This window comes from Saccharothrix sp. NRRL B-16314 (genome assembly GCF_000716595.1).
Taxonomy (GTDB): domain Bacteria; phylum Actinomycetota; class Actinomycetes; order Mycobacteriales; family Pseudonocardiaceae; genus Actinosynnema.
Window position 1 is genome coordinate 1 of record NZ_JNXC01000041.1, and the last position, 53,857, is coordinate 53,857.

A 53,857-nucleotide genomic window follows, 5' to 3' on the forward strand; every position below is an offset into this window, starting at 1 on the left:
GCGCCCTGGACTTCGACCGCCTTGTTGCTGTTGCGGTTGATCAGGCGGACGTGGCCGTTGTCGGAGTCGGCCAACCGGAACTGCTGGTTGGTGCCGTTGCCGTCGGCCCACTGCACGATGTTGGCGCCGTCGGAGGTGGAGAAGTTGTAGACGTCGAGCACCTTGCCCGACAGCCGGGACTTCACGCGGTAGTAGCCGCCGCCGGAGTCGACGAACTGCCACTGCTGCTGGTTGCCGTCGTTGCGGGTCCACTGGGTGATCCGCGCGCCGTCGTTCATGGCGAGGTTGTAGACGTCCAACGCCTTGCCGCTGTTGCGGTTCACCAGCACGTACCACGCGTTGGTGTCGACACGGGCAACGCTCGAACGACCGCTTGCGCCGAGTGGTCCATCGCGCGCCCTCTGAACGAACAATGCTTACCTCAGCGAGGGCATTCCGAGGAGGGCGCACCAACTGGGGCGCCACTGCTGCGGGATGCCGGTCGCTTCCACCCAAACTGTGGAGGATGATCTCCGTGCGGTCAAGATGCAACGAAAAAGTTTCGCACGGGTATTCGGGTGGACCGCCGAGGCATTGTGGACTGCTAAAACTGACGCGAATTCTTTTAGCTCTTCCGGCCGTCGGGCGAGGCGTGGCCGACCGTCCACCCAGCAGGTCCGGTCGGCGTGGTCCGGTGGGCGTGGTCAGCACCGGCCGCCGAACTTCCCGGTCTTGAAGAAATCGCCGACCCAGGGCCGGGCGCATTCATTGATGTTCACCAGTGTGAATCGGTCGGCACCCCGGTTTGGTCGTCCGCCTGGATGTCCGGTCGAATCTCCGGTGTGGGTGCGCCTTTCTTGTTGTACCAGATGTGCGTCGCGCTGTCGGCGCAGTACGTGCCGAGGTGGCCGTTCGGAAGTTCTCCGTCACCGGCCCGGTCGTCGCCGATGGGACCGGTCCCCGGAGGCGTTGGCACACTGTCGGCGGACCCAGGGAGGCCGATGAACCGCGAAAGCCTGGCCCGTGGCGTGCCGCAGGCCGCCCCGGGCGCGATCGTCGCCCGTGCGCTGGCCGGGCGTCTCCACGTCGACCCGGTGGAAGGGCGCACCGTCCGGTTCGGGCGCAACCGCCCGAACGTCGACCTGTGCGTCGGCGAGACCGACCTGCGGGTCAGCCGCCGGCACGGCCTGCTCACCCGCCGCGACGGCCACTGGTGGGTCACCAACACCGGGCAGTTGCCGATCCGGATGCCCGGCACCCGGTGGTTGTTCCGCGACGAGGAATCGGTGCCGCTGCCCGACGGCTACACGCCGCTGTTCGTCCGCGGCTCCCGCGACCGCGAGCACCTGCTGGAGCTGTACGTCGCCGACGGCACGGCGCGGCAGTTGGTCCCCCAGCACGACTCGGTGACCCAGCCGCCGACGCGGTGGCGGTTCACGCCCGACGAGCACCTGCTGCTCGTCGTGCTGGGCCAGCGCTACCTGCTGCACGAGGCCAATCCCCAGCCCGTGTCGCGCCAGCACGCCGCGCAGGTCCTGGCGGAGCTGCAACCGGATGCCAACTGGAGCGCCAAGCGGGTCGAGCACATGGTCGCCGACGTCCGTGCCCGGTTGTCCGCCGCCGGCGTGCACGGCCTGCTCCGCGAGGAGGTCGGCGAACCGGTCGGCAACACGCTCAACGACAACCTGCTGCGCGAGCTGGTGCTGTCCACCAGCCTCGTGCCACCGGACCTGGCCCTGCTGGACGACAGGCACGTTTGACCTGCTCGGGGGTAATCCCGTTGAAGGCGGTGACCACACCTGGCGCGGTCCCTACACTGCTCCGCGTGCGCACGGGGGATGTGATCGACGGGCGGTACGAACTGGAGGACGCGCGAGGCTCCGGGTCCGGCGGCGTCGTGTGGACCGCGTTCGACCGGAAGCTCAAGCGGCGGGTGGCGCTCAAGCGCCCGCACGCGGCGGCGGACGACGCCGTCCTGACCCGGTTCCGCCGCGAAGCCGAGACCGCCGCGCAGGTGCACCACCCCAACGCGATCTCCGTCTTCGACACCGTCGACACCGACGGCTGCTGGCTCGTGATGGAGTACCTGCCGGCGGAAAGCCTGGACAAGACGCTCGCGGAGAAGGGGGCGCTGCCACCGGAGCGGGTGGCCAGGATCGGTGTGCAGATCGCGGGCGCGCTGGCCGCCGTGCACGCCCGGAACATCGTGCACCGCGACGTGAAACCGGGCAACATCCTCGTCACCGACGACGACCTGGCCAAGCTGACCGACTTCGGCATCTCCCTCTGGCGCGAGGTGACCCTGACCGACGACGGCAGGATCAGCGGCACGCCCGCGTACACCTCGCCCGAGGTGGCCCGGGGCTATCCGGCGAGCCAGGCCTCGGACGTCTTCTCCCTCGGCGCGACGCTGTTCGCCGCCGTGGAGGGCACGCCGCCGTTCGGCACCGGCGAGCCGTACGAGGTGCTGGAACGCGTTCGGCGCGGCGAGATCCTGCCGATCCGCCAAGCGGGTCCGCTCGCGCCGCTGCTGGCGGAGATGCTGCGGTCGCACCCCGCCCGGAGGCCGACCGCCGACGAGGTCCGGGCACGTCTCAAGGACGTCGTCGCGGACTGGGAGCCGCCACCGCCACCGGTCGAGCACGTCGCCCGCCGTCCGTTCCGGCGCCGTCCTCCGCTCAAGGCCGCCGCGGTGGTCCTGGTCGTCGTGGCCGTCGGCACGACCGTGTTCGCCAGGCAGCACGCGGCTCCCGCGGCGCAGCACGGCCTCGTCGGCGACGAGCGCACCGCCGACCCCTGCGCGTTGATCGACAAGGCCGGGTTGCGCCGGTTCGGCCCGACCCGGGTGCTCACCACCTACGGCAACTTCAACCGGTGCGACGCCCTGATCGACGTCCGGGCCCAGGAGCCGGTCGACGTGGAGGTCCAGCTGATCACCCGGGTGTCGCGCGCCGTGCAGGGACGACCGCTGGAGGTCGTCGAGGAGGCCCGGTACAGCGGTGAGTGCGACCGCACCGTGGTGGTGGACGACAGGCACGCGGTGCGGGTGACGGCGAAGCTGCCGAACCCGCCGCTGGACCTCTGCGCGGTGGCCGACGTCGCGACGGGCGCCGTGCTGGAAGTGCTTCGCAGCGGCCCGATCCCGCGGCGCGCCATCCCGTTCCCCGAGGGCTCGCTCGCCCACGTCGACGCCTGCGCCCTGCTGGACGACAAGTCGCTCGCCACGCTGGCCGGGGTCGACGGCGACTCGGCCGTGAACGTGTTCGGGAACTGGGCGTGCAAGTGGTTCAGCACGGTCGGCGGGCGCGGCATCAACCTGCGCTACGACCAGCACCCGGCGCACGAGGTGCTCGACGGCGAGCTGGTGGAGCTGGGCGGTCACGCCGGGTACCTCCAGCTGGAACCGGGGTCGAGCACGAGCTGCACCGTCAGCGTTCCGCACCTGTCGCAGCACCTGGCGCAGCGGAGCTACCTCGACGTGATGATGCTGACGGTGACGGGCGATCGGCCGGGCACCGAGTACTGCCCCGAGGCCAAGAGCCTCGCGGCCGTGGCCGCCGGGAAGCTGCCTTCCTGACCCGGGCGGCCGTCGACCGGACAAGCGATCACGTTCGGTCCCAGCAGGTCTTGGTGCGCGCCCGTTCGGGGAGGGGTCCCGGTCGGCTACCGGTTCACTGGTCCCGTGGTGCCCGATGTCGCCTACCCCGAGCCGGATTCGCCGACCCGCGCCGCGACCACGTGGAGTTCTCCACCCGACCGGGGAGTTCACGCACTCCCGTTGAGGACGACAGTGACCGGGGATCGGCTGGAGTTCGGGGTTCTGGGGCCGGTGGTGGTGCGGCACGGGCACGGGGAGACCCGGATCGCGAAGGCCCAGCAGCGCTGCGTGCTGGCGATGCTGCTGCTGGACGTCGGCCGGGTGGTGCCGCTCGACCGGATCACCGGTGCGCTGTGGGAGGGCGACGGTGCACCCAGGACCGCGCGCAACGGGGTGCAGCGGGCCGTGTCGGACCTGCGGCGGGTGCTGGCGGTCGACCCGGACGTCCGCCTCCGCTACCAGACCCTGGGCTACCTCCTGGAGGTGGACCCGGCGCGGATCGACCTCCACCGGTTCCGCGCGCTGGTCGTGCGGGCGCGCGAGGCGGTCGACGGCGAGGGGCGGGCGGCGGCGTTGCGGCAGGCGTTGGGCCTGTGGCGGGGTGAGCCGCTGGCCGACGTAACCGCGCCGGAGCTGGCCGTGGTCAAGCAGGCGTTGGTCGACGAGCACCTGTCCGTGCTGGAGGAGTGCCTGGACTGGGAGGTGCGGACCGGGAGGCACGCGGCGGTGGTCCCGGAGTTGCGCCTGCTGGTCGCGGCGCACCCCTGGCGGGAGCGGTTGCACGGCCTGCTGATGCTGGCGCTGTACCGGGAGGGACGCCCGGCGGAGGCGTTGCAGGCCTTCCACGACGTCCGGCAGGCGTTCAGCGCCGAAACGGGCACCGACCCGGGGCCCGAGCTGCGGCGGCTGTTCCACCTGGTGCTGCGCAACGACCCGGAGCTGGACGCACCCGTCGTGACGGCGCCGATCGTGGTGGCTCCCGGTGCGGGCCCCGCGGTGGTGCCGAGGCAGCTCCCCGCGCCCCCGAAGGGGTTCACCGGCCGCGATCGCGAACTGGCCGCGCTGGACCGCGACACCGGTCCGGACGGGACGCTGGTGCTCTCGGCCATCGGCGGACCGGGCGGCATCGGCAAGACCTGGCTGGCGTTGCAGTGGGCGCACCGGCACGCGGACCGGTTCCCCGACGGGCAGCTGTTCGTGGACCTGCGCGGGTTCAGCCGCGGCGGCCCCCCGATGACGCCCGCCGCGGCGGTGCGCGGCTTCCTCGAAGCCCTGGGCGTCGCACCCCGGTCGGTCCCGGCCGACCTGGACGCGCGGGTGCGGTTGTTCCGCAGCCTGGTGGCGGACCGCCGGCTGCTCGTCGTCGCCGACAACGCCCGCAGCGCGGACCAGGTGGTGCCGCTGTTGCCGGGCAGCCCCCGGTGCGCGGTGGTGGTGACCAGCCGCAACCGCCTCGCCGACCTGGTCACCCGGCACGGCGCCCAGCCGGTGCGGCTCGACGCGGTGACCGAGCAGGAGTCGCGGCAGGTGCTGGTCGGCCGGTTGGGGGAGGACCGGGTGGCGGCCGAGCCGGCGGCGGTGCGGGAGTTGCTGGCGTGCTGCGGCGGATTCCCGTTGGCGCTGGCCATCGTGGCCGGCCGGGCGGCGGCACACCCCGACTTCCCCCTGTCGGCGCCGGCGGCCGAGCTGCGCGACGCCGCCACCCGCCTGTCGGTGCTCGACGACGACGACCCGTCGAGCAGCCTGCCGGCGGTGCTGTCCTGGTCGCACGCCGCCCTGACCGACGAACAGGCACGGGCCTACGCGCTGCTCGGCGTGGCCGCCGGGGCCGACCTCGACCTGCCCGCCGCCGCGTCCCTCGTCGGCCGCACCACGTCGGCGACCCGGTCGGTGCTGCACGCCTTGGAGGACAACCACCTGGTGCGGCAGCAAGCGCCGGGCCGGTGGCGCATGCACCCCCTGATCAAGCTGCACGCCGCCGAACTCGCCCACCGGGACCTCACCGAGGCGGACCGCGACGCGGCGCACGGGCGACTGGTCGACTTCCACCTGAACACCGCCCACGCCTCCGGGATGCTCCCCGGTCCGCGCACCCCGCGGCCGACGTTCAGCCTCCCGCCCTCCGCCGCCGCCCACGACCGTTGAGCGGCCGGACCGCTCGCCTGGCGGACGTCACCTGCCGCCCACCAGGCGAGCGCCCGGTCACGCGCTGTTCGGGCCGACGTCGGCCGAGCCGAGCGGGCGGCGGGTGACCGCCGCCGCCGAATGCTCGTCCGCGCCGACGTCCACGGCGCCCGCGCGGGCCTGACCGTCCATGTCGTCGGTCACGAAGGCGTAGCCGGTGGTCGCGGTGTCGATCGCCGGGCCGGCCACGCCGAGCCGGTGCACCGCCCCGTCGGAGGTGAGCAGCGGGTCGACCACCCGGATGGAGCCGGAGGGCTTGGCGACGCCGGTGGTCGCCGTACCGGTCGGCAGCCGATGTTCCCGGCGTAGGTCGCGTTCACCGGCGTCTTGACCTCGTTGAAGAGCTTGCCCCGGCTGCCGACGACCACGTTGTTCGCGATGACGGAGTCGACCGGCGGGAGGGTGTAGTTGGCGCCGATCTCGATGTTCGACGCGTTGCCGACGAACGTGTTGTTCACGGCCGTCGCCCGGTAGACGCGCCAGTGCGCGTTCAACGCGCCCGAGGTGTCCACGTCGCCGCCGTCGATCTGGAGAGCGGCGTCGTAGCCGGTGCCGGTCAGGCCCTCGATGTGGTTGTTGTAGACCTTGTGGTCCTGGCCGTAGATCCGGATGCCCCCGGTGCCCGCCTTGCCCTCACCGAGGAAGAAGTTGCCGTAGAACGCGCCGCGGTTGCCGTGGCGGTGCGACAACGTGCCCTGTGACGTGCGGAAGGTGTTGTAGCGCACGGTGTTGTCGTTGCTCTTGACGGAGATGATCTCGGGGTCGCCGTCGCAGTTCTCGAACAGGTTGGACTCGACGGTGGTGAACCCGCTCGACTGCGAGATCCCGCTCCAGCCGACCCGGACGGCCTCCATCTCGTTCTGCGCGCGGGGCCCGATGGTGCGGAAGTGGTTGTGGTCGATCAGGTCGTGCTGTGACTGCCGGGTCGCCGAGCCGTCGATCGTGATGAAGTTGCCGAGCTGGTGCTTCTCCTCGAACAGGTTGTGGTCGACGCGGTTGTGGTGGCTGTTCGCGCCCTGGACGAGCACCCACTTCAACGACGACTCCTCGGTCAGCCGGAAGTGGTTGCGGGTCAGCCGCACGTTGTTCGAACTCGTGACCTTCAGCGTGTCCCTGGTGGTCCACTTCAGGCCGTCGACCGTGACGTGCGAGGAGTTCGCCACTTCGAGCTGCCCGCCGGTGATCACCGCTTGGCCGCGGTTCGCCGCGACGACGGTGATCGGCTTCGCCGCGGTCCCGTTCTTCCCGCTGATCTTGCCGATCGTGTAGTCGCCGTTCGCGAGCACGATGCGGTCACCGGCCTGGGCGTTGGCGAACGCGCTCTGGAGCTGGGCCGAGGTCGCCACGTCGACGGTGCGGTCGGCACCGGGGTCGCCGGTGCTGCCGTGGGTCACGGTGAGGCCGTAGATCTCCACCTGGCCGTAGTTGTCGGCGCCGCACGGTGACGAGTTGCCGCAGTTGGCCTGGGTGTACGCACCGGCCTTGAAGTAGCCGCCGGAGAAGCTCTTCGAGATCGTCGTCTGCAGCACGCCGTTGTAGTACGCCTTGATCTGGCCGCCGCCGACCACGAACTTCGCCTGGAACCTGGTGCCCAGGACGTAGTTGCCGGTCACGAGCTTGTGGTGGGACGTGTCGCCGTTGGTGACGTAGAGGTCGTCGCCTTCGAGCCGGAAGACCGAGACGTCGTCGCTGCCGTCGTGGATCTGCCCGGCGACGACGTGCGGCTTGTCCTCGGGCAGCGCGGTGATGGCCTGCTCGACCACCATCGTGTGCGTGCCGGACGTGGACGACCAACTCGCCTTGGTGGACCCCGAGTTCGTCATCTCGCGCAGCTCGGAGCGGGGGTAGCTGGACCCGCTGGTGGTGACCCCGTCGACGGCGGCCCGGAACTGGACCGCGTCGCACCCGGGGGTCGGGGTGAACCACGGGTCGATCGCGTAGGTGTCGAGTTCCGGCTGCTCGACGTTGGTCGGGCTCTCCTCCTCGCCGATCGGCAGCCCGATGTACCAGTTCGTCAGGTCCAGCACGTCGGCCGGGTACCGGCAGGTGCCGCCGCCACCGCCGTCGGCGCCGTTGACCGCCGTTTCGGTGATGCTGGTCCAGTCGTTGTACGTGTTGCCGTAACCGACGACGCGCAGGTACCGCGCGGCGCTGTCGGTGAAGTCGTGGACCTCGGGTTGGGTCGTGGTGCCGCTGCTGACCTGGCGGGCCACGACGGTCCGCCAGGACGACCCGTCGTCGGACAGCTGGACGTCGAAGGTCTGCTTCCTGGTGTCGCCCTGGTGCCAGGCCAGGGACACCGAGCCGACGGTCTTGGACGAGCCGAGGTCGTACCTGATCCACACACCGTCGCCCTCGGCCGACCAGCGGGTGCCCAGGTCGCCGTCGAGGGTGTTGGCCGGGACGTTGCCGTCGTCGGCGCTCGCCACCACACCGGTCACCGGCAGCGGCGGACCGGCTGCCGCCAGCGCCTCGGGCGCGCTCATCGCGCCGAGCGCGAGAGTGCTGACCAGTAACGCACGACAAGTTCGTTTCATCGAACCTCATCTCGGTCTGACGGTGCTCGGTCCCGGATCCCGGGACGCGCCGATTCTCGGCACCACCGCTGACCACGCGTTGAGCGTGCGCTGATTCGCCTGGTCCGGCGCGGCCGTCGACGACCGCGCGGAGCGCCGCGGTGCGGTCCGGGGTGGCGGTTCCACCGCCCCGGACCGCGTCCGCTCGGCCGGTTCCCCGCTAGGAGGACACGTCCTCGCTCCGCTGCGCGGCGGGCACGGCGGTCTCGCCGCCCGCACGTGCCAGGGCGGCCTTCTCCTCCGGGGTGAACGGCGGTTCGGTCAGGGCGGGGGCGGGCTTGGCACGCCGTGCGTCCAGGAGGATTCCCGGCTTCACCAGCTCCGTCGCCGGCGCCGACAGGGTGATCACCGCCATCTGCGCGTCCGCGACCTTGCGGCGGGTCGCCCCGGCGCGGCCCAGCCAGTCCTGGAGGCGGTAGGTGAGCTTCGCCGCGGCGCCGCCCCGCTTGCCGGTGGTCTGCGGGTAGCGCAGGTCCTCGCCGGTGGCGATCATCCAGGCGTCCTCGGCGGTCTTGCCGATGGCGCGCTGGATGGCGCGGGTTCCCGCGGTGCCGGACTCGATCAGGCCGTCGCGCAGGACGACCGCGGACTTGGCCGCGACCGCCATGCCGTGCCCGAAGATCGGGTTCAGCGTGGTCTGGGCGTCGCCCAGCACGACGAGCCCCCGGGGCCACGACGGCAGCCGCTCGAAGTGGCGCCTGCGGTTGGCGTGCGCGGCGAAGCCCAGGACCGGGCCGACGGGCTCGGCGTGCGCGATGGCCTCGGCGATCACCGGGTGCGGCAGGCCGGCGGCGAACTCGCGGAAGCCCTCGTCGTCCACCGGGGGGTGCCCGCCGGGCGCACCGGACAGGGTGACGCTCCAGAGGCCGTCCTCGATCGGGAGGAGCATGCCGGTGGCGCGCACCCGCTGCGCCGACGGGTTGCCCTGGATGTTGACGGCGGGGAAGTCCTTCCCGACGCCCTCCACGGCGCGGAACACGCGGGTCGCGTAGAAGATCCCCGGGTCCACCGTGACCTCGGGCGTCTCCGGCAGGCCGAACGCCGTGAGCCAGTCGGTGATCGAGGAGCCCCGGCCGGTGGCGTCCACCACGAGATCGGCCTCGACCGTCGAGACCTCCTTGGTGGCCCGGTCGCGCAGCTTCGCCCCGGTGACCCGCTCCGCGTCGCCGGTGAGGCCGAGGACGTCGGTGCCCTCCAGGTACGTCACGTTCGTCGCGGCGGCGAGCCGCGCGCGCAGCGTCCAGTCGAGCAGGGCGCGGCTGCACCCGACGACGTAGTGCCCGCTGTCGTAACGCGGGAACCAGCCGTTCGGGCCGAGCGCCAGGTAGCGGCCGGGGATGTCCAGGTGCTGGGCGCCCGCCTCGTGCAGCTCGGCGGCGACGCCCGGCATCAGCTCCTCCAGGGCGAGGATGCCGCCGGACACCATGGCGTGGGTGTGACGGGCCTGCGGCACGCCCTTGCGGACGCCCGGCTCGTCCGGGAAGTGGTCGCGGTCGACGACGGTGACGGTGTCGGCGAGCCTGCTCGCGACCGAGGCGGCCAGCGTGCCGGCCAGTCCGCCGCCGAGGATCAGCGCGTGCCGCACCGGTCCGGAGTTGGTCATGGTCGAGGTGTCCTTTTCGGAGGTCAGGGGTGGTCGTCCGGTGCGGTTCACGAGATCCCGTACCGCTTGTCGAGCAGGTCGAACATCTCCTCGTCGGAGACGCCCGTGAGGTCGGAGGAACCGTGGGCGCTGCCGGAGCCGGTGGTCGCGCCCGGCGTCTGCTGCCAGGTGGCGAGCAGCGCCTGGAGCCGTGCGGTGATCTCGTCGCCGCCGGTCCCGTCCAGCTGCGCCCGGTGCAGGCCCGCCTCCAGCCGGTCGATCTCGGCGAGCAGCGGCGAGACCGGCGGTGCGGCCGGCTCGCTCAGCCCGTCGTGCAGGAACCGGGCCATCGCCGCCGGGGTGGGGTAGTCGAACAGCAGGGTGACGGGCAGCCGGGCGCCGGTCAGCGCGCTCAGCCGGTTGCGGAGCTCGACCGCGGTCAGCGAGTCGAACCCGACTTCGAGGAACCCGCGGTCGGTGCTGACCGCCTGCGTCTCCCGGTGGCCGAGCACGGTGGCCGCCTCCGACAGGACGAGGTCGAGCAGCACCCGGTACCGGTCGGCCGCGCCGAGCGCCGCCAACCGGTTCCGCAGCGCCGCGGCGGCGTCCTGCTCGCCGCCGTCGGCCGCCGCGGCCCGCCGGTTCTGGCCCTGCACCAGGTCGCGGAACAGCGCCCGCACCCCGGTCGGCTGCGACCGCAGCGCCGCGAAGTCCAGCCGGGTCGGCAGGACGACGGCCTCGCCGAGCGCGCACCCGACGTCGAACAGCTCCAGCGCTTCCGGCGTGGACAGCGGCACGACGCCCTCGCGGGCCATCCGCCGCAGCAGCGCGCCGTCGAGCTTGCCGGTCATGCCGCTGGGGTCGGACCACAGGCCCCACGCCAGCGACACCACCGGCAGGCCGAGCGACCGCCGGTGCTGGGCCAGCGCGTCGAGCGCCGCGTTGGCCGCCGCGTAGTTGGCCTGCCCCGCGCTGCCGAACGTCCCGGAGAACGAGGAGAACAGCACGAACGCCGACAGGTCCAGCCCGCGGGTCAGCTCGTCCAGGTGCACCGCCGAGTCCACTTTGGACCGCAGCACGCGGTCGAGCCGTTCCGGGGTCATCTCGGCCAGCATCCCGTCGTCCAGCAGCCCGGTGGCGTGCACGACGGCGGTCAGCGGGTGCCCGGCGGGCACGCGTCCCAGCAGGCCCGCCACCGCGTCCCGGTCCGCGACGTCGCAGGACTCGACCACGACGTCCGCACCGCCCGCGACCAGTTCGGCGCGCAGCTCGTCGGCGCCCTCGGCGTCGAGTCCGCTGCGACTGGCCAGCACCAGGTGCCGCACACCGCGCTCGGCGACCAGGTGCCGGGCGAGCGAGGCGCCCAGCCTGCCGGTGCCGCCGGTGATCAGCACGGTGCCCTCGGGGTCCCACACCGGCCCGCTGTCGGCGGCCTGCGCGGACGCCACCCTGGCCAGCCGGGCCTGGAACGCGCCACCGGCCCGGAAGGCCAGTTGCGGTTCACCGGTGGCCAGCGCTCCCGGCAGGTGGCGGAAGAACCGGGCCTCGTCGTCCAGGTCGAGCAGCGCGAACCGCTCGGGGTGCTCGGCCTGCGCGGACCGCACCAGACCCCACACGGACGCCAGGGCGGCGTCCGGTGCGCGGTCCCCGTCCCGCACCGACACGGCGCCCCTGGTCGTGAACACCAGCAGCGACCCGGCGAACCGGTCGTCGGCCAGCCACTCCCGCACCAGCGCCAGCGCCCGCCGGGAAGCCGACCGGACCCGGCCGGGCAGGTCGCCCGTCCCGGCGTCGACCAGCGCCAGCACCACGTCCGGCACGTCCGCGCCGTCGTCCACGGCCTCGACCAGCGACCGCAGGTCGAGGAATTCGGCGGGCTTGATGCCCGCGGCGCCCACCCCGGCGCCGAGGTCGCCGGTGTCGGTGCCGAGCACCGCCCACGAACCGGACCCGGCGCCGACGGCGTCGACCGGCTGCCACCGGACCTGGAACAGCGAATCGCGCTGCCCGACGCGGGCCCGGCCGAGCGCGTCCGCCGAGAGCGGGCGCAGGAACAGCGAGTCCACCGTGGCCACCGGTTGCCCGTGCCCGTCGGCGACGGCCAGCTCGATGCTGTCCGGCCCGGTGGGTCGGACCCGGACCCGCAGCCGGGTCGCGCCCGTGCGGTGCAGCCGCGCCCCGGTCCAGGAGAACGGCAGCAGGCCCTTGTCCACGTCGCGCAGCCCGGTGAACGGGAACGCGTGCAGCGCGGCGTCCATCAGCGCCGGGTGCACCCCGAACAGGCCCGCGTCGGACTGGAAGTCCGCGGGCAGCACCACCTCGGCGAAGGTCTCCTCACCGCGCCGCCACAGCGACCGCAGGCCCTGGAACGCCGGCCCGTAGGCGAACCCGTTGCGTGCGAACAACTCGTAGACGTCGCCGACTTCCACCTGCGCCGCGTTCGCGGGCGGCCACACGCCGAGGTCCGGCGAGGGTCCGGTGGCCACAGTCGACAGCAGGCCGTCGGCGTGCCTGGTCCACTCCCGGTCGGCCGGTCCGCCGTCGAGCCGGGAGTTGACCGTGACCCGCCGCCGGTCGGACGCGTCGGGCGCGCCGACCCACACCTGGACGGACACCGATCCCTTCGCCGGCAGCAGGAGCGGCGCCTCGATGGTCAGCTCCTCCACCACCTGGTGGTCGGTGTGACCGCCGGCGTGCAGCGCCAGTTCCAGGTGGGCGGTGCCCGGCAGGATGACCGTGCCGTTCACGGCGTGGTCGGCCAGCCACGGGTGGGTGGCCAGGGACAGCCTGCCGGTGAGCAGCAGACCGTCGGCGTCGACCAGGTCGACCACCGCGCCGAGCAACGGGTGCTCGGCCGTGCGCAGACCCGCCGAGGCCACGTCCGCGCCCTCGGTCCGGTTCTCCAGCCAGTACCGCTCCCGCTGGAAGGCGTACGTCGGCAGGTCGACCGGCCGGGTGGAGTGGGCGAACATCCCCGCCCAGTCGACCTCGACGCCGGCGGCGAACAGCTCGCCCGCCGACGTGAGCAGCCGGGTGAGACCGCCCTCGTCGCGGCGCAGGCTCCCCACCACGGTCAGGTCGGCGTCCTCACCGGTCTGCTCGACGCCCATGGTCAGCACCGGGTGCGGGCTGATCTCGACGAAGGCGGTGTGGCCCTGCTCGACCAGCGCCGAGGTGGCCTCCGCGAACCGCACGGTCTGCCGCAGGTTCCGGTACCAGTAGTCGGCGTCCATGCCGGTGGTGTCCAGCCAGGACGCGGTGACCGTGGAGAAGAACGGCACCCGCGCCGCGACCGGCGAGATGCCCTCGGCCGCGGCGAGCACGTGCTCGCGGATACCCTCGACGGCGGGGGAGTGCGACGCGTAGTCGACCGCGATCCGCTGCACGCGGACCCCGTCCCCGGAGAGCCGCTGCGCCCACGCGTCCAGGACGGCGCCGTCGCCCGCGACGACCACCGAGCCCGAGCTGTTCAGGGCGGCCACGGACAGGTCGACGCCGTCGCGGCGCATCCACTCCGCGACCTGGTCGGCGGACGCGACGACGGACATCATCCCGCCGGGCCCGGCCAGGTGCTCCGCGATGGCCTGCGACCGGCGGGCCACGACCTGGGCACCATCGGCCAGCGACAGCGCACCGGCCACGACGGCGGCGGCGATCTCACCCTGAGAGTGGCCCACCACGGCGTCGGGCTCGACACCCCAGGAACGCCACACGGCGGCCAGCGACACCATCACCGCGAACAGCGCGGGCTGCACCACGTCCACCCGGCTCAGCGCCTCCGGGTCGGACGACGTCACGACGTCGCGCAGCGACCAGGGCACCCACCGCCCCAACGCCTGCTCGCACTCGGCGAACCGCGCGGCGAAGGCGGGTGAGGTCTCCAGCAGCTCGCGGGCCATGCCGGTCCACTGCGAGCCCTGGCCGGGGAACACCCACACCACCCGCGGCTGCCCGGCGCTGCCGGTGACCGAGGCGGTGGTGAGCGCGTCGAGCCCGTCCAGCAGCCCTTCGCGGGTGCTGCCGACGACCACGGCGCGGTGGTCGTGCACCGCGCGGGTCGCGACCAGCGCCGCGCCCACGTCCGCGGGTCCGGCCTCGGGCCTGCGCCCCAGGAAGTCCCGCAGCCGCGACGCCTGCTCGCGCAACGCGGACTCGCTGCGCGCCGAGAGCACCCACGGCACCACCGGCGACGCGCTCGACGCGGGCGGTGCGGCCGGCTCGTCCGGCGCCTGCTCCAGGATCACGTGGGCGTTGGTGCCGCTCACGCCGAACGACGACACACCGGCACGCCGCGGCCGTCCGGTCTCCGGCCACGTCACCGCGTCCGTCAGCAGCGACACCGCGCCCGCGTCCCAGTCGATGTGCGAGCTGGGCGCGTCCACGTGCAGCGTCGCGGGCAGCACACCGTGCCGCATCGCCATCACCATCTTGATCAGGCCCGCCACGCCGGACGCGCCCTGGGCGTGCCCGATGTTCGACTTCACCGACCCCAGCCACAGCGGGTCGCCGCCGTCGCCGCGGTCCTGGCCGTAGGTGGCCAGCAGCGCACCCGCCTCGATCGGGTCGCCCAGCTTGGTGCCGGTGCCGTGCGCCTCGACCGCGTCCACCTCGCTCGGCGCGAGCCGGGCGTTGGCCAGCGCGGCCCGGATGACCCGTTGCTGCGACGGCCCGTTCGGCGCGGAGATGCCGTTGGACGCGCCGTCCTGGTTGATCGCCGAGCCGCGGACCACGCCGAGCACCTGGTGCCCGTTGCGCTTCGCGTCCGACAGCCGCTCCAGCAGCAGCACGCCGACGCCCTCGGACCAGCCGGTGCCGTCCGCGCCCTCGGCGAACGGCTTGCACCGCGCGTCGGGCGCCAGCACGCCCTGGCGGCTGAACTGGCTGAACGCGTTCATGGTCGACATCACGACCACACCGCCGGTCACCGCGAGGGAGCACTCCCCGCTGCGCAGCGACTGCACCGCGAGGTGCGTGGCCACCAGTGACGACGAGCACGCCGTGTCCACCGTGACCGCGGGGCCTTCCAGGCCGAAGACGTAGGACACCCGGCCGGAGACGACGCTCGCCGCGCGGCTGGTCAGCAGGTAGATCTCCAGGTCCTCGGGCACCGGGTAGGCCGAGTAGTCCTGCCCGTTCGAGCCGATGAACACGCCGGTCTTGCTGCCGTGCAGGGTGGCCGGGTCGATGCCCGCCCGTTCGAACACCTCCCACGAGGTCTCCAGCAGCACCCGCTGCTGCGGGTCCATCGCCAGCGCCTCGCGCGGTGAGATCCCGAAGAACGCGGCGTCGAACTCGTCGGAGTCGTGCACGAACCCGCCCTCGCGGACGTAGGTCCGGCCGGAGGCGCCCGTGTCGGCGGCGAACAGGCTGTCGGGGTCCCAGCCGCGGTTGGTCGGGAACGGCGACATCGCGTCGCCCCCGTTCGACACCAGTTCCCAGAAGTCCTCCGGCGACCGGATGCCGCCGGCGAAGCGGCACGCCATCGCCACGATCGCGATGGGCTCGTCGTCGGTGACGGACGCGACCGCCGCGTCGGGCTGAGCGGTGTCGGCCTTGCCGAGCAGCTCCTCGCGGAGGAACCCGGCCAGGACGGTCGGCGTCGGGTAGTCGAAGACCGCGGTGGTGGCGAGCTTGAGCCCGGTGGCGCGGTTGAGCCGGTTGCGCAGCTCCACGGCGGTCAGCGAGTCGAACCCGACGTCGCGGAACGCGCGGGTGGGGGCGATCCCGCCCGCCGAGTCGTGCCCGAGCACGGCGGCGGCCTCGGTGCGGACCACGTCGACGAGGGCGCGCAGCTGCTCGCCCTCGGTCATCCCCAGAAGCCGCGCGACCAGGGCCGCGTCACCGCTCCGGGCGTCCGACGCCGCGGCCCGCCGGGTGGGCACCCGGACGAGGCCGTGCAGCATCGGCGGGACGAGCCCGGCTTGGGCCTGTGCCCGCAGGCCGGGCAGGTCCAGCCGGACCGCCGCGACCACGGCGGGCTCGTCGCGCACCGCCGCGTCGAACAGCGCGAGGCCGTCCTCCGAGGTGAGCGCGCCGACACCGGCGCGGGAGATGCGCTGGATGTCGACCGCGTCGAGGGCGCCGGTCATGCCGCTGCGCTCGGCCCACAGGCCCCACGCCAGGGAGTGCCCGGGACGGCCTTCGGCGCGCCGGTACTCGGTGAGCGCGTTGAGGAACGTGTTCGCCGCCGCGTAGCTGCCCTGGCCGGGGTTGCCCAGGGTGCCGGAGTAGGACGAGAACACGACGAACGCGGTCAGGTCCGCGTCGGCGGTGAGCCGGTGCAGGTTCCAGGCCGCGTCGACCTTCGGGTGAAGCACCGGGTCGACCCGCTCCGGGGTCAGCGACTCGATCACGCCGTCGTCCACCACGCCCGCCGTGTGCACGACCGCCGTGAGCGGGTGCTCGGCCGGGATCGCCGCCAGCAGCGCGGCCAGGGAGTCCCGGTCGGCCGCGTCGCAGGCCACGACGGACACGTCGGCGCCAAGGGCGGTGAGCTCGGCCTTGAGCTCGGCCGCGCCGGGGGCCGCGGGGCCGCTGCGGCTGGTGAGCAGCAGGTGCCGGACGCCGTGCCCGGTGACGAGGTGCCGGGCGAGCAGCGAGCCGAGGCCGCCGGTCGCGCCGGTGACCAGGACGGTGCCGCCCGGGGTGAAGACCGGCCCGTCGGTGATTTGCGGGTCGCGGCGCACCAGGCGCGGCACGCGGAGCCCGCCGTCGCGGACGGCGACCTGGGGCTCACCGCAGGCGGCGGCGTCGGCCACCGCGGCGCCGGACTCGCGGTCCAGCGCGGCACCCGATTCGCCGTCCACGTCGACCAGCACGAACCGGCCGGGGTTCTCCGACTGCGCGGACCGCAGCAGACCCCACACCGGCGCAGCGGCCAGGCCGACGGTGTCGGTCGGGTCGACCGCGCCGCGGGTGACCACGACCAGTCGCGAGTCGGCGAACCGCTCGTCGCCAAGCCACCGCTGGACCAGGTCCAACGCCTCGTGCACGACGGTGTGCGCGGCACCCGGGACCTCGTCCGGGAAGTCCACGCGCGGTAGGAAGGCCGCCACGACCACGTCGGGCACGTGCTGAGCGTCGGCGAGATCGGTCCACGTCTCGACCTCACCACCGGCCGCGCGGATCGAGGACGTCACGTCGAGGTCGTCGGCGCCCAGCACCGCCCACGTCGCCGGCAGCGTGGTGACGGTCTTGGGCAGGGCGGGCCAGTTCAGCGTGAACAGCGAACCCTGTGTGCCGGTGGCCGCGGTGTCGCCCGCCTCGGTCGCCCGCAGGTGGACGCCGTCGATCGAGACGACCGGCTGACCGGTGCCGTCGGCGGCGGCCACCGCCACCTCGGACCCGGTCACCACCAAGCGCACGCGCAGCTCCGTGCTCGCGGTCGCGTGGAGCGCGAGGCCCTTCCACACCGAGGGGACCACCCGGTCGCCGGTGTCGAGGACGGCAGCGTGCAGCGCGGCGTCGAGCAGGGCCGGGTGCAGGCCGTAGGCCTCGGCGTCGCCGCGCAAGTCCTCCGGCAGCGCCACTTCGGCGAAGATCTCGCCGTCGCGCCGCCAGACGGCGGTCAGGCCCAGGAACGCGGGCCCGTGCTGCACGTCGTGGTCGGCGTACCGGCGGTGGACGTCCTCGACGTCAACGGCCCGCGCGCCCGGCGGCGGCCACTCGGCGAAGTCGAACGACGGCGGTGGCAGCACTGCGGTCACCACGCCGGTCGCGTGCCGGGTCCACGGTTGTTCGGACTCGGCGTCCCTGGCGTAGACGTGCACCTGGCGACGTCCGGACCCGTCGGTCGACTCGGCCACCACCTGCACCTGCACGGCGCCGTGCTCCGGCAGCACCAGCGGAGCCTCGACGGTCAGCTGCTCGACGTACTGGTGGTCGGTCCGCGACGCGAGCTCGACGAAGGCGCTGCCGGGCACGACGACGGCGCCCGCCACGGCGTTGTCCGCCAGCCACGGGTGGGTGGCCAGGGACAGCCTGCCGGTGAACAGCACACCATCGCCGTCCGCGAGCCCGACGGTCGCGCCGAGCAGCGGGTGGTCGATCGACCCCATGCCCGCCGACGTGACGTCGGCGACCGCTGCCCCCGGCTCCAACCAGTAGCGCTGCCGCTGGAACGGGTACGTCGGCAGGTCCAGCGCCCTGGCGGTCCCGATGAACAGGCTCGCCCAGTCGACGGGCACGCCCGCGGTGAAGAGCTCCCCGGCTGAGGTGAGCAGTCTGTGGAGGCCGCCCTCGTCGCGCCGGAGGGTGCCGACGACGGTGAGGTCGGTGTCCCCGGTTTCGCCGGTCTGCTCGATGCTCATGGTGAGCACCGGGTGCGGGCTGATCTCGACGAACGTGGTGTGGCCTTGTTCGATCAGTGCTTCGGTGGCTTCGGCGAAGCGGACGGTTTCGCGGAGGTTCTGGTACCAGTAGTCGGCGTCCAGGCCGGTGGTGTCGGCCCAGGAATTGGTCACGGTGGAGTAGAACGCGATCGTCGCCAGCTGTGGGGTGATGCCTTCGGCGGCGGCGAGGACGTGCTGGCGGATGCCTTCGACGGCGGGGGAGTGCGAGGCGTAGTCGACGGCGACGCGTCGGACTCTGATGTCCTGTGTGGACAGGTATGCGCCCCAGGAGTCGAGCACGGCGCCGTCGCCGGAGACGACGACGGTGGCAGGTCCGTTGACGGCGGCGAGGGAGACTTCGACCCCGTCCCGCGTGATCCACTGCGTGACCTGCTCGGGAGAGGCGGCGACGGACATCATGCCGCCGGGTCCGGCCAGGTGCTCCGCGATGGCCTGCGACCGCCGGGCGACGACCTGCGCACCGTCGGCCAGGGACAGCGCTCCGGCGACGACGGCGGCGGCGATCTCGCCCTGGGAGTGGCCCACGACGGCGGCGGGTTCCACACCGAGGGAACGCCAGGCGGCGGCCAGTGACACCATGACCGAGAACAGCACCGGCTGGATGACGTCGACCTTGTCCCAGACCGCAGGATCGCCTGTGGTGACCACCTCGTGCAGCGACCACGACACCCACGGCTCCAAGGCCAGCTCGCACTCGGTGAACCGCTCGGCGAACGCGGGTGAGGTCGCCAGCAGCTCACGGGCCATCCCGATCCACTGCGAACCCTGACCCGGGAACACCCACACCACCCGCGGCACGCCGCCCGCGACACCGCCGGTCACCTCGGACAGCCCGGCCAGCAACTCGTCCCGGCTACCGCCGACGACAACGGCCCGGTGGTCGAGCACGGCCCGGCGCGTCACCAGGGCAGCACCGACATCGGCCACCCCGACCTCGGGCGACTGCTCCACGAACGCCCGCAGCCGGGCCGCCTGCTCCGCCAACGCGGCCTCGCTGCGTGCGGACAGCACCCACGGCACCACGCCACCGGTGTCCTCCGACACCACCGTGTCCACTTCGGACGGTGCCTGCTCCACGATGACGTGCGCGTTGGTGCCGCTGACGCCGAAGGACGACACCGCTGCCCGGCGCGGTCGCCCGGTTTCGGGCCAGTCCCGGTTGTCGGTCAGCAGTTCGACCGCGCCCTCGGTCCAGTCGACGTGTGGTGTGGGCTGGTCGACGTGCAGCGTGCGGGGCAGTACGCCGTGGCGCATGGCCATGACCATCTTGATGACACCGGCGACGCCCGCGGCGGCTTGGGTGTGCCCGATGTTGGACTTGACCGAGCCCAGCCACAGGGGTTCGTCGCGGTCTTGGCCGTAGGTGGCCAGCAGGGCCTGCGCCTCGATGGGGTCGCCGAGCCTGGTGCCCGTCCCGTGCGCCTCGACGGCGTCCACGTCCTGCGCCCGCAACCGCGCGTTGGCCAGGGCCGACCGGATCACCCGCTGCTGCGACGGCCCGTTCGGGGCCGAGAGGCCGTTGGACGCACCGTCCTGGTTCACCGCCGAACCGCGGATCACGCCGAGCACCCGGTGCCCGTTGCGCCGCGCGTCCGACAGCTTCTCCAGCAGCACAACGCCGACGCCCTCGCTGAACCCGGCGCCGTCGGCGGCACCCGCGAACGACTTGCACCGGCCGTCCGGGGACAGCCCGCGCTGCCGCGAGAAGTCCACGAACAGGCCCGGCGTCGCCATCACGGTCACGCCACCGGCCAGCGCCAGCGAGCACTCGCCCGAGCGCAGCGCCTGCGCCGCCAGGTGCATCCCGACCAGCGACGACGAGCACGCCGTGTCGACGGTGACCGCGGGGCCTTCCAGCCCGAACACGTAGGACACCCGGCCGGACAGGACGCTGGCCGAGTTCCCCATCCCGACGAAGCTCTCGACCTCCTCCGACACCGAACCCGGCTGGGCGGCGTAGTCGCGGTACATCACCCCCGCGAACACGCCGGTCTGGCTGCCGCGCAGCGAGGTCGGGTCGATGCCGGCCCGCTCGAACGCCTCCCAGGAGACTTCCAGCATCAGCCGCTGCTGCGGGTCCATCGCCAGCGCCTCGCGCGGCGAGATGCCGAAGAACGCCGGGTCGAAGTCGGCGGCGTCGTGCAGGAAGCCGCCGTGCCGGGTGTAGGAGGTGCCGCGGCCGGTCATCTCGGGGTCGTAGAGGGCGTCGGTGTCCCAGCCGCGGTCGGCGGGGAAGTCCGAGATCGCGTCGCCGCCTTCCGTGACGATCCGCCACAGGTCCTCGGGGGTGCGCACACCGCCCGGGTAGCGGCAGCTCATGGCGACGATCGCGATGGGCTCGTCCGCCGCGGCCTTGGCCACCGGGGTCCGGGCGAGCGGGTCCTGGACCACGGCCCGCGCCGAGTCCAGCAGCTCTTCCCGCAGCAGCCTGGCCAGTGCCAGGGTGTCCGGGTAGTCGAAGACCAGGGTCGGGGGCAGCCGCAGCCCGGTCGCGGCGTTGAGCCGGTTGCGCAGCTCGACGGCGGTGAGCGAGTCGAAACCGAGGTCCTTGAACGAACGCCGCTCCTGCACCGCCTCGGTCGAACCGTGCCCGAGGACGGTGGCGACCTGGGCGCGGATCAGCCCCAGCAGCGCGCGGTCCTGTTCGTCCGACGACAGCCCGGCCAGCCGGGAGACCAGCGCCGAGACCTCCTGCCCGCGTGCCGCGGACCGGGCCGTCGGGCGCACCAACGCGCGGAACAGCGACGGCACCGTTGCCTGGCCGAGGGTGGCGCGCAGGGCGGCGAGGTCCAGCCCGATGGGCAGGACGACCGCACCCGCGGTCGCGGCGGCGTCGAACAGGGCCAAGGCATCCGCCGACGCCAGCGGGGTGATGCCGCTGCGCGCCATGCGCCGCAGGTCGGCTTCGTCCAGGTGGCCGGTCATGCCGCTGCGCTCGGCCCAGAAGCCCCAGGCCATCGACACGGCGGGCAGGCCCTCACCGCGCCGACGCTGGGCGAGGGCGTCCAGGAACGCGTTGGCGGCGGCGTAGTTGCCCTGGCCCGATCCGCCCAGCGTGGCGGAGGCGGAGGAGAACAGGACGAACGCCGAGAGCCCAAGGTCGCGGGTGAGCTCGTGCAGGGCGAGCGCGGCGGCGGCCTTGGGCCGGAACACCCGCTCCACCTGCTCCGGCGTCAGCGACTCGACCACACCGTCGTCCAGCACGCCCGCCGAGTGCACGACGGCGGTCAGCGGGTGCTCGGCCGGGACGGTCGCGAGCACGGCGGCCAGGGCGTCGCGGTCGGCGGCGTCACAGGCCACCGCGGTCGCCGTTGCGCCGAGGCCTGCCAGCTCGTCCACGAATTCCGCCGTGCCGGGCGCGTCCGGGCCGCTGCGGCTGACCAGCAGCAGGTGCCGGACACCGTGCCCGGTGACCAGGTGCCGGGCGATGGCCCGGCCGACCGTGCCGGTGCCACCGGTGACGAGGACCGTGCCCCCGGGGTCGACGGTGAAGTCCGGTCCCGCCGGGGCGGTGGTCCTGACCAGCCGGGGCGCGAGGACCGTGCCGTCGCGCACCGCCAGCTGGTCCTCGGTGGAGAGGGTGGCGACGTCGGTGAGGTCGCCCCGGCCGTCCCAGTCGAGCAGGGTGAACCGGCCGGGGTGCTCCGACTGCGCGGACCGGAGCAGGCCCCACAGTGATGCCTGCACGAGGTCGACCCGGTCCTCGGGCGCGGCCACGACGGCGTCCCGCGTCACGAGGACCAGCCGGGAGTCGGCGAACCGCTCGTCGGCCAGCCACTCCTGGAGCAGGCCGAGCACCCGCGTCACGGCGGCGGTCGCGTCGTCCCCGGAGGGAGCGGCGACCAGGACCACGGGCGGCACGGTGTCGAGCGACGCGAGGTCGGGGTGGTGAATCGCGCCGAGGGCGGTCCCACCGACGGACGCCCAGTCCGAGGTCGGGGCGGTGGCCTCCGCGCCGGTGATCTCCGGGCAGGGGACCCACTCCACGGCGAACAGCCCGCCCCGGGTCGGCGCCGCGGTGCGGATCTCCTTGTCGTCCACCGGTCGGACCGCGAGCGCACCGACCGAGACCACCGGCTGCCCGGACCCGTCGGCCGCGCTGATCTCGACGGACTCGCCGAGCACGAGCCGCACCCGCAGGTCGGTCGCGCCGGCGGCGTGCAGGCTGACCCGGCCCCACGAGAACGGCAGGCTCCTCGGCGCGTCCGCGTCGAGCATGCCGAGCGCGGCGGCGTGCAGGGCGGCGTCGAACAGCGCCGGGTGCAGCCCGTAGGACCCGGCGTCGGCGCGCTGGTCCTCGGGCAGCCGGACGTCGGCGAACACCTCGTCGCCGCGCCGCCACACCGCGCGCACGCCCTGGAACGCCGGGCCGTAGGCGAAACCGATCTCCGCGAACCGCTCGTACAGCCGGTCGGTGTCGACCGGGTCGGCGTCGGCGGGCGGCCACCGGGTGAGGTCGAACGGCGCCACCGGCGTCTCGGGGGCGAGCGACCCGGTGGCGTGCCGCGTCCACGGCGCGTCGAGCGCGGTGTCCTCGGGCTGCGAGAAGATCCCGACCGTGCGGCGTCCGCCGTGGTCGGCCGCGCCGACGGCGAGCTGCACCACGACCGCGCCCCGCTCGGGCAGGACCAGCGGTGCTTCCAGGGTCAGGTCTTCGACCTGGTGGAAGCCGATGTGGTGGTTGGTCTGCAGGGCGAGTTCGAGGAAGGCGGTGCCCGGCAGGATGACGGTGCCGTTCACGGCGTGGTCGGCCAGCCACGGGTGCGTGCTCAGCGAGAGCCTGCCGGTGAAGAGGACGCCGTCGCCGTCGGCCAGGCCGACCGTGGCGCCGAGCAGGGGGTGGTTCGCGGTGACCAGGCCCGCGGACGACACGTCGCCGGTCTCGGCGGGCAGGTCCAGCCAGTAGTGCTGCCGCTGGAACGGGTAGGTCGGGAGGTCGAGCGGGCGCGTCGGCGCGGTGAACACGGTCGCCCAGTCGACGCGCACACCGGAGGCGAACAGCTCGGCGGCGGACGTGAGCAGCCTGGGTAAGCCGCCCTCGTCGCGGCGGAGGCTGCCGACGACGGTCAGCTCCGCACCGGTCGTGCCACCGGTCTCCTCGACGCCCATGGTGAGCACGGGGTGCGGGCTGATCTCGACGAACGTGGTGTGGCCCTGGGAGATCAGCGCTTCGGTGGCTTCGGCGAAGCGGACGGTCTCGCGCAGGTTGCGGTACCAGTACTCGGCGTCCAGGCCGGTGGTGTCGGCCCAGGAGTTGGTCACGGTGGAGTAGAACGCGATCGCCGAAGGGCGTGGCGTGATGCCTTCGGCGGCGGCGAGGACGTGCTCGCGGATGCCTTCGACGGCGGGGGAGTGCGAGGCGTAGTCCACCGCGATCCGGCGCACGCGGACGTCGTCGGCGGTCAGCCGCTCCGCCCAGGCGTCCAGCACGGCGCCGTCCCCGGCGACCGCCACGCTGCCCGGACCGTTGACCGCGGCGATGGACACCGCGACCCCGTCGCGCGTGATCCACTCGCGGACGGTGTCGACCGGCGCGGCGACGGACATCATGCCGCCGGGCCCGGCTAAGTGCTCCGCGATGGCCTGCGACCGTCGGGCGACGACCTGCGCGCCGTCGGCCAGGGACAGCGCACCGGCGACGACGGCGGCGGCGATCTCGCCCTGCGAGTGGCCCACGACGGCGGCGGGTTCCACACCGAGGGAACGCCAGGCGGCGGCCAGTGACACCATGACCGAGAACAACACGGGCTGGATGACGTCGACCTTGTCCCAGACCTCGGGGTCGCCGGTGGTGACCACCTCGCGCAGCGACCACGACACCCACGGCCGCAACGCCTGCTCGCACTCGGCGAAGCGCTCGGCGAAGACCGGGGAAGTCTCCAGCAGCTCCCGCGCCATGCCCGCCCACTGCGAACCCTGACCGGGGAACACCCACACCACCCGCGACGGTGAGGCGACGCCCGTGACCGCCACCGTGCCCTCGGTGACCGCGCCTCCGGCTACCGTGCCGTCGACGACCGCGCCGAGCCCTTCGAGCAGTGCCTCCCGGTTGCCGCCGAGCACCACGGCCCGGTGGTCGAGCACGGCGCGGGACCGCACCAGCGAGGCGCCCACCTCCGCCGCCGACACCTCGGGTCGGGCCCGGAGGAAGTCCCGCAGCCGGTCGGCCTGTTCTGCCAACGCGGCCTCGCTGCGCGCGGACAGCACCCACGGCACCACGCCACCGGTGTCCTCCGACACCGGACTGTCCTCTTCGGACGGTGCCTGCTCCACGATCACGTGCGCGTTGGTCCCGCTGACGCCGAACGACGACACCGCCGCCCGACGCGGACGCCCGGTCTCGGGCCAGTCCCGCCTGTCGGTCAGCAGCTCGACCGCGCCCTCGGTCCAGTCCACGTGCGGGGTGGGCTGGTCGACGTGCAAGGTCTTGGGCAGCACGCCGTGGCGCATCGCCATGACCATCTTGATCACGCCCGCCACACCCGCGGCGGCCTGGGTGTGCCCGATGTTGGACTTGATCGACCCGAGCCACAGCGGAGCGCTCTCGGGCCGGTCCTGCCCGTAGGTGGCCAGGAGCGCCTGCGCCTCGATGGGGTCGCCCAGCTTGGTGCCGGTGCCGTGCGCCTCGACGGCGTCCACGTCCTGGCTCTTGAGGCGCGCGTTGGCCAGGGCGGCGCGGATGACCCGCTGCTGCGACGGCCCGTTCGGCGCGGTCAGCCCGCTGCTCGCACCGTCCTGGTTCACCGCGGAACCGCGCACCAGGCCCAGCACCCGGTGCCCGTTGCGGCGCGCGTCGGACAGCTTCTCCAGCAGCAGCACACCGACGCCCTCGGACCAGCCGGTGCCGTCGGCCGCACCGGCGAACGACTTGCAGCGCCCGTCCGCCGCCAAGCCGCGCTGGCGGGAGAACTCGACGAACAGGCCCGGTGTCGCCATCACGGTCACGCCACCGGCCAGCGCCAGCGAGCACTCGCCCGCGCGCAGCGCCTGCGCGGCCAGGTGCAGCCCCACCAGGGAGGACGAGCAGGCGGTATCGACGGTGACCGCGGGTCCTTCCAGCCCGAACACGTAGGACACCCGGCCCGAGGCGATGCTCGCGGCCGACCCGTTGACGATGCTGCCCTCGAACGTCTCCGGCACCTTGTGGAACCGCGAGCCGTAGTCGTTGTACATCACGCCGATGAACACGCCGGTCTTGCTGCCCCGCAACGACGACGGGTCGACCCCGGCCCGTTCGAACACCTCCCAGGAGACTTCCAGCAGGAGCCGTTGCTGCGGGTCCATGGCCAGCGCCTCGCGCGGGGAGATCCCGAAGAACGCCGGGTCGAACTCCGCGGCCTGGTGCAGGAACCCGCCCTCACGGGTGTAGGACGTGCCGTACCGCTCCGGGTCCGGGTCGTAGAGCCCGTCGAGGTCCCAGCCGCGGTTCACCGGGAAGCCGGTGACCTCGTCCCGCTCGTCCGCCACGACGTCCCACAGGTCCTCGGGGCTGCGCACGCCACCCGGGTAGCGGCAGCCCATCGCGACGATCGCGATCGGCTCCTGCTCGGCCTCCTCGATCCTGCGGATCTTGTCGTGGGCCGCGTCCAGGTCGGCGGTCACGCGCTTGAGGAAATACCGAAGCTTCTCTTCGTTTGACATCCGAAGCTCTCCAGACCGGAAGGGAAGGTGGGGACGATGGCGTGTTAGGAGATGCCGAACCGCTTGCCGAGGAGGTCGAACATCTCTTCGTCGCTCGCTGAATCGAGGTCACCGGCCGCGACCGCTCCGTCGCCCGCCGCGTCCCTCCACCCGCGAAGCAGTTCTTCCAGGCGCTCGGTCACCTCGGCGCCGACGGGGCTCGACGGGCTCAGCGCCGCGAGGCTCGACCGCAGGCCGGCGATCCCGGACAGCACCGCGCCCGCCGCCGCGCCGTCGGCGTCTTGAACCAGGCCGGTGCGCAGGTGGCCCGCGATGGCGGCAGGGGTCGGGTAGTCGAACAGCAGCGTGGCGGGCAACCGCAGGCCGGTGCCGGAGCCCAGCCGGTTGCGCAGCTCGACCGCGGTGAGCGAGTCGAAGCCCGAGTCGAGCAGGCCCCGGTCGGGCGCGACGGCCCGCGCGTCGGTGTGGCCGAGCACGGCCGCGGCCTCGGCGCTGACGTACTCGAGCAGGATCTTGTGCTGCTCGGTGTCCGACCTGCCCGCCAGTCGCCGCGCCCAGCCCTCGTCCTCGACGCGGGCCGCGGCGCGCGGGGTGCCCGCCACCGAGCGCAGCAGCGGCGACTGCCCGCCCGCGGCGTCGAGCTTCACCGGGACCAGCAGGGGCTCGTCACCGGCCGTCGCGGCGTCGAACAGCGCCAGGTTGTCCTCTGTGGACAGTGGGACGACACCACTGCGGGCGATCCGCCGCAGGTCGGCGGCGTCCAGCTTCGAGGTCATGCCGCTGTCCTCGGCCCACAGGCCCCACGCGAGCGAGACGGCGGGCAGGCCCAGCAGCCGCCGTTGCGCGGCCAGGGCGTCCAGGAACGTGTTGGCCGCCGCGTAGTTGCCCTGCCCGGCGGAGCCGATCACCCCGGCGACCGAGGAGAACAGCACGAACGCGGAGAGGTCCGCGTCCCTGGTCAGCTCGTGCAGGTTGAGCGCGCCGTCGACCTTCGGGCGGAACACGCGCTCGACCCGTTCCGCGTCGAGGGACGCCACGACACCGTCGTCGATCACCCCGGCGGTGTGCACCACCGCCGCCAGCGGGTGGTCCCCGGACACCCCGGACAGCACGGCCGCCAGCGCGGCGCGGTCGGCGACGTCGCAGGACTCCGCCCGCACCTCGGCGCCCAGCGCGGTCAGGCCGTCCACGAGGTCGGTGTCCGCTCCGCGCCTGCTCACCAGCAGCAGCCGTCGCACGCCGTGCGCGGTCACCAGGTGCCGGGCGACCGCCCGGCCCAGGGTGCCGGTCGCGCCGGTGACCAGGACCGTCCCGTCCGGCCCGAACACCGGCCGCGCCTGCTCCGCGACCCGCCGGCGGACGAGGCGCGGCACCAGCACCTCGCCGTCGCGCACCGCCGCCTGCGGCTCGTCGGCGGCGATCGCGTGGTCGCCGTGCTCGTCCAGGTCCACCAGGGCGAACCGGTCCGGGTGCTCCGACTGCGCCGAGCGCAGCAGGCCCCACACCGGCGCGTGCGCCAGGTCCACACCGTGCTCGCGCCCGGTGGCGACCGCGTTCCTGGTCACCACGACCAGCCGGGACGCGGCGAAGCGCTCGTCGGCCAGCCACTCCCGCACGGTGGTGAGCACCTGCCCGGTCACCTCGGCGGGGCCGCCGTCCCCGGAAGGGCACTCGAAGACCACCGACGCCGGGACGGGTGCCCCCGCCTCGACGGCCTCGTCCAGTGCCGCCAGGTCGACGTAGTCCGCTCGGGCGCCCCCGATGGTGACCTGGTCCGCGCCCGTGGTCGCGCGCGGCGCGGGCACCCAGTCCACCCCGTACACCGAGCCCTGCCCCGCACCGCCCGCGAGGCGCGCGGGCACCGGCCGCATCACCAACGACGACACGGACAGGACCGGCCGGCCCAGCTCGTCGGACGCGGTCAGCGCGACGGTGTCGGCCGCCGTGCGCACCAACCGCACCCGCAGCCGTTGCGCCCCGGTGCGGTGCAGCGACACCCCGGCCCAGGTGAAGGGCATGATCCCGCTGTCGACGCCGTCCAAGCCCGCGTAGACCATCGTGTGCAGCGCCGCGTCGAGCAGGGCCGGGTGCACGCCGAAGCGGTCGGCCTCCTGCCCGGCGGGCAGCGTCACCTCGCCGAAGACTTCGCCGTCGCGCCGCCACGCCGCCCGCAGCCCCTGGAACACCGGCCCGTACTCGAACCCGCTCTCGGTGAACCGCTCGTACAGCCCGTCCACGTCGATCGCCTCGCCCGGGGGCGGCCACTCGCCGAGGTCGTCCTCGGCGGCCGGACCGGTGGGGGCGAGGGCGCCGCTCGCGTGCCGGGTCCACGTGTCGGACCCCGACTCCCGCGAGTACACCTCGAACGTCCGCCGGCCGTCGGGCTCCGCGTCCGCCACCGCGACCTGGAGCACGACGTCGCCGTCCTCGGCCACGATCAGCGGCGCCTCCACGACCAGCTCCTCGACCTGACCGCACCCGAGGCTCCCGCCGACGTGCGTGGCCAGCTCCAGGAACGCGGTCGCCGGGAACAGCGCCCGGTCGCGCACCACGTGGTCGGCGAGCCAGGGGTGGCTCCGCCGCGACAGCCGCCCGGTGAACACCCGCCCGTCGCCCGAGGCCAACCCGAGCGCCGCACCGAGCAGCGGGTGGTCTGCCGTGCTCAGCCCGGCCGCGGTGACGTCGCCGGGTCCTTCGGACCGCGTCAGCCAGTACCGCTCCCGCTGGAACGGGTACGTCGGCAGCTCGACCGGCCGCGTCGTCCGCCCACCCTGGACGGCGGCCCAGTCGACCCGTGCGCCGCGCACGAACGCCGTCGCCAGTGCGGTGGACAGCGTCTCCACCTCGGGGTGCTCCCGGCGCGTGACGGGAACGGCCGTCGCACCGTCCAGGCCGTTGCGCACGGCGGCGGTCAACGCGCCACCGGGTCCGACCTCGATGAAAGTGGTCACCCCGCGTCCGGCCAGGTCCGCGAGGCCGTCGAAGAACCGGACCCGCGCCCGGACGTGCTCGACCCAGTACCCCGGGTCGCACAGCCGCTCCGGCTCGACGACCGCGCCGCTGACGTTCGACACGACCGGTATCCGGGGCGGCTGGTAGGAGATCCCGGCGGCGACCCGGTGCAACTCGTCCAGCACGCCGTCCATGTGCGCGGAGTGGAAGGCGTGGCTCACCCTCAGCCCGCTGGTCTTGCGACCCCGCTGCGCCCAGTGCGCGGCGACCTCCGCGACGGCGTCGGCGTCACCGGACACCACCACCGACGTCGGCCCGTTGACCGCGGCGATCTCCACACCGTCCACAAGGGACTCTGCGACCTCGTCGGCGGTGGCGGTGACCGACACCATCGCGCCGCCGGCCGGCGCGGCCTGCATCAACCGGCCCCGCGCCGCCACGAGGACGCAGGCGTCACGCAGGGAGAACACCCCGGCGACGTGCGCGGCGGCGATCTCTCCGACCGAGTGCCCGATGAGGAAGTCCGGCCGCACGCCCCACTCCCGCAGCACCCGGGACGCCGCCACCTCGAAGGCGAACAGCGCGGGCTGGGTGAACTCCGTGCGCTCCAGGACTTCGGCGTCGGACCCGAACACCACGTCGCGCAGCGGCCGGTCCAGCAGCCCGTCGAACGCCTCGACAACCTCGTCCAGCGCCCGCGCGAACGCGGGCACGCCTTCGTGCAGCCCGGCGCCCATGCCGGGGTACTGGCTGCCCTGCCCGCTGAACAGCAGCGCGACCTTGGGCCGTGCCGACGCCTCGCCGACCACCACCCCGGGCAGCGCCCGGCCCGCGGCCAGCGCGTCCAGCCCGGCCACCAGGTCCGCACCCGTGCCGCCGTGCACCACCGCCCGGTGGTCGTGCACCGCGCGGGTCGTCACCAGGGACGACCCGATGTCGGACCACGAGACGTCGGGGGACTCGCGGACCAGGGCCAGCAGCCTGCTCGCCTGCTCCCGCAGCGCGGACCCGCTGCGCGCCGAGAGCACCAGCGGCACCACACCCGCGTCCGGTTCACCGTGCTGTCGGGGTTCACCGTCTTCCGGCAGCTCCAGGACGACGTGCGCGTTCGTCCCGCTGATCCCGAACGACGACACCCCGGCCCGGCGCGGTCGACCGGTGCGCGGCCAGTCCACTGCCGCCGTCGCCAGCGACACCGCGCCCGCGTCCCAGTCGACGTGCGGGGTGGGTTCGTCCACGTGCAGCGTCGCGGGCACGACCCCGTGCCGCATCGCCAGGACCACCTTGATCACGCCCGCCACGCCGGCGGCGGCCTGGGTGTGGCCGATGTTCGACTTGACCGAGCCCAGCCACAGGGGCTCGTCGCGGTCCTGGCCGTAGGTCGCCAGCAGCGCCTGCGCCTCGATCGGGTCGCCCAGCCTGGTGCCGGTGCCGTGCGCCTCCACCACGTCGACTTCCTGCGGCGTCAACCGGGCGTTGGCGAGTGCAGCCCGGATGACCCGTTGCTGCGACGGCCCGTTCGGGGCCGAGAGGCCGTTGGACGCGCCGTCCTGGTTGACCGCCGAGCCGCGGATCACGCCGAGCACCCGGTGCCCGTTGCGGCGCGCGTCGGAGAGCTTCTCCAGCAGCAGCAGGCCGACGCCCTCGGACCAGCCGGTCCCGTCGGCGGCACCGGCGAAGGACTTGCACCGGGCGTCCGGCGCCAGGCCGCGCTGCCGCGAGAACTCCACGAACGTGCTCGGCGTGGCCATCACGGTCACACCGCCCGCCAGCGCCAGCGAGCACTCGCCCGCCCGGAGCGCCTGCGCGGCCAGGTGCATCCCGACCAGCGACGACGAGCACGCCGTGTCCACGGTGACCGCGGGCCCTTCCAGGCCGAACACGTAGGACACCCGGCCGGACAGGACGCTGCCCGCGCCACCGGTCAGCAGGTAGCCCTCCGCGCCGTCCGGCACCTTCCCGGACCCGCTGGCGTAGTCCTGCCCGTTGGTGCCGACGAACACCCCGGTCGCGCTGCCCCGCAGGCCGGTCGGGTCGATCCCGGCCCGCTCGAACACCTCCCAGGAGACTTCCAGCAGGAGCCGTTGCTGCGGGTCCATGGCCAGCGCCTCGCGCGGGGAGATGCCGAAGAACCCGGCGTCGAACCGGCCCGCGTCGTGGACGAACCCGCCTTCGCGCACGTAGGACTTGCCGACCCGGTCGGGATCGGGGTCGAACAGGGCTTCGGTGTCCCAGCCGCGGTCGTCGGGGAACCCGGAGACCGCGTGCCGGCCGTCGCGCAGCAGCTCCCAGAACCGCTCCGGTGTGTCCGCGCCGCCGGGGAAGCGGCAGCCCATCGCCACGATCGCGATCGCGTCGTCGTCCGAGGCGACCCCGATCGCGGGACCGGTGGCCACGGCGGTCGCGGTGTCCAGCAGCTCGGCGCGCAGGTGCTCGGCGAGGGCGCCCGGCGTGGGGTGGTCGAACACCACCGTGGCGGGCAGCCGGATGCCGGTGGTGTCGGCGAGCCGGTTGCGCAGCTCGACCGCGGTCAGCGAGTCGAAGCCGAACTCGCGGAACGCCCGGGAGTCGACGATGCCGTCCGCCGAGTCGTGCCCGAGCACCGCGGCGGCCTGCGCGCACACCAGGTCGAGCACGATCCGGCCCTGCTCCTCCGCGTCCGCCTCGCGGAGCCGGTCCAGCAGCGGCGAGGCCGCGGCCTTGCGCTCCGGCGCCCGGACCAGGCCGCGCAGCACGTGGGGGACCGCACCGGCTCGGATGGCGGGCAGGTCCAGCCGTACCGGCGCGAGCACGGCCCGCCCGTCGCGCAGGGCGGCGTCGAACAGGGCGAGCCCTTCCGCCGACGACAGCGCCGCGATGCCGGACCGACCGAGGCGGCGCAGGTCGACCTCGCCCAGGTCGGCGGTCAGGCTGCTCTCCCCGGCCCACAGGCCCCAGGCCAGCGACTGGGCGGGCAGGCCGGTGGCGCGTCGGTGCTCGGCCAGCGCGTCGAGGAACGCGTTCGCCGCCGCGTAGTTGGCCTGGCCCGCGCCGCCGACCGTGCCCGCCACCGACGAGAACAGCACGAAGGCCGCCAGGTCGAGGCCACCGGTCAGCTCGTGCAGGTGCCAGGCCGCGTCGACCTTGGGCAGCATGACCCGGTCCACCCGTTCCGGGGTGAGCGCTTGGACGACACCGTCGTCGAGGACACCCGCGGTGTGCACGACGGCGGTCAGGGGGTGCCGCGCGGGGACGCCGCCGAGCAGGTCGGCGACCGCGTCCCGGTCGGCCATGTCGCAGGCCGCCAGCGTCACCTCCGCGCCCAGCGAGGTCAGCTCCGCGACCAGGTCGTCGGCACCGGGGGCAGCGGCGCCCCGGCGGCTGGTCAGCAGCAGGTGCCGGACACCGTGCTCGACCACGAGGTGCCGGGCGACCAGGGAACCGAGGCTGCCGGTCGCGCCGGTGACCAGCACCGTGCCGTCGGCGTCGAGGGCGGGCGGGACCTGGTCCGCCGGGCCGCGGCGGACCAGCCTGGGCACCCGCAGCGCCCCGCCGCGCAGCACGACCTGGGGTTCGCCGCCCGCCACCGCCTCCGGCAGCGCCGAGGCGTCGTCGGCGTCCACCAGCACCAGCCGGTCGGGGTGCTCGGCCTGCGCGGCCCGCACCAGGCCCCACACCGGGGCGGTGGCCACCCCGCGCACGTCGGCCACGTCGACCGCGCCGCTGGTGAGCACCACCAGTCGCGATCCCGTGAAGCGCTCGTCCGCCAGCCAGTCCCGCACCAGGGCCAACACCCGGTTGACGACCTCGCGGGTCACCGCCACCGGGTCGCCGTCGGGCGCGACGACCGGCACGACCACGACGTCGACCGGGTCGTCGGACAGCTCCGACCAGGTCACGACCGGTTCGCCGCGCGCGTCCAGCGCGGCGGCCACACCGAGGCGGTCCTCGCCCAGCACGGCCCAGCGTCGCGGGGTCGACGCGGGAGCGCGCACCGCCGTCCAGTCCACCGCGTACAGCGAGTCCTGCGTGCCGGGCTCGACCCGCGTCGACCGCAGCCCGACCGCCTCGACCTCCAGGACCGGCCGACCGGACACGTCGGAGGCGTGCAGGGAGAACGTGTCGTCCCCGACCGGGCGCATCCGCACCCGCAACTGCTCCACCCCGGACGCGCCGAGCGTCACGCCCCGCCACGACCACGGCGACAGCCCTGCGCCCGTGCCCTCGACGGCGTGCGCGGCGACCGCGAGCAACGCCGGGTGCAGGGCGAAGTCCGACGCCCCCGGCGCGGCCACCTCGGCGAAGGTCTCGTCACCGCGCCGCCACACCGCACCGAGGCCCTGGAGGGCAGGCCCGTAGTCGACACCCCCGAGCCGCCGGTAGACCTCGGCCACGTCCACGGGCACCGCGCCGGCGGGCGGCCACTCGCGGAGGTCGTGCTGCAACACGGTTTCCTCGTCGGACAGCACACCGGTGGCGTGCCGCGTCCACGGGCCGTCCTCCACCCGCGTGTACACCCCGACTTCCCGCCGTCCGCCCCCGCTCCCCGCCACTGCGACGCAGAGGTGCACGGCAGCCCGCTCGGGGATCACCAGCGGGGTGTGGACGGTGAGGTCTTCCACCCGGTCGTGGCCGGTGCCCGTGCGGACGTGCAGGACCAGGTCAAGGAACGCCGTGCCGGGCAGGACGACGGTGCCGTCGACCGTGTGGTCCGCCAACCACGGGTGGGTGGCCAGTGACAGCCTGCCGGTGAACAGGAGGCCGTCGCTGTCGACCAGGTCGACCACGGCCCCCAGCAGCGGATGTCCCGCGTCCCGGAGCCCGGCGGAGGCAACGTCCACTGTGGATGTCCCCGAGGGGAGCCAGAAGTCCTGCCGCTGGAACGGGTACGTCGGCAGGTCCAGTGCCTTAGCGGTCCCGGTGAACAGGCTCGCCCAGTCGACGGGCACGCCGGCAGTGAAGAGTTCGCCGGCCGAGGTGAGGAGTCTGCGGAGGCTGCCCTCGTCACGCCGGAGGCTGCCGACGACGGTCAGATCGGTCTCGCCGGCTTCGATGCTCGTGGTGAGCACCGGGTGCGGGCTGATTTCGAGGAAGGCGGTGTGGCCTTGTTCGATCAGTGCTTCGGTGGCTTCGGCGAAGCGGACGGTTTCGCGGAGGTTCTGGTACCAGTAGTCGGCGTCCAGGCTGGTGGTGTCGGCCCAGGAGTTGGTCACGGTGGAGTAGAAGGGCGTCTCCGCGTTGAGCGGGGTGATGCCTTCGGTGGCGGCGAGGACGTGCTCGCGGATGCCTTCGACGGCGGGGGAGTGCGAGGCGTAGTCGACGGCGACGCGTCGGACTCTGATGTCCTGTGTGGACAGTTGTTCGCCCCAGGAGTCGAGCACGGTGCCGTCGCCGGAGACCACGACGGTGGCAGGTCCGTTGACGGCGGCGATGGACACCGCGACCCCGTCCCGCGTGATCCACTCGCGGACGGTGTCGACCGGCGCGGCGACGGACATCATGCCGCCGGGCCCGGCTAAGTGCTCCGCGATGGCCTGCGACCGGCGGGCCACGACCTGGGCACCGTCGGCCAGGGACAGCGCGCCGGCCACGACGGCGGCGGCGATCTCACCCTGCGAATGCCCCACCACGGCAGCCGGTTCCACACCGAGCGAACGCCACACGGCGGCCAGCGACACCATCACCGCGAACAGCGCGGGCTGCACCACGTCCACCCGGTCCAACGCCTCCGGCGCCGGTGAAGTGACCGCCTCGCGCAGCGACCACGACACCCACGGCCGCAACGCCTGCTCGCACTCGGCGAACCGCTCGGCGAAGACCGGGGAAGTCTCCAGCAGCTCCCGCGCCATGCCCGCCCACTGCGAACCCTGCCCCGGGAACACCCACACCACATCCGGCTGTCCGGCGCTCGCCGAGACCACGCCGGTGGCCAGCGCGTCGAGCCCTTCCGACAGCTCGTCGGCGGTCCCACCCAGGACGACAGCGCGGTGATCGTGCAGGGCGCGGGTCGTGACCAGCGCACGCCCGATGTCCGCCGGCTCCACCTCGGGGTGCCGGCGCACGAACGACCGCAGCCGGATCGCCTGCTCCCGCAGCGCGGCCCCGTCGCGCGCCGAGACGACCCACGGCACCACACCGCCCTGGGCGGCCGAGCCCGGCGCGTCGGTGATCGGCTCCGCGTCGGGTTGTTCGAGGATGACGTGCGCGTTGGTGCCGCTGATCCCGAACGACGACACCGCCGCCCGACGCGGACGTCCGGTCTCGGGCCAGTCCCGGTTGTCGGTCAGCAGTTCGACCGCGCCCATGGACCAGTCGACGTGCGGGGTGGGCTGGTCGACGTGCAGCGTGCGGGGCAGTACGCCGTGGCGCATCGCCATGACCATCTTGATGACACCGGCGACACCCGCGGCGGCTTGGGTGTGCCCGATGTTGGACTTGACCGAACCCAGCCACAGGGGCTCGTCGCGGTCTTGGCCGTAGGTGGCCAGCAGGGCCTGCGCCTCGATCGGATCGCCGAGCCTGGTGCCCGTCCCGTGTGCCTCGACCACGTCCACGTCACGCGGTGTCAGCTTGGCGTTGGCGAGTGCCGCGCGGATGACCCGTTGCTGCGACGGCCCGTTCGGCGCCGTCAAGCCGTTGGACGCGCCGTCCTGGTTCACCGCCGAACCGCGGATCACGCCCAGCACCCGGTGCCCGTTGCGCCGCGCATCGGACAGCTTCTCCAGCAGCAGCACCCCCGCACCCTCGGACCAGCCGGTGCCGTCGGCCGCATGGGCGAAGGACTTGCACCGACCGTCCGGGGACAGCCCGCGCTGGCGGGAGAACTCCACGAACGTGCCGGGAGTCGACATCACCGTCACGCCGCCGGCCACCGCCAGCGAGCACTCACCCGAGCGCAGCGCCTGCGCCGCCAGGTGCAGGGTCACCAGCGAAGACGAACAGGCGGTGTCGACGGTGACGGCCGGACCCTCCAGGCCGAACACGTACGACACCCGGCCGGAGAGCACGCTGCCGGTGCCGCCGGTCAGCAGGTGGCCGTCGACCAGGCCGTTCGGCACGTGCAGGGGCGGGCCGTAGTCGTGGTACATCAGGCCGGCGAACACGCCGGTCCTGCTGCCGCGCAACGACAGCGCGTCGATGCCCGCGCGCTCGAACACCTCCCAGGAGACTTCCAGCAGCAGCCGCTGCTGCGGGTCCATCGCCAGCGCCTCGCGCGGCGAGATCCCGAAGAACGCCGGGTCGAACGCGGGCGCGTCGTGCAGGAACCCGCCTTCACGGGTGGTGGACGTGCCGGTCCGCGCGTCGTCGGCGTCGAACAGGGAGTCGAGGTCCCAGCCCCGGTTCTCCGGGAAGCCGGACACCGCGTCCCGCCCGGACACGGCCAGGTCCCACAGCTGCTCCGGCGAGGTCACCCCGCCCGGGTAGCGGCAGGCCATCCCGACGACGGCGATCGGCTCGCCCGCCGACTCGACCAGGTCCCGGTTCTGCTTGCGGAGGCGGACGACCTCCTTGAGGGTGTCGCGCAGGACGCCGACGACGTCATCGGAGGAATTGTCAGGCATGTGTTCCCGGGTCCCTATCAGCCGAGGCTCTCGCGAGCCAGCCGGACGAGGTCAGCGACATCCAGTTCGTCGATCGAGTCGACGTCATCCAGCCCCACCGGGTCCGTCCGCACCGGGGGTTCCGGGTCTTCCCGCACCGCGGGCTCCGGCGGGAACAGCTCGGCGACCACCTGGCGCGCCAGCAGTTCCGGGGTGGGGAAGTCGAACACCGCGGTCGGCGACAGCAGCAGCCCGGTCGCCTTGTTGAGCCGGTTGCGCAGTTCGACACCGGTCAGCGAGTCGACCCCGAGCTGCTTGAACCCCGCCCGGACGTCGACCCGACCCGCCTGCCCGTAGTCGAGCACACCGGCGACCTCGGCGCGCAGCAGGTCGAGCGCGGCGCGGTCGCGCTCGGTGCCGGACATGCCCGCCAGCACCGACCGGAACGACGCCGACGGCTCACGTTCCACCTTGGCCCTGGGTGCGCGCACCACACCGCGCAGCAACGGGGGCGGAAGCTCGCCGGGCGCGATCCGCAGTGCGGGCACGTCGATCCGCAGCGGCACGACCAGCGGCTCGGCCACCCCCAGCGCGGCGTCGAACAGGGCGAGACCGTCCTCATCGGACAGTGCGGCCATGCCGATGCCGGCGAGCCGGGCCCGGCTGAACGCATCCAGCTCGCCCGCCATGCCCGCGGACGCCCACGGTGCCCACGCCAACGACGTCGCGGGCAGGCCGTTCGCGTTGCGGTGCAACGCCAACGCGTCGAGGAAGCTGTTCGCCGCCGCGTAGTTCGCCTGGCCCGCCGCGCCGAACACACCGGAGGCCGACGAGAACAGCACGAACGCGGCCAGGTTGTCGGTGAGGTCGTGCAGGTGCCATGCCCCGTCCACCTTCGGCCGCAGGACGGTGTCGACCCGTTCGGGCGTCAGCGACCCGACCACGCCGTCGTCCAGCACGCCCGCGACGTGCACGACCGCGGTCACCGGGTGCTCGGCGGGGACGGCGGCCAGCATCGCCGCCACGTCGTCCCGCTCGGCCGTGTCGCACGCCGCCCAGGCGACTTCGGCGCCGTGCCCGGCCAGGTCCGCGGCCAGCTCGGCGGCCCCTGGTGCTCGCGCACCGCGCCTGCTCGCCAGGAGCAGGTGCCGGACGCCGTGCCGGGTGACCAGGCGGCGGGCCACCAGCCCGCCGAGCGCACCGGACGCACCGGTGACCACCACGGTGCCGTCCGGGTCGAGCCCGGCGACGTCGTCCGCGGCCCGCTCGATGCCCGCCAGGCGCGGTACCAGCGCCTCGCCCTCCCGGATGGCCCACTGCGGCTCGTCCAGCACGGCCGTTCGCACGACTGCCGCCGAGGACCGCTCGTCGTCGTCCACATCGACCAGCACGATCCGGTCGGGGTGCTCGCGCTGCGCGGAGCGGACCAGGCCCCACACCGCGGCCTGCGCCAGGTCGACCCGGTCACCGGCCACCGCGCCGCGGGTCAGGACGACCAGCCGCGACGAGGCGAACCGCTCGTCGCCCACCCACTCCTGCACCAGTGCCAGCGCCCGGTGGCAGGCCGCGGCGACCGCCTCGGGCACCGTCCCCCCGCCACCGGCCACCGGCGCGAGCACCAGGTCCGGAACGGAGTCCAGGTCGGCCAGGCCGGTCGCGGTCGGGGCGGTGCCGAAGTGGTCGCTGCCGAAGTGGTCGGTGCCGAGCAGCACCCAGGTCGGTTCGGGCTGCGGCGGGGTGTCGGCGATCGGCACCGGAACCCAGGAGAGCTTCCACAGCGAATCGTGCGTACGGCCGCCGTCCAGGCCTCCCGCGGGGAGCGCCCGCACGGTGAGCGAGGCGACCTCCGCGAGCGGCCTGCCCGCCTGGTCGGCGATCCGCACCGAGACGGAGTCCGTGCCGACCGGGGAGAGGCGGACCCGTGCCGCCGCGGCACCGCGCGAGTGCACTCGCACACCGGACCAGGCGAAGGGGAGCCGCACCCGCTGACCGTCGTCGGTGGCGAAGAACCCGGTCTCGCCGCCGCCGTGCAGCGCGCTGTCGAACAGCGCCGGGTGCACGGAGTGCTCACCGGCCTGGCCCGCGAGGGTGTCCGGGAGCGCGATCTCGGTGCAGACGTCCTGGTCGACCCGCCACGCCCGTTGTACGCCCCGGAACAGCGGCCCGTACGCCAGGCCCGCTGCGTCCAGGTCCGCGTACAGCGCTTCGACGTCGATCTCCTGCGCGCCGGCGGGAGGCCAGGCGGCCAGGTCGAACGGTTCGGCGGGTCCGGTGTTCCCGACCTGCCCGGCTGCGTGCTCCACCCACACCGCGTCCTCGCCGTCGTACCGCGAGTGCACGCTCACCTGCCGCCGGTCCGCCTCGTCCGGCGGCTGCACCGTGACCCGCAGCTGAGCGCTGCCACCGGGGTGCAGCACCAGCGGGGCGGTGATCACCAGGTCGGCGATGGCCGAGTCCGCGACGTGCGCGACCAGCTCGACGAACACGGTGGCGGGCACCACGACCCGTCCGCCCACCACGTGGTCGGCCAGCCACGGCTGAGCCGCCGACGACAGCGAGGCCGTGCCGACGACGGAACCGTCCGGGAGGTCGACGGTCGCGCCCAGCACGCCGTGCCCGGACTCGCGCAGGCCCAGCGCGGTCGCGGCGCCACGGGGGCGCGGCGGGGCGAGCCAGTACTCGCGGTCCTGGAACGGGTAGGTCGGCAGCTCCACCCGCCGCGCGGGCACGCCGTCGACCACGCGGGCGAGGTCCACCGGCACACCCAGGACGTGCAGGCGGGACACCGCCGTCAGCAAGGTCGTGACCTGCGGGCGTCCTTGGCGCTGGCAGGCGGCCACCGCCACGGCGTCCCCGGCGGACTCCTGCGCCATGGCCGACAACGCGCTGTCCGGGCCCACTTCGAGCAGCGCCGTCACGCCGTGGTCGACCAGGCACCGCACGCCGTCGTGGAAGCGGACCGCCTCCCGGACGTGCCGAGTCCAGTAGTCCGGGTCGGCCAGCTCGGCGCGGGTCGCCACCCGGCCGGTCAGCGTCGACACGAGCGGCACCACCGGCTCCCGGACGGTCACGCCGGCGGCCACCGCGCGGAACCCGTCGAGCATCCCGTCCATGTGCGGCGAGTGGAACGCGTGGCTGACCCTCAGCCGCCGCGTCCGGTGCCCGCGGCCGGCCCAGTCGTCGGCTACCGCCAGCACCGCGTCCGCGTCACCGGAGACGACGACGGAGCGCGGTCCGTTCACCGCCGCGATCGACACCCCGTCGGGGAGCGACCCCGTCACTTCCGCCTCGGACGCCTCGACCGCCGCCATCGCACCGAGGGCGGGCAGGGCCTGCATCAACCGGCCGCGTGCCGCCACGAGCGCGCAGGCGTCCGCCAGGGACAGCACCCCGGCCACGTGGGCCGCCGCGAGTTCGCCGACGGAGTGCCCGACGACGAAGTCCGGCCGCAGGCCCCAGTGCTCCAGGAGCCGGTACAGCGCGACCTCGACGGCGAACAACGCGGGCTGCGTGTACCCGGTCTGGTCCAGCTCGCCCCCTGCGGAGGAGATCACCGTCCGCAGTGGACGGTCGAGGTGCCGGTCCAGCGTGTCGCACACCTCGTCGAAAGCCCTGGCATACACCGGGAACCGCTCGTGCAGGTCGTCGCCCATGCCGGTGAACTGGCTGCCCTGACCGGTGAACAGGAACGCGAGCCCACCTCGTGGCCCGGCGGTTCCCCGCACGGTGCCCGGTGCCGAACCGCCCGCGACGAGCGCGCGCAGCCCTTCGGTGAAGTCCTCGCGGTCGGCGCCGACGACCACCGCGCGGTGGTCGAACACCGGGGTCCGGACGGCCGCGCTGACCGCCAGGTCGGCAGGGTCGTGCTCGGTCACGGCGGACAGCAGCTGTTGCGCGGCTGCGCGCAACGCCGCGTCGGTCTTGGCCGACAGCGCCAGCGGGACCGGCTGCCGGTGCCGCTCGACCGGGTCGGGTTCGGGGCTGTCGCCGCCCTCCAGGATCACGTGCGCGTTCGTGCCGCTGATGCCGAACGACGACACCGCCGCGCGGCGCGGACTTCCGGTCTCCGGCCACGGCCGGGCGTCGGTCAGCAGCGCCATGCCGTTGTCGGCCCAGTCGACCCGCGTGGACGGCTCGTCGGCGTGCAGGGTCCGGGGCGCGACGCCGTGCCGCATGGCCAGCACCATCTTGATCACGCCCGCGACACCGGCCGCCGCCTGCGCGTGCCCGATGTTGGACTTCAGCGAGCCGACCAGCAGCGGTGCGCCCGGTGTCCGGTGCCTGCCGTAGGTGTCGGCCAGCGCCTGCGCCTCGATCGCGTCGCCGAGCGTCGTGCCGGTCCCGTGCGCCTCGACCACGTCGATGTCGGCGGGTGTCAGCCGGGCGTCGGCCAGGGCTCGCCCGATGACCCGCTGCTGGGCCAGGCCGCTCGGCGCGGTCAGGCCGTTGGAGCGCCCGTCGTTGTTGATCGCCGTCGCCCGGAGCACGGCGAGCACCGGGTGCCCGTTGCGGCGCGCGTCGGACAGCTTCTCCAAGAGCACCAGGCCGACGCCCTCGGCCCAGCCGGTGCCGTCGGCGGCAGCGGAGAACGCCTTGCAGCGCCCGTCCCGCGCCAGCCCGCCCTGCTTGGCAAACTCCACGAACATCCCAGGCGACGCCATCACCGACGCACCGCCCGCCACCGCCAACGAGCAGTCGCCCTGCCGCAGTGATCGGGCCGCGAGGTGCACCGCGACCAGCGACGACGAGCACGCCGTGTCGACCGTCACCGCCGGACCGGAGAACCCGAACGCGTAGGCGATCCGCCCCGAGGCGATGCTCGGCGAGGTCCCGGTGAGCAGGTGCCCCTCGACCTCGGAGGCGGACTCGTGCAGGCGGGGGCCGTACTCCTGCGCGGTGGCACCGACGAACACGCCGACCTCACCGCCGGCGTGCTCGGGGTCGATCCCGGCCCGCTCGAACGACTCCCACGCGGTCTCCAGCAGCAGCCGTTGCTGCGGGTCCATCGCCAGGGCCTCGCGCGGGGAGACCCCGAAGAACTCGGCGTCGAACCGGCCCGCGTCGGCGAGGAACCCGCCCCGGGTGGCGTAGGTCGTGCCCGGCCGGTCGGGATCCTGGTCGAACAACCGGTCAAGGTCCCAGCCGCGGTCCTCGGGGAACGGGGAGACGGCGTCGCGCTCGTCGGCGACCAGGTCCCACAGCTGCGCCGGTGTCCGCACGCCGCCGGGGAAGCGGCACGCCATGCCCACGATCGCGATCGGCTCGTCGGCCGTGGCGTGAGGCGACCCGTCCGGTGCGGGTGGGAGGGTGCCGTCGATGAGGGAACGAAGGTGCTCGGCCAGCGCGGAGGCCGTGGTGTGGTCGTACAGCGCGGTGGCGGGGACCTCCGTGCCCAGCGCCCGGTTGACCCGGTCACACAGCTCTACCGTGTCCAACGAGCCCAGCCCCAGGTCACGGAAGCCGCGACTGGGGTCGACGGAGTCGGGGCCGGCATGACCGAGCACCAGGGCGATCTGCGCCCGAACCACCCGCTCCAGGTCCACCGGGTGGTTTCCCTCCGGCCCACCGCGCTCCGGCCCACCGCGCTCCGGCCCACGGTGCTCCCGCCCACGGTGCTCCGGCCCACGGTGCTCCGGCCCACCGTGCCCTGGCCCACCGCGCTCGGGCTGGGTCTGTCCGGGTCTACCGTGTTCGGGCTGGCGGTCTTCGGGTCTGCTGTTCTCAGGCCCACCGTGTTGGGGCCGGCGGTCTTCAGGCCCGCTGTGCCCAGGTCCGCCGCTCTCCGGATTGCCGTGTTCCAGCCCGCCACGCTCCGGCTCGACCGGTGCGCCCGGCGGGGGAAGGGGCGTGGTGCTGTCGTCGATCCAGTGTCGCTCTCGCTGGAACGCATAGGTGGGCAGTGGGACGCGTCGGACCGGTAGGTCGGCGAAGAACCCGCCCCAGTCGACGTCGTACCCGTTCACGTGCAATTCCGCCGCGGCCGATGTGACCGCACGGGCCTCGTCCTGGCCGGCGCGCACCGCGGGCACCAGGAGCACGTCCTTCCCCGCCAGGCATTCCCGCCCAGCCGCGGTCAGGACGCTGTCCGGTCCCAGTTCCAGGAACGCGCGCACGCCGCCTTCGTCGTGCAGCCACCGCACCCCGTCGAGGAACCGCACCGTCCCCCGCACCTGCCGCACCCAGTAGTCCGCGTCCGGCGCCACCGGCCCGCCGTCCAGGGTGGACACGATCGGGATGCGCGGCGGGTGGAAGTCGACCGTCTCCGCGACCCGGCGGAAGTCGGCGAGCATCCCGTCCATCCGCGGCGAGTGGAAGGCGTGGCTCACCGCGAGCCGCTTGGTCCGGTGCCCGGCCGACGACAGGAGTTCCGCGACCGCCAGGACCGCCTCCTCGTCCCCGGACACGACGGTGGCCGCAGGCCCGTTCACCGCCGCGATGTCCAGCTGTCCCGGCACCCCGTCGAACGCCCGCCGCACCTCGGCGACCGGTGCCCCGACCGCGACCATGGCCCCACCGGCGGGCAACGCCTGCATGAGCCGACCCCGCGCGGCCACCAACCGGCACGCGTCGGGCAGTGACAGCACGTCCGCGACGTGCGCGGCGGCGATCTCGCCGACGGAGTGCCCGAGCAGGAAGTCCGGTACCGCGCCCCAGCTCTCCACGAGCCGGAACAGCGCCACCTCCAGCGCGAACACCGCGCACTGCGTGTAGACCGTCTGGTGGACGAGGTCCGCGTCGGCCGATCCGGGGTCCGCCGCGAGGACGTCGCCGATCGGGCGGTCGAGTTCACCGTCGAGGTGCCCGCACACCTCGTCCCACGCCGACGCGCAGACCGGGAAGGTCGCCCGGAGGCCGCTGCCCATCGCCAACCGCTGGCTGCCCTGCCCGGTGAACAGGAACGCCAAGCCGCCCGCCCGCCGCCCGTCACCCACCACGACCGGGGACGGGAGCTGCCGCGCCAGGTCCTCCAAGCCGCCGGCCACCACCACCGCCCGGTGCGGGAACGAAGCCCGCGCCGTGGCCAGCGTGTGCGCCACGTCGGCCCGGTCCTGCGCGGCGTCGGCCGCGAGGTGGTCGGCCAACGCCGCGGCCTGGGCGCGCAACGCCTGCTCGGACTTGCCGGACAGCACGTAGGGGAGCGCGTCCGGTACCCGGCCCCCAGGGCGGGGCGGCCGGGCGGGGAACCGGTCCGAGAGCACGAGGTGGCAGTTCGTCCCGCCCATGCCGAACGAGCTGACCCCCGCGACCAGCGGGCGGTCGTCGTCGGCCCACGGCCCGGTCTCGGCCTGCACCCGCAGGTTGAGCGCGTCCAGCGCGATGTCCGGGTTCGGCGTGCGGAAGTGCAGGCTGCGCGGCACCCGCCGGTGCCGGATCGCCAACGCCGCCTTGATCAGCCCGGCGATTCCCGCCGCACCTTCCAGGTGTCCGATGTTGGTCTTCACCGACCCCACCCGCACCGGGCGCCCGGCCTCGCGCGCATTCCCGAGCACGGCACCGAGGGCGGCGGCTTCCACCGGGTCACCGACCCGCGTCCCGGTCCCGTGCAGCTCGACGTACTGGACCTCGCCCGGGTCGACGCCGGAGTCGAGGTAGGCGGCGCGCAGCAGCCGCGCCTGGGCGCGCACGTCCGGTGTCGTCAGGTGGAGGCCGCCGCCGTCGTTGTTGACCGCGCCGCCGTGGATGACGCAGTACACCTCGTCCCCGTCGGCGAGGGCGTTCTCCAGGGGTTTCAGCACCACCAGGCCGCCGCCCTCGCCCCGCACGTACCCGTTGGCGCGCGCGTCGAAGGTGTGGCAACGCCCGTCGGGCGACAGCGCGCCGAACTCCGCGGCTGCGAGAGCGCTCTCCACCGCGAGGTTGAGCGAGATCCCGCCCGCCACGGCCACCCCGACCTCGCCGCGCCGCAGGCTCTCGCAGGCCATCCGCACCGCGACCAGCGACGACGACTGCCCGGTGTCCACGATCAGGCTCGGCCCGCCGAACCCCAGCGCGTACGACAGCCGGTTCGCGACCATGGCCCGGTTCAGGCCGGTGAGGGAGAACCGGTCGACCACCCCGGCCCGCTGCCGCAGCACCGCGTAGTCGCCCGCGCCGACCCCGACGAACACCCCGCCGTCGACGCGGCCGGGCACGATCCCCGCGTCCTCGGCCGCTTCCCACGCCAGTTCCAGCGCCAGGCGCTGCTGCGGATCGGTCGCCGCGGCTTCTCGCGGCGACATCGCGAAGAAATCCGCGTCGAACCGGTCCACCTCGTCGAGGAAGCCGCCCCGGCCGGCCGCGTCGCGCGCGGCCCAGCGACCCTCCGGCACGTCCTTGACCAGGTCGGACCCGTCGTGGAGCAGCCGCCAGAATCGCGCGGGATCGGCAGCACCGGGAAACCGGCAGGACATTCCCACAACAGCGATCAAGTCGTCCACGTCAGACTGTTTCTCCCAGCGCAAATGAACCCAGTTAATACGGGAGTCCACAATGAATCAGGTGATCGTTCCGACGTGCATGGCCAGACCGTAACTCACGATCGCCTCGCCGGGGGGAGATTTGGCACACTCCTGCCATCGTCTGCCCACTCGGGCAGACCTCCACCCGCTCCGGCCAGGGGGTCAAGTGAAATGAAGGGTTTTCCTCCGCGAAACAACGAAGCGTGTCAATAGCCCATCCGGACTCCGGCTGTGCGCCGATTCGGGAATCGCGCTTCACCGTTCGTCCAACTGCCGCGACCTCGGCGGACCATCCCTGTTGACCTGTGCTCCACCTACGTCCGCGGGTGGGGAGGTGGACAGGGTCCGTCGGCCCCTGAGGCGTCGCGGTCGGCCACCGGGGCGTAGGGCGGGCGGTCGGGAGGTTGTCGACGATCCGGTTGCGACGGCTTTCTTCGCGCCTCTCACCACCATCTCCGGAAATGATTTCCCACGGTCGGTGATCTCGAGAGGCTTGATTGCGGAACAGCATTTCCGGTCCGGACGACTCCGGTGGTCCGGGTGAATCGTCAATCCTCGGCCGCGCGTACTCCCGTGGCGGAGTCGTAAATGGGTGGGAACAGCGCTATCGGTCCGCCGGCGGTGGCCGCCGACCGCGTGCCTCCCGCGCCGACCCCCGGTTGGCGCTGGCAGCACCCCTGGTCTCCCACGCGCCGCGCGGCGCCACGACCTGTCGCGCGCGCCGCGCCCACCGGAACGTGACGACCCCTAATAAGCCCATTGAGACGCCGAAAAATCCCGCCCCTGCCCGTCAATCCGCAGCAGGGGAGATGCCCCCGCGCGTGGAATTTTCCGATCGTCAGGACAGTCGTGGGCGCTACCGCCGAACCGTCACCCGGACGTCGCCGCTCGTGCTCGTGCCCGCCGCGTTCAGGAACTCGACGCGGTAGAGGTATGAGCCCGATGCCTTGCCGGAAACCACCAGTTCGGCCCGCTGCGCCCCCGGCGTCGCGGCCGGCAGCGGACCCTCCGACACGGGCAGGCCGTCCTCGAAGAACCGGTACGACGTCGCGTTCGTGCCCCACCACAGGTTCGCGGTGACCTTGTACTCGCCGTCGCGGTCGGTGTTGTCGTGGCTGATCGAGGGCGCCGCAGGGGTCGCCTGCGTCACCTCGACCGTCACCGGCCGCACGGCGGTGCGGCCCTGCGAGTTGACCAGCTCACCGGTGTACGCGTAGGTGCCGTTGGGCTTGCCCGTCACGGCAACGCTCGCGGCCTGGGCGTCGCCGCCGCCGTACGTCAGCGGCACCCGCGCGATGAGCACGCCGTTCTCGTAGAGCCGGAACGCGGTGGCGTTCTCGCCCCGCCACAGGTTCAGCCGCACGGTGTACGCGCCGTCCTGCAGCCCGGTGTCCCAGCCGTTGTCGTGCGAGAGGACGCCCTCTCCGGGCGCCTGGCGGGCAACGTCACGGACGACCAGGTCGGCCACGGCGTCGTCGAGGGCACGGCCCGCACCGTCCACCGCGTCCTGGGACGGCCGGTCGGCGTCGAGCACGATGTGCGCCCGCTCGATCGCGGCGACGAGCGTCGCGCCCGACTCGGGGGTGTGACCGTCGCGGTCGACCCTCTCGGCCTCGACGACGTCGGCAGCGAGCCCGCTGGTGTCGACGTCGGCACCTCCGGCGCGCACCAGGCGCAGGTCGTCGATCGAACCCCACGCGCCGGCGCTCAAGGCGAACGAGGCCGACAGGGTCAACCCACCGTCCGCCCCCACCGACACCGGCGCGGTGGTCGCGGTGCGGAACACCTTCCACCCCGCGAGTTCGAGCGGCACGTCGGCCGAACCGGTGGCGGAACGCGCCGACAGCGTGAGCCTGTCGGACGCGCCGGCGCCCCCGCCCTGCGTCACGGCCGACAGCACGTAGTCGCCCGCCGGGAGACCGGACAGCCGTTGCGCCAGGGTGAACGAGTACGCGGAGTCGAGCCAGAACGACAGCGCGCGCGATCCCTCGGCGGCGGCGTCGGTGTCCTCGATGCGCGTGCCCGGTCCGTCGGTGGTCCACATCGACGTGTCGGCGTTCTCGAAACCGCCGTTGCGGAGCCAGTTGCGCTCGGTGACCGTCACCCGCGCGGTCGCCGCGAAGCCGGCACCGGTGGTGCCGCGAATCGTGTACGCACCGGTCCCCGCGATCCACTCCACCGCCCGGGACCAGGTCACCGGCTGCGCGGCGACGATGCCGTCGTAGGTGGTCACCTCGACCTCGGCGGGCAACCGGACCGGCTCGCCGTCGACGACGGTGACGGCCACCGGTGCGACGGAGGGCGCCGGGGCCTCACCGGCGAGCGAGAGCCCGTCGAAGGCGAGGTCGAGCCGCTGAACGGCACCGGCGACCTGGTCGGCGGAAGGGGCGATAGCGCCGAGCACGACCCGGGCGACCTCGACGGCGCGGTCGAGGGCCGTGAGCGAGGCGTCGGTGAACGCGCCGCGGTCGATCCGCCCGGCGCGGTCGACGAGCGCGTCGAGCGCACCCGTGTCGGCGCCCGGAGGGAGGTGCCGGACGAGTTCGACATCGTCGACGGTGCCCCACGCCGCACCCGGCAGGGTCGCGGCGATCGTCACGGTGGCGGAGCCGCCGGCGGGGACCTCCACGGCCTCCGTCGTGGGCGTCGACCAGTTGCGCCAGCCGGACAGCGCGAACGGGGCGGACCGGGACGCGCCGGTGGAGTTCGCCAGCGTGAGGCGGACGTCGCTCGCCGAGTCTTCGCCGTCGCCTTGGAGTGCGGCGCGTGCCACGTACGAGCCCGCCGTCAGGCCGTCCACGCGTTGCGACACAGTGAAGGCGTATGGCTCGCCGGAGTGGAAGTGCGTGGAGTGCTCTCCGCTGTGCGGGTCGCTGGTCGCACGCACCGTCACGCCCGTTCCGGTGCGGTTCCACATGCCGGTGTCCTCGGCTTCGAAGCCGGGGTTGAGCAGGAAGTTCCGCTGGGCGACGACGACGGCGGCCGACGTCGCGCGCCCGGACGCCGTCACGCCGCCCACCCGGTAGGAGCCCGGACCGGTGATCCACTCCCACGCGTCCGACCAGGTGACGGGCTGCTCCTCCGCGGAGCCGTCGTTGTAGGTGACGGTGACGGTCCCCGGCAGGACGACGGGCGACCCCTCCGGCACGGTCAGCGCCACGGTCTCGACCTCGGTCACCTCGCGCGGCGCCACGGCACCGGTGCGCGCGTACGCGAACACGCGCAGGGACTCCAAGGGCTTGCCGTCCGCGGCGAACAGGGCCTGGTTGTCCCACGCGGAGCCGCCGAACCACTGGCCCGCGTCGTGCGGGTCGTACTCGCCCGCGTAGCTCGACGCCCACCCGGACCCGTGCTGCTCCCACAGCACCTTGTTCGACTCCAGCGCCGACGGCGGCCCGACGGGCAGCCACGCCGGTTCCCAGTAGTAGACGCCGATGCCCGCCGCGCCGACGTCGACGACCGACTGGATCACGTCGCGCACCGCGGTGGCCTGGCCCTGCACGCTCACCGGGTACTGCGTCGCCTCGGACGGCAGGTCGATGACGTTGCCGTGCCCGTCGCCGTCGGCCAGCGTGTGCGCCCAGGACGTCTCCGCGACCACGACCTTCTTGCCGTGGGTGTCGGCGACGTGCTTCAGCGCCGACGTCAGGTTCGCGAGCGTCCCGTGCCAGTACGGGTAGTAGCTGGACGCGAAGACGTCGTAGTCGACGCCGCGCGCCGCGAGTTCCCGCGCGTACCCGGCGTACCGACCGCTCGACTCCGGGTTGGTGAAGTGGACCGCGACGAGGGCGTCCGGCAGCACCGCGCGCACGGCCGCGGAGCCGGCGGAGAAGATCCGCGCCATGCCGTCCCACCCGCTCACGCCCGCGATCGCGTTGTTGGTCTCGTTGCCGACCTGCACCATGCGCACGTCGACGCCCGCGGCCTTGAAGCGCTGGAGCGCGTCGGTGGTGAACCCCTCGACCGCGTCGGCCAGCTCCTCGACCGCCAGGCCCGCCCACGCCTTCGGCGCCTGCTGCTTCGCGGGGTCGGCCCAGAAGTCCGAGTAGTGGAAGTCCACGAGCACCCGCAGTCCCGCGCCGGTCGCCCGCGCACCGATCTCGACCGCGCGCGCGACGTCCGTGGTCCCGCCCCCGTAACCGTTGCCGTCGGCGTCGTACGGGTCGTTCCACACGCGGACGCGCACATCGGTGACGCCGGCTTGGGCCAGCACGGCGAACAGGTCGGCGGGTCGGCCGGCGGTGTCCCGGAACACCACGCCGGAGTCCTCCAGGGCGAGCACCGACGACACGTCGACGCCGTTGATGAAGTCCTCGGGCAGGTTCTCGACCTTGCGGACGACGATCCCCGCCTCGACCGGGCCGTCGTCGGCCGCGGCGGGCGGCGTCGCCAGGACGCACGTGAGCAGCAGCAACACCGCCGACGCCGTTCGCAGCCGGTGAGAGGTGGCGACTCGCATGGCGTTCTCCGAATCGACGGTGATCGGGACCAAGGGCTGTGAACGTACACAACAGTCAAAGATGGTGCTAGAGGCAGTCCTGAAGACCCAGTGTTGGGTTACTTACTGGGAACGTGCACACCCGGTGCCGGGTGGCCGACCGACGCGGCGCGGCGTCGACGGCTGGTCCGTACGGGTCCAATCGCCCTGGCTCCGTCGCCCGGAACCCCATCGGCCAGTTATTTTCTGACTCACCTGCTGCTGCGTTCATAGATCACCGGCGAGGGGTTCGGCATGATCAGGTTCATCTCGGCCGTCGTCGCCGCGTGTGCGGTCGCCGCGACGGTGGTGGCCGGCACCGCGACGGCGGACGACTTCTCGGTCGCCGCCAACGAGTCGACCTTCCCCTTGGCGGACCCGGACACGGTGCTCGCAGAGGACGGCCGCTACGTCACCTACGGCACGACCGTCGGCGCCGGTGTGGGCGACCGCTGCGGTGTCACCGGGAAGCTGTTCGTGCCCGTCCTCGTGCACGGTTCGGGCAGCACGGTCGGAATGTCCGGTTGCGCCGCCGCCGACGCGATGCCTGGCGGGCCGGGATCGTGGGCCGAGGGCAACATCTGGGCGCCGGGCGTGGTGCGCTTCGGTGACCGCTTCTTCATGTACTACACGGCTTCCAAGCGCGGCACGGGGCAGAAGTGCATCGGCCGGGCCGTGTCGGGCAGTGCCCGCGGCCCGTTCACGAGCGCGGGCGGCTGGGCCTGCCCACCGGACGGCCGGTGGGCGATCGACGCCAACCCGTTCGTCGCGGGCGGGCAGCTGCACGTCGCCTACCGGGACGACGCGATCGCCGCGGGCGCGGAGACCGGCATCTCCGTGGTGGCGACCGACGCGAACGGGTGGGCGGTCTGGTCGACCCGCAGGGACGCGTTGAAGAGCACCGACATCACCTGGGACACGAGGGGCACCAGCGGCGGCACGCACGTCGTGGAGAACCCGTCGATGTTCCGCGCCGCCGACGGCGTCTGGTACCTCGCGTACTCGGGCAACAACTGGGACAGCGCCAGGTACTCGACCGGCATCGCCCGGTGCGCCGGCCCGCTACCCGGCTCGCGCTGCACGCCACTCCAGAACGGCGTCGAGCGACCCTACTTCGGGTTCACCGGCGACGGCGGGCTCGACCCGTACCGCGGCCTGCCGGGAAACCACCGCGGCCCGGGCGGCATGGACGTCTTCACCGCGGCGGACGGCACCCACCGCGTCGTCTACCACTGGTGGAACGGCAGCAGCCGCTTCCCGATCACCGGTGTGCTCGCCCGGGACGCCGGAGGTTTCCTCGTCAGGTAGTTCCCGCTTCGGCGTGGTGCGCTTCGGCGGTTTGGTCTCCCGTGGCCGTGCCGATCAAGGGCTCGTGCAGCTGAGCGTGGTCGTCGATGGGGAACCGGTGGCCAGGTAGCCGAACTTCGTCGTGCCGTTGGGGGCCAGCCTCCCGTTCCAGTTCACGTTCTTCACCGACACCGCCGATCCGCTGACGCTGAGGGAGCCGTTCCAGACCTGCGTGACCGACTGCCCGGCGGGGGACGTCCAGCGGGTCGTCCAACCGCTGGTCCCCGCCGCACCGGCGACGATGGTGACCTCGGCCTCGAACCCGCCGGACCAGGAGTTGACCGTCCGGTAGGTCGCGGAGCAGGCGCCGATCGGCGCAGTGGTCGTCGTCGTAGTAGTAGTCGTGGTGGTCGTCGTCGTGGGGCTCGTTCCCTTGTACTGCCCGGCGACCTTCGCCAAGTCGGTACCCCGGCCCTTCATGTAGGACTGGTTGACCCACGCGGTGAACGCCGTCTTGGTGCCCGCCGACGAAGTGCCCGACCACAACTCCTCCTTGTCCTGGTCGAAGTAGTTGACCAGTTTCAGGTCGGGGTAGCGGCCCGAGCCCAGAGCGGCGGACATGTCGTCGACCCACCGCGCCTTGTCGCCGCCGTCTTCGCTCGACCCGACTTCGGCGAGCATCACCGGGCGTTTAGGTGCGATGGCGCGGGCCTTGCCGTAGGCGCTGGAGAACACGGACTCGAAGCTCGTCCAGTAGTTGCCGCCGGGGTCCCACGACGGGGCCAAACCCCAGTTGTAGCCGTCGATCGCGACCCAGTCGACGTAGCCATCACCGGGGTAGGACCGGGCGGGATCGTTGAAGGCGCTGTCGGGGGTGGAGTTGTGGTTGAAGCACCACACCCACTGCACGTTGGTCGCACCCGCCGCGACGACGAGGTCGTGGACGCGGCGGTACGCGCTCACGTACAGCGCGGGGTCGCTGTCGTTGTTGACGATGCCCCAGGGGTACCAGTTGCCGTTGAACTCGTGCCCCCAGCGGACCATGATCGGGGCGCCGACCGAGGCGAACTCCGCGCCGCGAGCCCGGATGTAGCCGTCCCACCTGCCTTCGACGATGTCGCGGAGGTGGATCTGGTTCGGGTCGGCCACGCCGAGAGCGGTGTTCCACGGCTCCCAGGTGTAGTGGGTCATGATCCCCTGGTCCCAGAGGGTCCGCGCGGCGGCGGCGTTGAACGGGTTGCCGGTGGCCCAGCTGTCGAACCACTGGACGCTCGCCGGGGTGACGCCGTAGCGGCTGACCGTGCCCGAGGGGACCTCGGTCGGGCTGGTCTCGCGGAACACGCCGAGGTGCACGGTCGACGGGTCCGCGGCGGCGCTGCCCGAAACGACGGCCAAGGCCGTCCCCAGGAGTAACCCGGCTGCGGCGAGGGCCGAGGCCGTTCGGAAGCGCCCTGACAGGAATCTGCGCGACATGCGTCCTCCGTAGTACGTAGCTGGGAGCGCTCCCAGGCCTTCGCCGGGGAGTGATGTCCGACACGGGGTCGCGACCACCATGGCAAACGAGGGACCGCTACGTCAACGTTCTCTCCACGGAGAGAAATTTTCTCTCGGTGGGCGTCGGCACCGGGTCGCCGCCCACAGGGCACGGCATAGGCTGTCGCCGTGGACGACGCGGGTGTTCGCAAGCGGCGTGAGGTCGGGGTGGTGCACATCGCCGAGCTCGCCGGTGTGTCGGCGTCGACGGTGTCGAAGGTGATCCACGGGCGGACCGGGGTCTCCACCGGGACGCGGCGGCGCGTCGAGGCGCTGATCCGCGAGCACGGGTACCGCAAGGCCGAGAAGTCCGAGGCCGTGCCCATCGTCGAGGTGGTGTTCCAGGCGCTGGACAGTCCGTGGGCGCTGGAGATCGTGCGCGGCATCGAGCACGCCGTGCGGCCCCACGGGCTGGCCGTGACCCTGACCGAGATGGACGGCGCGCACACCCCCGAGAGCACCTGGGCGCGCCAGATGCTGGCCCGCCGGCCGGTCGGGGTGATCGCCGTGTCGACGATGTTCACCGCGCACCAGCTCGCCCAACTCGACAGCCGGGCCATCCCGCTGGTGGCGCTGGACCCGACCGGGGAACCCAGCCACCCGATCGTCTCCGTCGGCGCGGCGAACTGGAACGGCGGCCTGCTCGCCACCCGTCACCTGATCCAGCTGGGCCACCGGCGGATCGGCATGCTGCGCGGGCCCGACGAATTGCTGTGCTGCCGCGCGCGGCTGGACGGCTACCGGGCGGCGCTGGACGAGTTCGGCATCGGCTACGACCCGGACCTCGTCCGCCCGGCGCCGCTGTACTTCGACGGAGGCCGGGACACGGCCGCCGAACTGCTGGCCCTGCCGGACCGGCCGACCGCGATCTTCGCCTCGAACGACCTGCAAGCCCTGGGCGTCTACCACGCCGCCGGCGCGCTCGGCCTGGGCGTACCGCACGACGTGAGCGTGGTCGGGTTCGACGACCTCCCGTTCACCCAGTGGTCCGACCCGCCTCTCACCACGGTCCGCCAACCACTGGCGCAGATGGGTGCCACCGCCGCGGAATTCGTCCTGGCCCTCGCGGGTGGGCAGACCGTCGAGCACGATCGGCTGGAACTGCCGACGAAGCTGATCGTCCGGGGGAGCACCACCGCGCCGCCGACCTCGACCCGCCGACCTCGACCCGCTGACCCGCTGACCCGCTGACCCGCTGACCCGCAAGGCGAACCACCCCCGAACGCGCGGAAGGGCCAGACCCGGTGGTGCCGGGCCTGGCCCCTCACGCTCAGGTTCAGCCGACCTGGCAGGAAACGCTGGGCCAGCTCCAGTTGCCGCCGTGCTGGATGGTGAAGCCGAACGTGTTGCCGTTGCCGTTCGGGCGAGCGACCATCACGTTGCTCGACGGCCACGTGGCGCTGGTGTTCCACGTGGCGATGATCTTCTGGGGCGAGCTGACGGTGACCGTGACGACCCAGTTGTCGGTACCGGAGACGGTGACCTGGCCGTTGAAGCGGTCACTCCACTTCTGACCCTCGGAGTAGGTCGCGGTGCAGCCGCCGGGGTTCGGGTTGCTGGACGTGGTGGTGGTCGGGCCGGTCGGGTCCGTGGTTGGCGTGGTCGTGCCCGTGCCGCTGTTCAGCGCGTTGAGGACCGAGGTGTAGGCGGCCTTCTTGTTGCCCGAGCCGTCGAACAGCAGCGGGGTGCCGGAGGCGCGCCAGGAGTCGGTGTCGCGGATGCCCCAGACGGTGATGCCG

At 73.4% G+C, this 53,857-nt stretch carries 15 protein-coding genes; 5 read left to right on the top strand and 10 right to left on the bottom strand.

The annotated features are described in order from the left end of the window. On the bottom strand, positions 1–323 hold a 323-nt coding region (locus tag OQ02_RS35865; protein ID WP_331281571.1), incomplete at its 3' end, for an RICIN domain-containing protein. A 657-nt stretch (positions 324–980) separates the two neighbouring features. Here OQ02_RS35865 and OQ02_RS35870 point away from each other — a divergent pair. The 3 genes from OQ02_RS35870 (at position 981) to OQ02_RS35880 (ending at position 5,722) form a co-directional block, all read left to right on the top strand. Then, the gene (locus tag OQ02_RS35870) at positions 981–1,739 is read left to right on the top strand and encodes an FHA domain-containing protein (protein WP_033443139.1); all 759 of its coding nucleotides are present in this window, start codon (positions 981–983) and stop codon (positions 1,737–1,739) included. Between the two features lie 65 nt (positions 1,740–1,804). After that, a complete protein-coding gene (locus tag OQ02_RS35875) occupies positions 1,805–3,556 on the top strand; it encodes a serine/threonine-protein kinase (RefSeq protein ID WP_033443140.1) in 1,752 nt (583 codons plus the stop codon). A gap of 213 nt (positions 3,557–3,769) precedes the next feature. Beyond that, positions 3,770–5,722, top strand: a complete 1,953-nt coding sequence (locus tag OQ02_RS35880) for an AfsR/SARP family transcriptional regulator (protein ID WP_051773219.1) — start codon at positions 3,770–3,772, stop codon at positions 5,720–5,722. Positions 5,723–5,779: 57 nt separating this feature from the next. Here the strand turns inward: OQ02_RS35880 and OQ02_RS45225 are convergent, their stop codons facing one another. From OQ02_RS45225 to OQ02_RS46855, 7 genes are all read right to left on the bottom strand, one after another. Next, entirely contained in the window at positions 5,780–5,950 is a 171-nt protein-coding gene (locus OQ02_RS45225) for a hypothetical protein (RefSeq protein ID WP_197043649.1), read from the bottom strand. After that, complete coding sequence (locus OQ02_RS40440; RefSeq protein ID WP_197043650.1) at positions 5,902–8,247, bottom strand: chondroitinase-B domain-containing protein; 2,346 nt, start codon at positions 8,245–8,247, stop codon at positions 5,902–5,904. Before OQ02_RS40440 ends, OQ02_RS45225 begins: the two co-directional genes overlap by 49 nt. A 250-nt stretch (positions 8,248–8,497) precedes the next feature. After that, positions 8,498–9,940: an NAD(P)/FAD-dependent oxidoreductase gene (locus OQ02_RS35890; protein ID WP_033443141.1), complete on the bottom strand. Its 1,443-nt coding sequence runs from the start codon at positions 9,938–9,940 to the stop codon at positions 8,498–8,500. A 47-nt stretch (positions 9,941–9,987) separates the two neighbouring features. Next, complete coding sequence (locus tag OQ02_RS35895) at positions 9,988–25,872, bottom strand: type I polyketide synthase (RefSeq protein WP_231500379.1); 15,885 nt, start codon at positions 25,870–25,872, stop codon at positions 9,988–9,990. Between the two features lie 83 nt (positions 25,873–25,955). Next, the gene (locus tag OQ02_RS41680; RefSeq protein ID WP_442973730.1) at positions 25,956–36,425 is read right to left on the bottom strand and encodes an SDR family NAD(P)-dependent oxidoreductase; all 10,470 of its coding nucleotides are present in this window, start codon (positions 36,423–36,425) and stop codon (positions 25,956–25,958) included. Further along, positions 36,422–44,800: a type I polyketide synthase gene (locus tag OQ02_RS41685; RefSeq protein ID WP_197043651.1), complete on the bottom strand. Its 8,379-nt coding sequence runs from the start codon at positions 44,798–44,800 to the stop codon at positions 36,422–36,424. The genes OQ02_RS41680 and OQ02_RS41685 overlap by 4 nt, the downstream gene beginning before the upstream one ends. Positions 44,801–45,677: 877 nt before the next feature. Continuing rightward, positions 45,678–49,313, bottom strand: coding sequence for a glycosyl hydrolase 53 family protein (locus OQ02_RS46855; RefSeq protein WP_197043652.1), 3,636 nt, complete (start codon positions 49,311–49,313; stop codon positions 45,678–45,680). Between the two features lie 240 nt (positions 49,314–49,553). Here OQ02_RS46855 and OQ02_RS35915 point away from each other — a divergent pair, with 240 nt between their 5' ends. Continuing rightward, positions 49,554–50,606, top strand: a complete 1,053-nt coding sequence (locus OQ02_RS35915) for a family 43 glycosylhydrolase (RefSeq protein ID WP_081916187.1) — start codon at positions 49,554–49,556, stop codon at positions 50,604–50,606. A 54-nt stretch (positions 50,607–50,660) separates the two neighbouring features. Here the strand turns inward: OQ02_RS35915 and OQ02_RS41690 are convergent, their stop codons facing one another. Next, on the bottom strand, positions 50,661–51,980 hold the full coding sequence (locus tag OQ02_RS41690; protein WP_051773222.1) for a cellulose binding domain-containing protein: 1,320 nt from the start codon (positions 51,978–51,980) through the stop codon (positions 50,661–50,663). Between the two features lie 267 nt (positions 51,981–52,247). Between OQ02_RS41690 and OQ02_RS35925 the strand changes: the two genes are divergently transcribed. Further along, positions 52,248–53,309, top strand: coding sequence for a LacI family DNA-binding transcriptional regulator (locus OQ02_RS35925; RefSeq protein WP_051773223.1), 1,062 nt, complete (start codon positions 52,248–52,250; stop codon positions 53,307–53,309). Between the two features lie 85 nt (positions 53,310–53,394). Here OQ02_RS35925 and OQ02_RS35930 read toward each other — a convergent pair. Beyond that, the coding region (locus OQ02_RS35930) for an endo-1,4-beta-xylanase (RefSeq protein WP_033443143.1) at positions 53,395–53,857 on the bottom strand (463 nt) is incomplete at its 5' end.

Bases quoted from the DNA above. Each gene is read 5' to 3' on its own strand.
- OQ02_RS40440 (WP_197043650.1), bottom strand. From the start codon at position 8,247: ATGAGCGCGCCCGAGGCGCTGGCGGCAGCCGGTCCGCCGCTGCCGGTG.
- OQ02_RS35890 (WP_033443141.1), bottom strand. From the start codon at position 9,940: ATGACCAACTCCGGACCGGTGCGGCACGCGCTGATCCTCGGCGGCGGA.
- OQ02_RS35915 (WP_081916187.1), top strand. From the start codon at position 49,554: ATGATCAGGTTCATCTCGGCCGTCGTCGCCGCGTGTGCGGTCGCCGCG.
- OQ02_RS35870 (WP_033443139.1), top strand. From the start codon at position 981: ATGAACCGCGAAAGCCTGGCCCGTGGCGTGCCGCAGGCCGCCCCGGGC.